Genomic DNA, 57,671 nt, shown 5'->3' on the forward strand with positions numbered 1-57,671 from the left:
GAATACGTGGGGCGTATCGACCATCAGGTGAAGGTCCGTGGCCTGCGCATCGAACTGGGGGAAATCGAAGCCTGCCTACACGGCCTGGCCACGGTAGACGAGGCGGTGGTGATCGCCCGGGATACACCCCAAGGCAAGCAACTGGTGGGCTACGTGGTGGCCAGCGTGGACGGGGAACGCCTGCGTCGCGAGCTGCTGGCCCAGTTACCCGATTACATGGTGCCAGCGCGCATCCTGGTGCTGGAGGCCGTGCCGCTGTCGCCCAACGGCAAGCTGGACCGCAAGGCCTTGCCAGAACCGGACTCCAGTGCGCGGCAAAAGGCCTATCGGCCGCCACACAGTAAAGCCGAAACCCTGCTGGCCGACCTCTGGCAAGCGGTGCTTGGGGTCGAGCGGGTAGGGCTGGACGATAACTTCTTCGAGCTTGGCGGCGACTCCATCGTGTCCATCCAAGTGGTGAGCCGCGCACGGCAGGCAGGCCTGCAACTAAGCCCCAAGGATGTGTTCCAGCATCAGACCCTCAAGGCCCTGGCGTTGGCTGCCCGTGAGGCCGATACCCTGAGCGTCGAGCAGGCCCCGGCCAGCGGCCATACGCCACTGCTGCCGATTCATCACTGGTTCTACAAGCAGGCATTGCCCCGCCGTGAACACTGGAACCAGTCGGTGCTGTTGGCCTGCTCGCAGCCGCTGGACAGCGCGCTGCTCAACCGCGCCCTGGGACAGGTGTGTGCGTTGCACGATGCGCTGCGCTTGCGCTTTGGCACCGACGCCAGCGGCGCCGACTATGCGGACTACCACCCGGACGCAGACCTGCTATGGGTACGCCAGGCTGCCGATGAGCAGGCATTGCTGGCCCACTGCGAAGCGGCCCAACGCAGTTTGAACCTGCGTCAGGGCCCGTTATTGCGGCCTATGTTGGTGGACCTGGCCGATGGCAGTCAGCGCTTGTTGCTGGTCATTCACCACCTGGTGGTGGACGGGGTGTCCTGGCGGGTCATTCTGGAGGACCTGCAAACGGCCTATCGCCAACTGGCGGCAGGCAGCGAGGTGCGTTTGCCCCCGCGCGGCAGCTCGTTCCAGCAGTGGGCCCAGCGCATGACCGCCCATGCCCACAGCGCCGAGGTGCAGGCTGAGCTGGCTTACTGGCAGGCACAACTGCAAAGCCCCAGCGGCGAGCTGCCCACCCGGCCTGAAGGGGAAAACCTCAATACCCGCCAGGCCCGCACCTATACGGCGAGCCTGGACGCTGAAACCACCGCTTCGCTGTTGCAACGGGCGCCCGCGGCCTTCCGCACCCAGGTCAATGACCTACTGCTCACGGCCTTGACGCGCAGCCTGTGTGCCTGGACGGGGCAAGCCTCGGCACTGGTACAACTGGAAGGGCATGGCCGCGAAGCCCTGTTCGATGACCTGGACCTGAGCCGGACGGTGGGCTGGTTCACCAGCCTGTTCCCGCTGCGCCTGCACAACGGCGATGGGCCGTTGCCCACCTTGAAATCCGTCAAGGAACAGCTTCGTAGCGTGCCCAACCGTGGTTTGGGGTACGGCCTACTGCGTTACTTCACAGACAGTGGGCAGGCGCTGGGCGCATTGGCGCAACCTCGGGTGACCTTCAACTACCTGGGGCAGTTCGACCACAGCGTTGGCGAGGATGCCCTGTTCCAGCCAGCCAGCGAACCCACGGGCGCCAATCGCGATGCCGATGGCGCGCTGAGCAACGGGTTGACGGTCGATGGCCAGGTGATCAATGGCCAACTGAGTGTTCGCTGGACCTACAGCACCGCCCTGTTCGAAGACAGCACCGTCGAGGCGCTGGCCCAGGCCTATATGGACAATTTGCAGGCCTTGATCGCGTTGTGCCTGGCGCCGGAGGCGGGTGGGGTAACGCCGTCCGATTTCCCCTTGGCCGCGCCCGCTCAGGCCTGGCTCGACGCGCTGCCCCTGGCGCCCCGGCAGATCGAAGACCTGTACCCATTGGCGCCCCTGCAGCAAGGCATGTTGTTCCATGCCCTGTATGAGCGCGAAGGGGGTGTTTATGTCAATCAGTTGCGGGTGGACATCGACCACCTCGAACCTGAGCGCTTCCGCGCCGCCTGGCAGGCAGCCTTGGACAGCCACGACAACCTTCGCGCAGGCTTTCTTTGGGAAGGGCTGGCGCAGCCGTTGCAGCTGATCCATCGGCAGCTGACGTTGCCACTGCAAGTGCTGGACTGGCGCGACCACCCCGACCAAGCCACGGCCCTCGATGCCCTGGCCCAGGCGCAACGGGCCGCGGGTTTTGTTCTGGACCAGCCGCCACTGCTGCGTTTGGTGCTGGTACGCCGTGACGCGCAGCGCTACACCCTGGTCTATACCCATCACCATATTCTTATGGACGGCTGGAGCAATGCCCAGCTGTTCGCCGAGGTAGTGCAGCGTTACGCCGACGCACCGGTCGCGGCCAGCGGTCACTACCGGGCCTACATTCAGTGGCTGCAAGGCCGTGACGCCGCGGCCAGTGAGGCGTTCTGGCAGGGCCAGCTGGCGCCACTGGAGCTGCCTACACGGCTGGCCGATTGCGTGCCACGGGACCCTGCGCAAACCGGCTTTGGGCAGGTGCAACGGGTGCTAAGCGCTGACCAGGCCATGCGCTTGGGTGCTGTTGCCCGGGAACACAAGGTCACGGTCAATACACTGCTGCAGGCGGCCTGGGCGTTGCTTTTGCAGCGTTACAGCGGCCAGGCGACCGTGGTGTTTGGCGCGACCGTCGCCGGCCGGCCGGCGGAACTGGAAGGCATTGAGCAACAGCTGGGCCTGTTCATCAACAGCTTGCCGGTCGTGGTCAGCCCAGGCCACGGGCAGCCTTTGGCTGACTACCTGCAAGGCTTGCAAGCCCAGAACCTGCACATGCGGGAGCATGAGCATACCCCCCTGGGCAGCATCCAGCGGCGCTTTGCCCAGGGCGCGGAAGCGCTGTTCGACAACCTGCTGGTATTCGAAAACTACCCAGTGGCCGAGGCCCTGCGCGCGGCATCGGGGGCGCTGCGCTTTTCGGGCATGCAGGCCCAGGAAAACACCAACTACGCCCTCACCCTGATGGTCGCCCAGGGTGAGCACCTGCGCTTGAATTTTGATTACCGCCGCGATCAGTTCCAGGCCCTGGCCGTGCAGGGTATCGCCGACCAGTTGCTGCACCTGCTGGCGCAGTTCTGCAACGGCGGTCAGCAGCGCCTGGGCAACCTAAGCCTGCTGGACATTGCTGCCCACACGCACGTGGTGAGCAACCTCAATGCCAGTGCCTGGGCCTACCCACGCCTCGCCTGCCTGCACGCTATGATCGAACGGCAGGCGGCGCGCAGCCCCCAGGCTTTGGCGGTGGATGATGGTCATCGCCAGCTCGACTATGCTCAACTCAACGCCCGTGCCAACCGCTTGGCGCGCTGGTTGCGGGCCCAGGGCGCCGGCCCGAATCACCCCATTGGGGTGGCCCTGGAACGCACGGTGGAGCTGCCTGTGGCACTGTTAGCCGTGCTTAAGGCAGGCGCCGCCTATGTACCCCTGGACCCTGAGTTCCCCGCCGAGCGCCTGGCGCACATGTTGGCTGACAGCCAAGCGCGGCTGTTACTAACCCAGGCCCATGTGCTCGACCGGCTGCCCAAGACCCAGGCGCAGGTGTTCTGTGTAGACCAGGACGAAACGTTGTTGGCGGGCCAGGCCGAGCATAACCTTTCCTTGGGCGAGCTTGCGCGACCGGCCAGCCCGGAGGACCTGGCGTACGTTATCTACACCTCTGGCTCCACCGGCAAGCCCAAAGGCGTTGCGGTGCGCCACGCAGGGGTGGTCAACTTCCTCGCCAGCATGGCCCGCGAGCCGGGCCTCGGCGCGTCGGACCGGGTGCTGGCGTTAACGTCTTTATCGTTCGATATCTTCGCGCTGGAGCTGTACCTCCCCTTGTGGGTGGGCGCCGCCGTTCAGCTGGTGGACCGTGACTGTGCCCGCGACCCGTCGAGGCTGCTGGCAACCGCCTTAGACAAGGGCGTTACGGTGATCCAGGCCACGCCCTCGACCTGGACACTGCTCAGCGCCCACGAACGCTTTAGCCAACTGCGCGGCTGCCGCTTCCTGTGCGGTGGCGAGGCGCTGTCGGTGGAACTGGCGAACGTGCTCAGCGCCCAGGCCGATGAGCTATGGAACCTCTACGGCCCGACCGAAACCACCATCTGGTCGGCGGCCTGGCGCATCCCGCGCAAAGGGCCGGTGGTGTTGGGCACGCCGATCGCCAATACCCAGCTCTACGTGCTCGATGCTGCGCTTCAGCCCTTGCCCGTGGGGGTTGCCGGGGAGCTGTATATCGCCGGCGATGGCCTGGCCCGTGGTTACTACGGCCGGCCTGGGTTGACCGCCGAGCGCTTTGTGGCCAACCCCTTCCAGGCCGATGGCGGCCGCTTGTACCGCACCGGTGACCTGGCCCGCTGGCGTGAGGAGGGCGTGCTGGAGTACGTGGGGCGGATCGACCACCAGGTCAAGGTACGTGGGTTTCGCATCGAGCTGGGTGAGATCGAATCCTGCCTGCTGGCGTGCCAGGGTGTGCGCGAGGCCGTGGTGATCGCCCGGGAAACGCCGTTGGGCAAGCAGCTGCTCGGCTATGTGGTCGGCGAGGATGGCACGCTCCAGGGCGAGGCGCTGCGGGCCAGGGTACAAGCGCAGTTGCCGGACTACATGGTGCCGGCGCAGGTGATGGTACTCAGTAGCCTGCCGCTGACCCCCAACGGCAAGCTGGATCGCAAAGCCTTGCCCGACCCGGATTACACCCGCCTGCAGCCGGTGTTCCGGCCCCCTCGGGATGCACTCGAACAGCAGCTTGCACAGGTGTGGCAACGGGTGCTGGGCCTGCCTCGGGTGGGCATCGACGACAACTTCTTCGAGCTCGGTGGCGATTCCATTTTGTCGATCCAGTTGGCCGGGGGCGCCCGCGAGATTGGCTTGCAGGTCAGCCCCCGGCACGTGTTCGAGCATCCGACGGTTGCGCAGCTGGCACAGGCCCTGGGCACGGCCCAAGCGCCCCTGAATGAGCGCGCCCTGACCAGCGCCCCCGAGGGCCGTTTCCCCCTGGCGGGGCTCGAGGCTGACCAGCTGGCGGCCTTGAACCTGGACCTGGCCCAGGTCGAAAACCTTTATCCGCTCTCGCCCATGCAACAGGGCATGCTGTTCCACGCCCTGGATAACCCTGGCTCAGGACTGTATGTGAACCAGATCAGCGTCGAGGTACAGGGGCTGGACAGCACCGGCTTTGCCCAGGCCTGGCGCAAGGCAGTTGCCCGCCACGACACCCTTCGAAGCGGGTTTCTTTGGCAGAGCGGCCTGCGCACGCCCTTACAGGTGGTCTACGCCCAGGCGCCGGCTCAGGTGCGCTTGCTCAGCGCTGTGCCCGACATCGCCGCCTTTGCCGAAGCTGACCGCCTTGAAGGCTTCGACCTGGCGCGGCCGCCGTTGCAACGCTTGACCCTGATCGACCTGGGTGGCGGCCGCCAACAGCTGATCTGGACCACCCACCACCTGCTGATGGACGGCTGGAGCGGCGCGCAATTGATCAAAGAAGTGTTGCAGTTGTACGCCGGTGCCGAGCTGCCAGAGGTCACAGCGCGTTATGCCGATTACATCGGCTGGTTGCAACGCCAGGATGGCGCGGCCGCCGAGGCGTTCTGGCGCGCGCGCCTGGCCGCGGTGGGGCAGCCTACCGTGCTGGCCAACAGCCTGACGCGCCCAGCCGAGGGGCAAGGCCATGGCCTGTGTTACAGCCGCTACGACGTGGCTGCCACCGAACGCCTGAAGGCCTACGCCCGCAGCCAACGCATTACCCTCAATACCTTGCTGCAAGGCGCCTGGGTGTTGCTGTTGCAACGCTACACGGGGCAGCAGCAGGTGGTCTTTGGTGCCACCGTGGCCGGCCGGCCTGCGCAACTGCCCGGTATCGACAGCCTGCTGGGGCTGTTTATCAATACCTTGCCCATCGCCCAGGCCCCCGAGCCCCAGCAAGGCCTGGGCGAATGGCTGCGCTGCTTGCAGGCCTACAATGCCGAGGTGCGCGAGTTCGAGCATACCCCGCTGTACGACATCCAGCGGTGGGCCGGGCACAGCGGGCAGGCGTTGTTCGACAGCATCATTGTGTTCGAGAACTACCCGGTGGACGAGGCGCTGCGGCGCGGCACCGAGCACGGGCCGCGTTTTGGCCAGCTGAGCCTCAAGGATGTGACCAACGTGCCCATGGACCTGGCCATTCGGGTAGGCGAAGGGCTGGAGATCGAGTACCAGTACCTGCGCAGCCACTTCGACCCAGCAGCGGTAGCCCGCATTCAGGCGAACCTGGAGCAGATACTTGACTCCATGACCGGTGGGCACGCGCGCCTGGTCAGCGACGTGGAGTGCTTGTCCGAGGCAGACCGCGCGGCCCTGAGCCTGGGCCGCAACGCCCCTCAACAGGGCAGCGCAACGCCCCCGGTGCACGCAAGCATTGCTGCACGCGCACACGCGCGGCCCGCGGCCAATGCCGTGGCCTGTGGTGATGACGTATTGACCTACGCCGCACTGGAACTACAGGCCAACCGCCTGGCCCATTGCCTGGTCAGCCTGGGCGTTGAACCTGAAGTGCGGGTGGGCGTGGTGCTGCCTCGGGGCGTGGCGATGCCCATGGCGCTGCTGGCGGTGCTCAAGGCCGGTGGTGCCTACGTGCCCATGGACGCCGATTACCCCCGCGAGCGCCTGGCCTTCCAGATGGCGGATGCCGGCATTGCGCTGTTGATGACCCACAGTAGCCTGCGTGAGCGCTTGCCCGTTCCCACGGGCATGACCTGCCTGAACCTGGACCAGTTGGACCTGACCGCCGAGCTCGCCACCCCACCTGTGGTAGCGCTCAAGCCAGAGAACCTGGCCTATATCATCTATACCTCCGGCTCTACCGGCCAGCCCAAAGGCGTCAGCGTGAGCCATGGCCCGCTGGCGATGCACTGCGCCGCCATTGGCGCGCTGTACGAGATGGACAGTGCTACCCGCGAGCTGCACTTTATGTCGTTCGCGTTCGACGGTGCTCACGAACGGTGGCTGACCACCCTGGTACACGGGGGCAGCCTGGTGGTGCGCGACGATGCCCTATGGACACCGGAACACACCTACCACGTGCTGCATGAGCAGCGCATCAATGTGGTCGCCTTCCCACCGGCCTACCTGCAGCAACTGGCCGAACATGCCAGGCGCGACGGCAACCCACCTGCGGTACGCATCTACTGCTTTGGTGGCGATGCGGTGCCCAGTGCCAGCTTCGAACTGGCCAAACAGGCCCTGCGCCCCCAGCACATCATCAACGGTTACGGGCCAACGGAGACGGTGGTTACGCCGCTGCTCTGGAAAGCCGGGCCCGAGACGGCCTGCGAAGCGGCCTACGCGCCCATCGGCCAGAAAGTCGGTGCGCGCCAGCTGCATATACTCGATGCGCAGATGCGCGAGGTACCTGTGGGCGTAGCCGGTGAGCTGTACATTGGCGGCCAAGGGCTGGCACGGGGTTACCACCAGCGCCCGGGCCTTACGGCCGAGCGCTTCGTCGCGGACCCGTTCTGCGAGCGGGGCGGGCGCCTGTACCGCACCGGTGACCTGGTACGGGGGCGCGCCGATGGCGTTATTGATTACGTGGGGCGGATCGACCATCAGGTGAAGATTCGAGGTTTCCGTATCGAGTTGGGCGAAATCGAGGCCCGCCTGCAAACCCATCCCGATGTTCGCGAGGCCGTGGTGGTCGCCCTCGAGGGCCCTGGCGGCAAGCAGCTGATCGGCTACGTGGTTGCCCAGCCGGGCGCGGGCGTCGAGGGTGATGCCTTGCGTGGCTACCTGCGTGAATGCCTACCGGACTACATGGTGCCCGCCCAGGTGATAACGCTGGCGCGTATGCCGCTCTCGCCCGCCGGCAAGTTCGACCGCAAGGCATTGCCCGCCCCGGTGTGGACGGCAGGCAGTACCTACGTGGCGCCGGTCACTGAGGCGCAAAGGACCTTGGTGGGCATTTGGCAAGAGGTGCTTCAGCTAGAACAGGTAGGCATACAAGACAATTTCTTCGACCTGGGCGGTGACTCGATCCTCAGCCTGCAAGTGGTCTCCAAGGCGCGCCAGGCCGCAGGCTTGGGCGTAGACATCCGCCTGCGCGACCTGATGCAGTACCAGACCATCGCCGGCGTGCTGGAACGGGCCCAAACCTCAGCCAGCGCCACTGCGGCCGAGCCGAGGGCGGTGGCCGAGCAGGCAGGGGCTCAAACCTTTGGCTTGCTGCCGATCCAGCACTGGCTTTTCGAGCAAGCACTGCCGCAGCCGGGGCATTTCAACCAGGCGCTGGTGTTGCACTGCCGCCAGCCGCTGAACGTGGACCATCTGGCCGCGGCCTTGCAAGTGGTGCTGGCCGAGCATGCCAGCCTGCGCCTTGCCTTTGCCCAGGGGCAAGACGGCCAGTGGCACCAGCGCTACCGTGACATGGCAGAGCTGCATGAGAGCCTGCGGGCCGACCCGGTGTTATGGCAGCGCAACGTGGCCGACAGCGAGGCTGCCCTGGCGGTGGCGAATCAGGCCCAGCGCAGCCTTGATATCGCGACTGGGCGTTTGTTGCGCGTGGTGTACAGCGAACTGGCGGACGGCAGCCAACGCCTGCTGCTGGTGGCCCACCACCTGGGCATCGATGGGGTGTCCTGGCGTATCCTGCTCGACGATCTACAGCAGGCTTATACCCACCTGTGCAACGGCCAGGCGCCGCGACTGCCGGCCCGTACCGGCAGTTATCGCGCGTGGGCCCAGAGCCTGCGCGAGTATGCGGCGCACCCACGGCTGGTGGCCGAACTGCCGTATTGGCTGGCCCAAACCCACCCCGACGGGGTGGCCGAGTTGCCCCGAGACAACCCCCGTGGCAGTCAGCGCGTGGCCCACACACGCCAGGTTCAGTGGCGCCTGGATCGCACCCTCACCGCGCAATTGCTCAAGGTCGCGCCCGAGGCCTATCGGACCCAAATCAACGACCTGCTACTGACCGCGCTGGCCCGTGCGCTGTGCCACTTTAGCCAGGGTGAATCGGTGCTGCTGGGCCTTGAAGGCCACGGCCGCGAGGACCTGTTCGAAGGGCTGGACCACAGCCGAACCCTGGGCTGGTTCACCAGCCTGTTCCCGCTGCGCCTGACCCCAGGGCAGAGCGGTTATGCCGAATCGCTGATGGCCACGCGCGAGCAGTTACGCGCCGTGCCGTGCAAGGGCATAGGTTACGGCGTACTGCGGTACCTGGGCGACGCGCCTACCCGTCAGCTGCTAAGCGAGCAGTTACAGCCAAGGGTCACCTTCAACTACCTGGGCCAATTCGACCAGAGCTTCGACGACCAGGCGCTGTTCGCCCCCCTGCAAGAGCGCCCCGGCGATGCCTATGCGGCCAGCGCACCTTTGAACAACTGGCTGGAAATCATCGGCCAGGTGTATGACGGCGAGCTGTCGTTGCGGTGCCTGTTCAGCAGCCGGGTGTTCCGCCCCTCGACGGTGGAGAAACTGATGACGCGCTATCGCCAGGAACTGCAGGGCTTGATCACCCACTGCTGCACTCAGGTCGCCGCGCGCGAACAGGTGTCGGTATGAACATTACAGAGGTCAACGAGGCTCACATGCTCCACCCTGATATCGCGGCATTTTTGGACATGGTCGATGAGGGCCGTGAGGCGGGGCGCCCGGCCCTGCACGAGCTAGGGGTACCCCAGGCACGGGAAGCCTTCGACGCCGCCTCGGAGGCGCTCAAGGCAGGCGCGCCGCCTATGCCAGTGCGCGCCTTGCACATTCCCAACCGCCAGGGGCAGCGGTTGCCCGCCCGTTTGTATGGCGCGCCCCTTGGGTTGCCTACGCGCAGCCCGGTGCTGCTGTACCTGCACGGTGGCGGGTATACCGTAGGGAGCCTGGCCTCCCACGACGGCCTGTGTCGGCAACTGGCCCAGGCATGCGATTGCGCCGTGCTGGCGGTCGGTTACCGCTTGGCCCCAGAGGCGCCATTCCCTGCGGCGCTCAACGACACCCACGACGCCTGGGCGTGGTTACAGGCCAATGCCCACAGCCATGGCCTGGATGCGAGCCGGGTGGCGGTGGCGGGGGACAGCGCCGGGGCCACCCTGGCCACCGTGCTGGCCGCCCAACTGGCCAGTAAAGGGGGCACACAACCCCGTACTCAGCTGTTGTTCTACCCTGCCACCGACGCCACGCGCCACAGTGAATCTCAGGCGTTGTTCGCCGAAGGCTACCTGCTGGAGACGGCCAGCCTTGACTGGTTCTATCAGCACTACGCGCCCCAGGCGGCGCAGCGCGAGGACTGGCGTTGCTCACCGTTGTATGCCGGCCAGGCCTTGCGCGGCAGCGCGCCGGCGCTGCTGTACGCCGCGCAATTCGACCCACTGCTGGACGAAGGCCTGGCCTATGCCGACGCCCTGCGCGCCCAAGGGGTGCCGGTAGAGGCGCAGCTGTGCGCTGGCATGACCCATGATTTCCTGCGCATGGGCGGCCTGGTGGCGGACGTGCAAACGTATTTCAGCCAGGCGGCGCGGTTTTTAGCGGCGCACTGGTAACTGCGTTCGCCAGCGGTGCCTATCCCCGCACAAGCAGTGCGGGGTAGGGGCGCCAAGGCGAGCGGCCAGCGCTCAAGACCGTTGGCGGTGCATCAGCCACAGGAAATACGGGCAGCCGATAAAGGCTGCCAGCAAGCCGGCGGAGATCGGCCAGGGGTAGGCAACCGTGCGGCCCAGCCAGTCGGCCATCAGCATGATCAACCCGCCGATGACCGCGCTCAGCACGATCTGCGGCGCGGCCTGGTACACGCCCAATTGCCGCGCGATGTGTGGCGCGACCAGCCCGACGAAGCTCAACGGCCCCACCACCAGCGTCGCCGTGCCGGTGAGCACCGCGGCCACGCCCAGAATGGTCAGTTGAGTCAGGCGCAGCGGCAGCCCAAGGGCGGAAGCGGCGGGGTTGCCGAGACCAAGCAAGTCCAACGGCCGGGCCAGCAGCAAGCTGAGAGGCAGCAAGGTACTAGCGGCGAGCAGCGCGGTGACCGCCGCGCTGGCATCCACATGGTAGGTCGAACCGGTCATCCAACTCATCAGCAGGGTCATGCGTGGGTCGCCGCTGGCCATCAACAACGTACTCAGCGCACCCAGGAGCGTGGTCAGGCACACACCCGTCAGCAACAATCGCTCGGCGCTGAGGGTGTTGCGCCGGTTGAACCAGAACAGGGCGCCCAAGGTAAGCAACGTGCCGGCGCAAGCGGCGGGGGTCATCAGGGCCTGGGGAGAGGGCATCAGCAGGAACAACACCATTACCCCCAGCGCGGCCCCGGAGCTGGCACCGAGTACTTCAGGGCTGGCCATGGGGTTACCGGTCAAGCGCTGGATCAACACCCCTGCCACGGCCAGCATGGCCCCCGCGCAAAGGGCGCCTATCGCCCGTGGCAGGCGCCAGTGCAGCACGGTGTCCCAGTGCGCCAGGCCGCTCCAGTGCCAACCGTCCAAACCAACCCCCAGACAGGCCGCCGGGATCACCAGCACGGCCAGCAGCACCGCGCCAAGGGCTATAACGCGGCCGGGCGTGTGCATCCGGCGCCACGGTGTGCCGGGCCGAGCGACGATGCCGCCGCCGCGCTCAGCCTTGAGCAGCCATAGCAGCAACGGGACACTGAACACCGCTGTGAGGACCCCGGCCGGCACTTCACCCACGAACCTTGAAAGCTCCCGTGCGCACTGGTCCACCAGGCATAGCAGCGCCGCGCCCATGGCCGGGGCCCAGATCAGCCGCTGGCGCAGTGTGCGCGCGCCGCTGAGACGGGCAAGGGCAGGCGCGGCCAGGCCCACGAAACCAATGAGGCCTACCGCGCTGGTCACGAACGCACTCAGGGCCACGGCGATCAGCAGGCCCAACGCCCGGGTGCCGCGCAATGACACCCCTAGGCTGCCAGCGGCCTGGTCCTCCAGGCCCAGCGCGGCCAGCGGCCTTACCAGCAACGCGGCCATCAGCGCCGCCATCGCCAGGCGGGGGGCCAGGTAGGTGACGCCCTCCCAGCCACTCTGGTTGAGGGAGCCGGCCTGCCACAGCAGCAGGTCGCTGAGGTAATCATGGTTGAACAGCACCAACAGTGAGGTGATTGCGCCGCAATAGAGGTTGATGACCATCCCCGCCAGGATAAAACGCAAGGACGACAGCCTACGGCTCCAGGCAAAGGCGAACAGCGCCACGGTGGCCAGGCCGGCGCCAACCAAGGTGACACCTTCCAGCCCATGGAGTAGCACGCTCGGCGCGGCGATGGTAGCCACTGCAAGGGCAAGGTTGGCGCCCGCCGCCACGCCCAGGGTGACCGGCTCAGCCAACGGGTTGCGCAGAATCTGCTGAAACAGCGTGCCAGCCAGGCCCAAGGCCGCGCCGACCATCAGGCTCACCAGTACCCGGGGGGCGAAGCTGAAATGCAGGAGCACTTGCCGACTGTCGGCGAGGTCCGGGTACCACAGCGCCGACCACCATAGGCCACCGGGTAATAAGGCTTGCAGCCCATGCACGGCTATCAGGGCCGCCAGCGTCGCGAGCGCCAGTACCCAGGCAAGCGGGCTGGGCGGGCGCCCAAGGCGTGGCGCAGCCAGCCCAACGGTCGGTTCAGGCATCGCGGCGGTCTCCTCGCTCATCAAGGTAGGCGCTGATCACTTCGGCCAGATTCAAGGCTGACGCCGCGCCACCGAACGGGAAAAACTTGCCCAGCTCAAGGGTATTGCCCTTGCGCATCGCTGGCAGGTTGTCCCACAGCGCGTTGGGCTGCCGCAGGCTCTGCAAGCGCGCCGAGGTGGTAGGGATCTCGATGTACAGCACATGCGCGTCAGGGCGTTGCGCCAACTGCTCGATACCCACCAGGGTTGTGCCCATCACCCCCCGGGGCCCTTGCCATGCGTTTTCCAACCCAAGCTGGTCAAGCACGCCTTGGACCATGCTGTGCCGGCCGTAGACCATGGCATGACGGCCATCCTGGTTGAGCACGGCCACGTAAAGAGGCGGCCGCGGGTACTGCGCCAGCCGCGCGCGCAGCTGCGCCAGCCGGGCCTCACTGGCTGCTATCCAGCCCGCGGCCTGTAGCGGGCGGCCGACCCGCTCGGCCAGTTGGGTCATAAAGCCGGTGGCACGTTGCCAAACGCTGTGGGTGGCAGGGTAGACCTCCACGATCTCGGTAGGGGCAATGCTCGCCATGGCGCGCGAAATGGCCACCGGCAGGGGGTCGCTCAGAATCAGCTGCGGCGCCAGGGCCTGAATCAGCTCAAGGTTCGGCTCCCAGAAGGGGCCCACGTCGAGCACGCTGGCGGGCAGCGCGGTGGTGGGCATGCGCAGGCTGTAATAACGGCTGTCTGAAATGGCCAAGGGCGCGATGCCCAGGGTGAGCAGTGTTTCCGCCGCGACCCAGTTGATGGCGACGATGCGTTGCACAGGGGCCGCCAATGCCCGTTGCCCGCCGGCCATGGTCAGCGCGCCCAGGGCCATGCCTGCGAGCAGGCGGCGACGGGTCATTGGCATGGCCGTTCGTACCTTATGTAGTGGAGCATGATCAACCTTCAGGGAAAAAAACCCGGCCCCGCGCTTAGGGCCTGGTTTAAAGCGGGCAAACCCTTGGCGCCAGCGCCGGTTACCAGGTGTATTTCACGCTGGTCAGCAGGGTACGGCGCAGCCCTGGATAGCATTCATAGGTGTCATCGCAGGTTGCGGTGTATTTCTCGTCCAGCAGGTTCTGCGCGTTCAACGAAACAGTAACGTTCTTGTTGATCGGGTAGCTGGCGCCAGCGTCGTACAGGGTGTAGTTGTCTACATGGAAGGTATTGCCGTTATCACCGTAGAGGTTGCCGGTGTAACGAACACCACCGCCCAGGCTCAGGCCCTCGAACAGGGTGTCGTGGAGGGTGTAGTTCAGCCACCCCGAGGCCATGTGCCGGGGTACGTTGGCCGGCCGGTTGCCTTCATCGCCATTGTTGCTCTTGGTGATTTCGGCATTGGTCAGGGTGTAGGACGCCAGCAGGTCCCAGTTGCGGTTGAGCTTTGCCTTGATCTCGGCCTCGACGCCGCGCGAGCGCTGTTCGCCACTGGCGGTTGAGAAGCCGGTTCTCACGCCGTTGACCAATTCGGCGGTGAGCACGTTGGTCTTGGTCAACTCATAGGCGGCCAGGGTCATCAGTACGTCGTCGGTGGGCTGGTATTTCACCCCCACTTCCCATTGATGGGCTTCGCTCGATTCAAAGGCGCTGCCGCCACTGCCGATCCCGGTATTGGGCGCGAAGGATTCGGCGTAGCTGACATAAGGGGCCACGCCAAAGTCGGTCAGGTAGGTCAGCCCCAGGCGGCCGGTGAAGGCGTTGTCCTTCTGGTTGCTGGAGGCACCAACGTGGTTGTCCAGGGCGTTGCGCACATAGTCATAGCGCCCGCCAGCGGTGAGCACCCAGTGATCGTCGAATTTGATCTGGTCTTGCAGGTAACCACCTACCTGTTGCACGGTCTGGTCGTAGTCGATCGAACCGATGCTGTTGGCCTGGGTAGGGCGGGGGACGGGTTGTCCGTAGACCGGGTTGTAGATGTTCAAGTCCGGCCCCCGGGTGCGCCAGCGGGTGATGTCGGCGTCTTGCCAGGTGTAGTCCACGCCCATCAGCAGGGTGTGGGTGAGCGGCCCGGTCTGGAAGTCGGCCTGGAGTTGGTTGTCCAGCGCGAAGGTGTTCAGGTGCTGGTCGAAGCGGTCGGCGCCGCGGATGGTATTGCCGGTGGTGGTGTCGACGCTGAAGGGCAGCAGGTTCTGGAAAATCAGGTCCACCTGGCCATAGCGGGCGTTCTGGCGAAATGCCCAGGTGTCATTGAAGCGATGGCGAAACTCATAGCCGACGCTGTACTGGTTTTGATTGAAGTGGTTGAAGCTGTGGTCGCCCATCAGGGTGTTGGTGGTATGCCCGTTCGGTGTGCTGTAGGCGAACAGGGACCCGCCGTTGCGGTCACGCATAAATTCGGTGAGCAGCGTCAGGTCGGTATTTTCGTCCGGCGCCCAGGTCAGCGAGGGTGCGATATAGGCATGGTCATCCCTGAGTTCATGGCCGTCGTCGTAATCGGCCTGGGTATTGGTGTCGCGCAATACCCCCACCACGCGATACAGCCAATGCTGGTCGACGTCCAACGCGCCCCCCAAGTCGAACTGGCCCTGGCGCCGGTCATAATTGCCCGCTGACAACTGCGCCTCGTTAACGTGATCGGCCTCGGGCTTCTTGCTCACACGGTTGATGATGCCGCCGGCATCGCCTTGGCCGAACAGGGTCGAGGAGGGGCCTTTGACCACGTCGATACGGTCGTAGGCATAGGGCTCGCTGCGGTAGAACGCATAACTGTTGTTCTGCTGGCGCAGGCCATTGAGGTAGTCGCTGGTGGACTGGCCATTGAAGCCACGGATGTATAGCCAGTCGAAGCCCTTGGGGTCCAGGCCATAGGCCTCGACTTTTACCCCCGGCACATAGCGCAAGGCACCGGTCACGGTTTGCGCGCCCTGGTCAGCTATCTGCTTGCGCGTGATCACCGAGATGGACTGGGGGATTTCGATCAGTGGGGCGTCGGTTTTGCTGGCGCTATTGGCCGTTCTGGGTACATAGCTGTCGTAACCCTCGGGCAGGATCGTGCTGCCGTTGACCACCACCGCTGGAAGCACGACCGCGCCATCGGCGGCCTGGGCGGCCTGCAAGGTCACCCGACGGCCGTCGATCCGGTACTCGATGCCTGTGCCACGCAGCAGCGAGTCCAGCGCCTGAGTGGGTTCCAGTTCACCCTGCAGTTCAGGACTGCGCAGGTTTTGCAGCTGGCTGGGGTCGAACAGGATCTGCAAGTCGGACTGCGCGCCGAGGCTGGTCAGGGCGGCGCCAAGCGGCTGTGCGGGAATGTCGATGCGCACGGGGGCGGCCATCGCGCTCGTGGCGGCCAGGGCCATGCCTACCGCCGTGAGGCGCACTGCCCGGGCAAGGCGGCTGGTTGGGTATCCGATAACGGGGGTATTGCGCTTACCGATCAATGCGTGCACTCCTGGGATGCGTTTTTCTTATGGAAACGTGTCGGGTTGATCTCGTTATGTGCTGGCTTTGCCCTTGCGACGCTCAGGTAAGGGCGGTGTCGGGCTGCGCGGGCGCCGCCCCTGTGCGGTTGCGTTGTAGTTCAACGATTTGGCCGGCGCGCATGCGCAGTAGCCGGTCGGCCACGTCGAAATAGCGGTCGTCGTGGGAAATCACGATCAGGGTCTTGCCCTGGGCGCGCAGCTCCGGCAGCAGCTCGGTGTAAAAAATGCGGCGAAATTCCGGGTCTTGGTCGGCGGCCCATTCGTCGAATACCAGCACCGGGCGTTTTTCCAGCCAGGCCTGGACCAAGGCCAACCGCTTGCGCTGGCCAGTGGACAGGTCGGTGGTGGAATAGCTGTGATCCTTGAGCGACACCTTGTGGGCGATTTCCAGGCGCTCCAGGTAGCGGTTGGCTTCCACGGGGATCTCGGCGCTGTCCTTGAGCAGGTCTTCGAACAGGAAGTAGTCCGCGAAAATGGTCGTAAACAGCTGGCGGTAATCGTCGCGATTGCTGTCATCCACCGGCTGGCCGTTGAGTAGCAGTTGTCCACCCTGGGGGGCGTAGAGGCCTAGCAGCAACTTGATCATGCTGGTTTTGCCGCAGCCGTTTTCGCCGGCGATAAACAGGATCTCGCCCCGCTGGATCTTGAGGTTGATCGGGCCCACCTCAAAACCGGTACCGCCGTCATCGGCAGGGTAGCGGTACGTCAGGTCACGCAGCTCGATCTGCTCGATGTTCAACGGTGGGCGCTGGTCATCGCGCAACAGCAGGCTCGGCTCTGGGGATGAGAAGCGGATCGACAGCTCGGCGATACGCCGAAACGCGACCTGCGCGCGGCTGACGATGGGCAGGTTGCCCACCAGGTGTTCGAGGGGACCCTTCATATACAGCAGCACCAGGATAAACCCGCTCAGCGTGGCTTTGTCGGTGCTGGGCCAGATAGATTCGTACGCAAGGGCCACGCCGATGACGATGAAGAACAAGGTAGAGCCAAAGCCCTTTGCGACCACGAAGAGGTTGATCGAGCGCACCTGGATCTGGCAAATGCGTTCGATGGTGCCTTGCAGGCGTTCGTTGTAGTGCTGGAAGCGACGGGGGCGGCTGATGCGCAGCTCCTTGGCACCCTCGGCCAAGGCGCGGTAATGCTTTTGCAACTCGTCTTCTTCGTCCCGAGCCTGGAAGAAGCCGCGAATGCCTCGGCTGCGCACCAGAAACTGAATGGCGCTGCCGATGACGATGGCCACGGCGGTGGTGAGGAACATCGGCAATGACAACACCGCCAGGTAGCCCAGGCAGCTCAGGCAGATGGTCAAGGACACGGCCAGCGGCGCGAAGGCGAAGACGAAATCGCTGATGGTGTCGATGTCATGGGTCAGCACCGGGATCAGGCGATGACTGCGATAGCGTTCGATCTGTGCGATGGGCGCGGAAATGATCTTGGCGCCTAGCTCCTTTCGCAGGCGCGCGATGGAGTGTTGGCCTACATAGTTGGTGCCCATGTCAGAAATGATCGAGCCCACCAGCGCCAGTACGCACAGGCCGGCGAAGCCCACTAGCAGCCCGGAGTGCAGGCCGCCCTCGGCGTTCAGGCTATGGTTGATGGTCGCCAACAGCGCGGTGATGGAGGCGCCGCCCAGAATGCCGAGAATCGTCGCCAGCAATAACTGGGGCCAGAAAGGGCGCAGCAGCTTGAATAGCTCACCGAGCGTGCTTTGTGGAGGAGTCTGCATCTGTAGGTCCTGGGCTCTGCGGCCACCGTTGGGCATGCCGGAATTCATGGGCCGATTGGCGGGGGCCGTGGGCTCGCCAACGCCAATCGAAATGACTACCCATCAAACGAACGAGCGCGGAAAAATTTAGGCCGCGTTAGATAATGGCCATCGGCCTGTCGCCACGGGTATTCCCTTGCCAGGCGGCGCGGCGCGCCCACCTGGCCGTCAGGTATTACTGCAAATGAGAACCGTTACTAAATATTTAGGGCCTGGCCTCGTCCTTAATGCCGAACGCATTTTCGCAAAACGCGACTTCTGGCCGATGCGCAGGGATTGGAACAGGCAGGCTGCGCCGCAGGCGCAATGACGCCGCCGCTCCCAGGGCGAGGTAGTCCCGCCCGCGTCGTGCTCCACCGCTACCGTCAAACAGGACACAGGCACCATGACTCAGTTGATTTCATCGACCTACGACGTACTCGGCATCGGTTTTGGCCCGTCCAACCTGGCGCTGGCCATTGCCTTGCAGGAACAGGCCCAGCAGCAAGGGCGCGCCTATCAGGCCGTGTTCTTGGACAGGCAGGCTGACTACCGCTGGCACGGCAACACGCTGGTGACGCAAAGTGAGCTGCAGATTTCCTACCTTAAGGATCTGGTGACCTTGCGTAACCCGACCAGCCCTTACAGCTTCGTCAATTACCTGCACACCCACGGGCGATTGATCGACTTCATCAACCTGGGCACGCTGTACCCCTGTCGGCTGGAGTACAACGACTATTTGCGCTGGGTGGCGGGGCAGTTCTCGGCGCAGTGCGCCTACGGTGAGCATGTGTGCAGGGTCGAACCGGTCAATGGCCAGGAGGGCATCGACGTACTCAAGGTGATTTCGACCGACGCCCAAGGCCAGGAACGCGCGCGCCTGGCGCGTTCGGTGGTGGTCAGCACGGGCGGCACGCCGCGTATTCCGGCGGCCTTCACCCCTCTGCGCGACGACCCACGGGTGTTCCATCACGCTTCATACCTCGAGGGCATCGCCCGGCAGCCCTGCCTGAAGAACCCGGCGATGCGTATCGCGGTGATCGGCGGCGGCCAAAGCGCGGCAGAGGCGTTCATTGACCTCAACGACAGTTACCCTACGGCTCAGGTGGACATGATCCTTCGCGCCGCGGTACTCAAACCTGCCGACGACAGCCCCTTCGTCAATGAAATCTTCGCCCCTAGCTACACCGACCTGGTGTTCAACGAACCACAGGCGGAACGGGAAAAACTGATTCAGGCGTACCACAACACTAACTACTCCGTGGTCGACCTGAACCTGATCGAGTCGATCTATTCGATCTTCTACCGGCAGAAGGTCGCCAACACTCAACGTCATGCCTTCCTGAGCCGCCGCGTTGTGGAGCTGGCCCAGGCTGACCCCCAGGGCATCGAGCTGACCCTGCGTGACAGCGCCACCGGCGCCACGGAGCAGCGCCGCTATGATGTGGTCATTCTCGCCACCGGCTACCAGCGCAGCGCTCACCGGGACTTGCTGGCCCCCTTGCAAACCTACCTGGGCGATTACAAGGTGGGCCGCGATTATCGGGTACAGGCCGATTCGCGCTTGCGCGCCAGTATCTATATGCAGGGCTTTAGCCAGGACAGCCATGGTTTGAGCGACACCTTGCTGTCGGTGCTGCCCATGCGTGCGCTGGACATCGCCCAGTCCATCTTCGCGCAGCCTCAAGCCGGCAAGCCGCTCACCCGTGAGGCGGCAAAGCTGGCGGCGCAGACCGCCTGACAGTCGCGAAGGCCGCTAGGGTGAATTCACCGAGTAAATCCCCCGCGCCCCTGATCGTTTCAAGACCAGGGGCGCTATGTTCGTGCCTGTCAGCGGTACGCGAGGTTGAACTGCCATGCTCCACGACGATAACCCCTTACTGACCTTCTTGCCTGACGGTCGCCGTTTAAGGATCGAGCCCAGCCAGCGGGGCCTGAACCTGCTGGCCGATGACCAGCGAGTGCTCGAAGTGGCACGCGAGGGCGACGCCTGGCAGGTGTTGACCCCGGCCGATCAGCCTGAGTGGGCATTGGGCCTGTGGGCCCTGGCCAGCTGGGCCTTCGCCAAAGCCCCAGGGCTTGAGGGGCTGTCACTGCGCTTGAGTGCCGGGCACAGGCCTGAGCACCTGCTGCGCCTAGGCTTGCTCGGCCAGGCGCCTGGCAGTGGGGAACTACGGATCGAGCGCGCCGCCTTCTGGCAGCTGGGCGAGCCCTGGTTGAAAGCCGCCGGCCCCGGCTTGTATCCGCAGCAATACCGGCTGACCCAGGGCCGTTGCCACCCACTGCGCCCGCCAAAGCCCGTGGGCGAGGTCTACCGCCGCTTCGATGCCCGCCTGGGCAGTTGGGTGTCCTTGCGTACGCTGGACATTGACCATGACCTGGAGCGCTTTCACCGCTGGCAGAACCAGCCCCGGGTGCTGGAGTTCTGGCAGGAGGATGGCACGCTTGAACAGCACCAGGCTTACCTGCTCAAGCTGGCCGCCGACCCGCACACCCTGACGCTGATCGGCTGTTTCGACGATCAGCCCTTTGGCTACTTCGAAGCCTACTGGGCCAAAGAGGACCGTATCGCGCCCTTCTACCAGGCGGGCGATTACGACCGCGGCCTCCATATGCTGGTGGGCGAGGACAACTACCGTGGCCCCCGCCGGGTGTGCAGCTGGCTCAACGCACTGGTGCATTACCTGCTGCTGGACGACGCCCGTACCCAACACGTGGTCGCCGAGCCCCGTGCGGACAATGCACGGATGATCGGCTACATGCAGGACCACGGCTTCTGGAACGAAAAGCACGTCGACTTTCCACACAAACGCGCCGCCCTTATGGTGCTAAGCCGTGAAAAGTTTTTTGCCCAGTGCCCGCTATGTTGAGCCCATACTACGTTGGCTACCGGCCGGGCCTTCCACAGCTGGCTGAGAGGCTGGGATGATTGCCGCCCTTGCCCCTTTGTATACAGGGCCCTTCGCAAGCTATCGCGACGTGTTGGTGACTACCGAGGACACTCGGCCTTCGATCGCCGCCACGCGCTTGCTAGAGCCCGAATGCATTGAACCGCTGCTTCAGCGCTTTGCGCCGGGCTGTGCCGGGCAGGACCGCCGCGCCCTGGCTTCGCAGTGGTCGAAATACTACCTGGTGAAACTAATCCCGCCGGTGGTGGCCGCCGCCTTGGTGCTTCACAGGCAACTGCCGCTGGATTTCGACCAGGTTCAGGTGGTGCTGGACCAGCAAGGCCTGCCTGAGGCGTTCAAGCTGAGAGGGGAGGGTGAGGTGTTCCCGCGCGCCCCACAGGACCCCTTCGAGCGCTTCAGCCATTTGCTCGACGCCCATCTGCAACCGTTCGTACAGCGCCTGGCCAGCCAAGTGAAGCTCTCGCCGAAGGTGCTGTGGAGCAACGCTGGCAACTACTTCGAATGGTTCCTTGGGGAGATGGCCCGCGTGCCGATTCCCGCCCCGCTATTGGCTGATGGCAAGGCGCTTTTAAATGCCGAGCATCGCCCCGACGGCTTGCGTAACCCGCTGTTCGCGCCGATCCGCTACCTGGAGGTGCCCTGCGAGGTGCGCGCGGAGGGCCGTTGGCGGCAGCGGCGGGTGTGTTGCGTTCGCTATCGTCTGGAGGCGTTGCCCCATTGCGATAACTGCCCGCTGCTTGACCAGCCCCCGACCGAAAGCCTAATTAGCTGAAGCCCTTTATGGCGCCTAGGGACAGGCACGCTTTAGTTGAGGTAGCAGATGGGCGAACCATCGGCGGGGTTGGGCAGTACGCCCATGGCGATGCCGTAGATGTCTTGCAGGGTGTCGCTACGCATCAACTGTGCCGGGCCGCCTTGGGCCAGCAGCCTGCCCCCGTGCAAGGCCAGCAAGTGGTCGCAATAACGCCCAGCCATGTTCACGTCATGGAGCACGACCAGAACGCCCAGGCCAAGCTCGCGGCTAAGGTCCCGCACCCTGCCAAGCACCTCGACCTGGTGCGCGATATCCAGGGCCGAGGTCGGTTCGTCCAGCAGCAGGAACCGGGCGTTTTGCGCCAGCAGCATGGCCAACCACGCCCGTTGTCGCTCGCCACCGGACAGCTCGTCCACCAGGCGCTCGGCAAAGTGGCCGGTGTCGGTCAGTTCCAGCGCGCGGTCGATGTAATAGAGGTCTTCAGCCTTCACCCGGCCCAATGCCCCGTGCCAGGGGTAACGACCGAAGGCGACCAGTTCGCGAACCGTGAGGCTGTCGGTCTGTGGCGTCTGTTGCGCCAGGTACGCGACCTGGCGGGCAAAATCACGGCTGCTCCAGGCAGCGAGCGGCTTGCCGTCCAGGGTGATGGTGCCGCTGGTGGGTTGCAGCTGGCGGGCAAGCACTTTAAGCAGGGTCGATTTGCCCGACCCATTGTGGCCGATCAGGCCAACCATTTGGCCATGGGGTACCTGCACGTCGAGGGGCTGCAGCAGTACGCGGCTTGCCAGGTGAACGCTGACGTTTTGAAGATCGAACATAAGGGCACCCTGTAATCGGACTCAACCGCGAGCGGGGAGTATAGAGGCCCGTGTTAATGAGAATCAATATTGAAAACCGTTGACCGCGGTCGCATGCGGGCGTCGGTGCACATCAGGGGCGGTAGGCGCGTTTGCTGAGGATCACCTGTTCGCCCTGCTCATTACGGCTTACGTAAACAGGGAGTACCTTAGGCAGGTCGTCGACCAGGGCGGCAATGTTGTGGGTATCGTAGATGCCACCAATGCGCAATTGGCCCGCTGCGTTGTCGCCCAAGTGAAGGGGGCTGGCCAGGTAGCGGTTGATCTGCGGCAGGGCGTCGTTAAGGGTGAGGTCAGCCAGGATCAACTTGCCTTCGCGCCAGGCCAGGGCCGATACCAACGGCGCCGCGCTCGCCCGGGGAAGGGCCTGGCCTTGCCCATACCGTGCCTGCATGCCGGGCGAGAGGGTGACCTGAAGGTACGGGCGGGTGCGGTCACTCAATACCTGCACGGCGCCTTGGGTCAGGGTAACCCGTACATCGTCCCGATCCGTCCACACATTGAAATGTGTCCCCGTCACGCGCACCTGCCCCTGCCCGGCATTGACCAGAAAAGGGTGACTGGGGTCGTGCCGTACGTCGAAATAGGCCTCGCCCTTGGCCAGGGTCGCGCTACGTCGATCCTTGTAGTAGGCGAACGACACTTGGCTGTTCAGGTTCAGCTCCACGTGGGAGCCGTCGGCCAGGGTCACCTTGCGAAGCGCGCCTTGGCTTTCGAAGCGCTGGTAGGCGCTAGGCACCAGGTTCAGCTCCCAGCCGATCAACCCGCTCAAGGGCAAAACGAATGCCAATGCGGCCGCCGCTTGCAAGGGGCGACGGTAGCGGCGAGCACGGACAGGGGCGGGCGGCGTGCTTGTGGCGGCCGGTGCTGGCGTCGGCCCGTCCAAAGGCAGGCCTTGGCTGATGACCCAGATCTCGCCCATGGCGTCGAATTCACGCCGGTGCGCAGGGTTGCTTGCCAGCCATTGCTCAAACCGCTGCCGTTCCTGTTCGGAGCAGTCTGGCTCATTGAGGCGTATGCACCATTGCGCCGCTTCATTGCTGATGCGCTCGGCAGTCGCTTCTGGGGCAGTGGGGGTAGGCATGCGGGGTACCGGCTGGCTGATCTGAACACGCGCAAGGCTGGCGCCATCGTGTCATCGGCGCGATCGGGATAATACAGCTAAACCCTGTTGGGCATAATAGCGCGCTGCCCAAGGGCGCTTGCGGCCGGCCGACGTACCTAGCGATCCTGGGAAGCGGCAATGTAGTTCTTACAATGCACCAACGCGTCGCGGATCATGAAGTTGACCAGCGTAGGCGATACGCCGAGTTCAACGGCGATATCTTTCTGCGGCTTGCCATGCACGCGGTACATCACGAACGCGTAGCGGGTACGCTCGGGCAGTTGGGCCAGGGCAGTGCTGACCTTGCCCAGGGTTTGGCGGTCCACATTGATCGACTCCGGATTGGCGACTTCGGCGGTGGCGTTGATGTCCTGATCGTCGCTCACGAAGTACCGCTGCTCCATGGACTGCTTGCGGTACGTGTCTATCGCCAGATTGCGCACGATGCGCAGTACGTAGCTAAGCCGGGCATTGAAGGGCAGGGTGTCGGTTTTCAGATCGGATACCCGAAGGTAGGCGTCTTGTACTACGTCCTCGGCCCGGCTCGGGCAGCCGGTGATGCGCGCGGCGGTCTTGATAAGGCCGGCGCGGTTGCTGATCAAGGTTTGCAGCAAAGACGGAAATCCGTTGGCCGATACGGCTGTGACGTCTGAATCCTGCATGGAATTGCACGCTCAATCGGGTGGGTGGAAATGTATGTCCTTATGCAACAGGGCAGACATTAGGGGCGTAGGGAGTGGTTGTCAAATGAGAATCATTCTTTTTGGGGCTGGAGACTAAATTCCACGCCGGGGGGCTCGTTCCCTGAGCATTGACTGCCGGCCGACCGGGCGCAATTCATTCAAGGAGTCGTTGTGCAATCGTTTCCCTTCAAAACCGTGGCGCTGGTTGCGTGTTGCCTGGCCGCCACCGCCGTTGCCGCCGATGAATCCGCGCCAAAAGCCACCCTTGGCTGGTCATCGCTGGGCGTTCCCCATGTTCAAGCCAACGATGAGCATGGCTTGGGCTATGGCATCGGTTATGCCTACGCACAGGACAATCTCTGCCTGCTGGCCGATGAAGTGCTGACCGTCAATGGCCAGCGTTCACAATGGCAGGGCCGGGCTGGGCATTCGTCCCAAGGCCAGAACAACCTGACCTCCGACATTTTCTTCAAATGGCTGAACAGCGATGCCCAGGTACGGGCGTTCTGGCAAGCGCAGCCTGCCTCGATGCAGCAACGCATGGAAGGCTACGTAGAGGGTTTCAATGCCTACCTGGCACACACGCCTGCCTCGGAACGGCCCGCGCTGTGCCGCAATGCCGGTTGGCTACGCCCATTGGTAAAGGAAGACCTGATACGCCTGGCGCGCCGGCTGTTGGTCGAAGGGGGGGCGGGGCGCTTCGCCGCAGCGATGGTGGCAGCCAGCCCTCCCACAGCGCCCCAGGCGGCGGGGGATGAGCCGCGCCAGGCTTTGACGCAGTTGCGTGAGTTTGCGCTCAACCACGGCAGCAACGCGGTGGCGGTTGGCGGTGAGCGGAGCGAGAACGGGAAGGGGCTGTTGCTGGCCAACCCGCATTTCCCCTGGAGCGGCGGGCTGCGGTTCTACCAACTGCATTTGACCATCCCAGGCCAGCTGGACGTGATGGGCGCCGCATTGCCTGGGCTGCCCGTGGTCAATATCGGCTTTAATCAACATATCGCCTGGAGCCATACCGTCGACACCTCCAGCCACTTTACCCTGCACCGTCTGCGGCTCGACGCCAAGGACCCCAAACGCTATAGGGTCGATGGGCAGAGTGAGCCCTTGCATGAACGTCAGGTTCAAATAAACGTGCGGGAGGCCAGTGGCGACTTGACCACGGTCAATCACACCCTGTTCGAATCCCGCTTTGGCCCCGTGGTCGTGATGCCAGGGCTGATGCCTTGGGATGCTCATCACGCTTATGCCGTTCAGGACGCCAACCTGGGCAACGACCGTGTGCTAGCGCAGTGGGATGCCATGAACCGAGCCGGTTCGGTGGCTGAGTTGCGTCAGGCCGTGGCGACTTATCAGGGCATTCCATGGGTGAACACCTTGGCCGTGGACGATCAGGGCCAGGCGTTGTACATGAACGCTTCGGTGGTACCGAATGTGCCCTTGCCAGTACTGAAGCAGTGCGCAGACCCTGCCTTGGCCAAGGCAGGGTTGCCAGGCCTGGATGGAAGCCGTTCGCGCTGCAACTGGCAGAGCGATACAGGCGCTCGACAGGCCGGGATTGTTGCAGCCGAGCACCTGCCGCGGCTGCAAAACAGGCAGGTGCTGCAGAACGCCAATGACAGTGCCTGGATGACCCGCCCGGCCACGCCGTTGACTGGGTTTTCACCCTTGATCAGCAACAGTGATCGCCTGCTTGGCCTGCGCGCCCGGTTCGCCTTGAGCCGGATCGAGCAATGGGGCACGCGCCCGGTAACGCCAGCGCTGCTTGAAAGCTTGGTGACGGGCAACGAGGTATACCTGGCGGCCCTGACCTTGGAAGATGTGCGCGCTTATTGCAAAGCCCGGCCCGACGCGGCCATCGAGCGGGCCTGTGCGGTGCTAAGGGATTGGGACGGCCAGGCGCAGGTCGACAGTGGCCTAGGGGTCATTTACTTTCAGATCACCATGGCTGCCCTGGACTACCACACCGATTGGCGTGTGCCGTTTTCGCCCCAGGACCCGGTGCATACACCCAGCGGTATCGCTTGGCAGCGCTCGGAGGTTGCGCAGCGGCTACACAAGGGCTTGGCCGAGGCTGGCGCACGCCTGGCCGGTGTGCCGGCCGACACAACCTGGGGGGCGTTGCATGCCGCAAGGCGTGGCGCACAGCGTATTCCCCTGCCTGGCGGCGACGGCAAGCTGGGCACCTACAATGCAATGACCGCCCAGGGTGATGGGGTGCATTTCGACGTGACCGGCGGCAGCAGTTATATCCAGCTAGTGAGCTTTGACGATAACGGCCCGGTGGCGACAGGCCTACTGGCAATGTCGCAATCAAGTGATCCAACCTCGGCGCACTTCAGTGATCAGACCCAGCTATTCGGCGCACAGCAGTGGCGCCCGCTGCCCTTCACTCCCGCACAGAGACAGGCCGATGGCGAGCGTCCTGCGCTTGAGCTGAGGTAGGCCTGAAAACGCGACCGCGGCCAGGCACCGCGCCGAGCGAGCAATGCCTCGGTGAGCGGCCCGGCTGAACGCTATACGATGTCGCCGCTGCCGCTGGGGCCGTGTGGGCGCGCGGGTCTGGAACTGGAGGCACCAGGGGGTAGGGTGGTCATGGGGAGCGGAGCTGTTGGGGCGGTAGTGGGGGCACCCGTAGTCGTTGGATTCTGCAGCGTTCGCCCCCTGTTTCTGAGTTCCCTGGCGTAATCACTCACGTGCTGGGCGCCTGTGGTTATCGCATTGCCAGCACGCTGCCCCCCACTGCCAATTGCCTTGAAGCTGTCAACGACCGCTGCCGAGGTGGCCGACATGCCTTTGGCGCCTAGGTGCAGGGTAGTGTCCAGCCCCTTGGTCACACCTTTTGCAAGCCGGTCATCCTCGTTCATCGCTTTAATGGCCTTCTCCGAACCACCTTTACCAATAACTCCCATAAACGCCTCGCCGGCAAAGGCCAGAGCCCCTAAAGCCTCTTTCAAAGCGTCGGCCATGGCAGCGGTTTCTGTGGGCGTGTAGCCTTTGTTCTCCAAGAAGGTACTCAAAGCCGCTGGCAACACGCCGTACGCGGCGAAGCCTGCAGCAAGCGTACCCTCCGATAAGAGATTTTCCGGTTTGCCGATGACTTGAATGAATTCGCCGCTCATAAAGGCGTTCCCTGCCCCAGCAACGCCTTTGCCGACCCGCCCCGTGAACTCCTTTACCGTTGCCTTGGAAAACAGCCAGTCCGCCTGTTCAAGGTTTTTGAGGTTGTCTAACCATTCATGATCCTCGGCGATCGGCTTAGGGCCGTGGCCTTCTGGTACCCTATCGCGACGCCCATAGAGCATGGCTGGGCCAGCGATGTCGCGCTGCCTGTCGCGATATTGGTTAAATTGCTCAATGCAAATGCCAGCGATCAAGGCTGTCATTGGCCGCAAAACGTTTTCGATTTCAGTAGCCAGTTCTGCCTTGCCCGCTTGCACTAAAGCTACCCGTAGCGGGTAGTTCAGCAGGAAGTTTCGGATAGCAAAAGCCGCTGCCCATTTGGCCGCTTCGTCCGCCGCGTTGCCCACCAGCCCTTTGTCATGCGAGTCGCGCTTTTCCAAACGTGAGGCTTGTAGGGCAGCATGCAGACTGTCATCGGGCGGGTTAAGGTTTTCAGTGGGTTTAAGCTCTTGCATCAGTTTGTTAGCAGTCAGGTTCGCCCCGGATGCATAAAGGGAGGCGAATGTATTTTGTTTGCCGATTTCTTTAAGTGGGGTATTTTGCGGATTATATCTAAGCACTTCTGGGTTTAAGTTACCCACTAGTGTCATGGCCGCAAAGGGGGCCCCGGCCATGCCTGCTTTAATATTGGTCAGTACCCACTTGTCCAGTTTTGCCGCGTTTTTCTCGGCTTTATCCAGGCGTTCCGGCGTAAAACCCTCTTGTTGCAGTTTAAATGCCCGGTCATGCCCGATCGCGTCCAGTTCTTCATTACGGCTTTGATGCTGCCCTGGCCTGCCAGGGGATCGGGTATTGGGGCGGTGTACAGCCAGGTGCCTGTCGATCAAATCCTTCATGTCCTGTCCGTTGGCATCGAGCGCTTGAACCGGGTGAATGGAACCAGTCGGCGTTGCCGGGGTGATCTCATCGGCGTGGTGGGCTTGAACTTGCCGGCTTGCGATGGAGTGAATGTCCATTGTACGTCCTCGGGCATGGATTGAACGGCAGGCTTTTTGAGTGCCGACAAATGGCCGGACGCAACGTTTCCCTCGCATCGCTACGCGCCCTGGCAAGCCTCTGATGGGCAATTACAGCGCGTCGATACCTTGATGAGTGACGACCCGAGCCCAGCAGTTCCTTCAGCAAACGGTTATGTGTGAAGTTTTTATGGCAGTGTTGTTCTTAACGACTTTGCCATACCCAATGGCGACGTTTGGCGCCAGTCAGCGCCTACAAGCCCTACTACACTACAAGCCCCAGCAACGCCGCACGCCGGTACTCCCTCGGCGTTTGCCCCATTTCCTGCCTGAAGTAGCGATTGAAGTTCGACACGTTGCCGTAGCCGACTTCGAAGCAGATATCAGTGATGGGGCGCTGTGTCTGCATCAGCAGCCTGCATGCCCGTTGCACTCGCAATTTGCGGGTAAGGTCGACGAAGCCGTGGCCAGTGGCGCGTTTGAAGAACCGGGAAAACCCAGCCTCGCTCATGCCCGCTCGTTCGGCGGCCACGGACAAGCGGATATCACCGGTGAATTCCGCCAGCAGGTATTCAAATGCCCGATTGATGCGCTCGGCGCTGCGGTCATCCAGGGCAGGCGCGTAGTAAGGGCTGGCCAGCAGGCGGCAGTCGGCGGGCGGGGCCTTGGCCAAGGTGTCACACACTCGCAGAAAGCCTATAAGCCGCTCAAGACTATTGGCGGGGCCCAGCGCTTCGATCATTGCCGCGGCCCGCGTGCCGGTGGTGCCCGTGAATTCGATGCCTCGCCGGGCCTGGCTGAACAGCCCTCGCAGCTCGCTGAATTCAGGCAGGGCACTGGATAGCCCCAGCAAGGCCTCCCCATCGAATTGAAGCACCAGGTCGCGGCCAGGCAGGTGTTCCCCAGGGGTGAGGTCGCCTATCCAGTCGTGGGGCAGGTTAGGGCCGATCAGCGCTACATGCCCAGGGCCGAAGGGGCCGATATAGTCGCCTGCCAACAGCCTGCCCTGGCCGTGGCGAATCACATGCAGCTCGAATTCGGGGTGATGATGCCAGCGGGCGAGGGGGTAGGGGTAATCATGCTCGAACCAACGAAAACACGTGCCTGGCTGGGGCAGGATCACTTCAAGCGCTGGCCGCTGAGGGGCCGATAGGGTCGCCTGATTGGCGGGCATCGAGGGCTACCTGGTTGTAGTTATTGGTGTGGGCCGAGCATAGCCACAGGTTTGGATTTTGGCCAGGGTGCCAGGCTTACCGCTTTCCCCGTAGCAGCCGAGCTTGCTCGCGACCAGATTCAACACGATGCCGAGGCTCGCGGCCAAGGCCGGCTGCTACGGTGTGGCCTGTATGTTCCCGTAGCAGCCGAGCTTGCTCACGACCCGATTCAACACGATGCTAAGGCGGTCGCGGCCAAGACGGTATCTACGACCGTACGGCAAAAAAAGTATCAGTCGAGCGTTCGTGGATCGTTTGTATCGGTATTTGCGCGGTGCTGTAATCGGCCCGTGCCCCGCTGACCGGCGATCTCTAGCAGGCTTGGCGGATACAACAACAATAATGCTTCTGCCGGCCAGGCATGAGGCAGGAGAACGCCAATGAAAGCGATCCACGCGCTTGCACTGTGTGCAGGGCTGTCTGTGACCTTGAGCAGCCATGGGGCCGATACCCTGACCGTCGCTACGGTCAACAATAGCGATATGATCCGCATGCAGCGGCTGTCGAAGGTATTCGAGCAGCAGCATCCGGACATTACACTCAACTGGGTAGTGCTGGAAGAAAACGTATTGCGCCAGCGGCTGACCACGGACATCGCCACCCAGGGTGGCCAGTTCGACGTACTGACCATTGGTACCTACGAAACCCCACTGTGGGGCGCCAAGCACTGGCTGGAACCGCTGCAAGACCTGCCCGCCAGCTACGACGTTGAAGATATCTTCCCGGCTGTGCGCCAAGGCCTGTCCGTCAACGGGGTGATGTACGCGCTGCCGTTCTACGGCGAAAGCACCATGACCTATTACCGCACCGACTTGTTCAAACAGGCCGGCCTGAGCATGCCCGAGCACCCCACCTGGACGCAGTTGGGTGAATTCGCCAGCAAGCTGCACGCGCCGGACAAGGGCCTATACGGCATGTGCCTGCGCGGCAAGGCCGGTTGGGGAGAGAACATGGCGCTGCTCAGTACCATGGCCAATGCCTTTGGTGCCCGTTGGTTCGACCAGCAATGGAAGCCTGAGTTGACCAGCCCGGAATGGACCGCCGCTGCGAACTTCTATGTCAATACCCTTAAGCATTACGGCCCACCGGGCGTTTCCAGTAACGGCTTCAACGAAACCCTGGCGCTGTTCAACAGCGGCAAGTGCGCCCTGTGGGTAGACGCCAGCGTGGCCGGGTCCTTTACCACTGACAAGGCCCAAAGCAAGGTTGCCGACCAGGTAGGCTTCGCCGCCGCGCCGGCCGAGGTCACCGATAAAGGCTCTTCCTGGCTGTACGCCTGGTCATTGGCTATCCCCACCAGTTCCAAGCACAAAGAGGCTGCCAAAGCCTTTATTACTTGGGCCACGGCCAAGGAGTACGTACAGCTGGTGGCCGATAAAGACGGTATAGCCAACGTACCGCCGGGTACCCGCCAATCCACCTACAGCCCGGCGTACCTGCAAGCGGCGCCCTTCGCCAAGGTCACGCTGGCAATGATGCAACACGCCAACCCGGCGCAACCGTCCGCCAAGCCGGTGCCTTACCAGGGCATTCAGTACGTGGTGATTCCTGAGTTCCAGGCCATCGGCACCTCGGTGGGCAAGCTGTTCTCCGCGGCCCTCACCGGGCAAACCAGTGTGGAGCAGGCCTTGGCTGCCGCCCAGGCCAGCACCGAACGGGAAATGAAACGCGCAGGCTACCCGAAGTAACTGGGTACGGCGGGCCCGTCAAGGGCTCGCCGCGCTTGTGTACGCACGCACACCGCCGAGCGGTGCCATCCCTCTCTCTAGCAGGACACCCTATGAAACGACTGGAAGGTAAAAGCGCGTTGATCACCGGTTCCGCCCGGGGGATCGGGCGTGCCTTCGCCCAGGCGTATATCCACGAAGGCGCTACCGTGGCCATTGCCGATATTGACCTGGCCCGAGCCCAGGCCACCGCCACCGAGCTGGGTCCACAGGCCTACGCCATAAAGATGGACGTGACCGCTCAAGCCTCTATCGACCAGGCTATCGCAGCCGTGGTAGCCAAGGCGGGCAAGCTGGACATCCTAGTGAATAACGCCGCGTTGTTCGACCTGGCGCCTATTACCGAGATCACCCGGCAGAGCTACGAGCGGCTGTTTTCCATCAATGTGGCCGGTACACTGTTTACGTTGCAAGCGGCCGCCAAGCAAATGACCACCCAGGGGCACGGGGGCAAGATCATCAATATGGCCAGCCAGGCCGGGCGTCGTGGCGAGGCCTTGGTGGCGGTGTATTGCGCCACCAAGGCGGCAGTGATCAGCCTTACCCAGTCAGCGGGCTTGAACCTTATCAAACAGGGTATCAACGTAAATGCCATCGCCCCTGGGGTGGTGGATGGGGAGCACTGGGATGGGGTAGATGCGCTGTTTGCCAAACACGAAAACCGCCCCTTAGGGGAGAAAAAACGCCTGGTGGGTGAAGAAGTACCCTTTGGCCGGATGGCCACTGCCGATGACCTGGTAGGCATGGCGGTGTTCCTGGCCTCGCGCGACAGTGACTACATCGTGGCGCAAACCTACAACGTGGACGGGGGTAACTGGATGAGTTGAGGCAGGTTCGGCCTACGAAGGCGAACCTGGCCGGTACCGTGATGGACGCTAGCGCTTTGGGTAGCGCTAGCGGTTGAAGGGGCAACCTGTCGGGCGAGGCCAGGGTGGTTGAAGTTCTGACGGTTGACCACTACCAACCCTGAGGCTACGCATACTGTTAGCTGGCCTTGTCAAGGTCACGCCTGAGCAGTGCGGCCAAGTCTCGCCAGGGCATTTGCTTGGCGGCAATAGCCGCGGTGCAGCCTTCGCGGTGCTGCAGAGGACGCTTGGCGTCTCGCACGTTTTGCCGCGCGCCGCACGTACGGCAGCTGACTTGCTCTTCGATGATTTCCCAACGTGTTTTCCAGCGTTCCATATCTTCCTCCGTCAGCCGCGCTATCCGTAGGCCCGGCTCGTGATAAGGATCTTCACCTGAGTAGGTCGCCGATAGGTGCTAAGTAGCCCGCAAACAGCGATCTTACGTCTTTACGTCAAGAATAGGCTTACGATCTGTAAGCCTTCAAGATACGTGATAGGTGAGTATACAGCGGTATCATGGGCAGTGATGATGAGCCGACCTAACGGCGCATTCATGCCCCATGCTCGAAATAATAGTAGCTGGAATCTAAACGCGCGACCGGTAAGGGCGGTCAGTGGAAGCGCATGGAAGCAGGCTGCGGAAACGTTATCCGGGCTGGAGACGGGCGTTGCCATGCATGTAGTCGCGGCCGAGTCACGAAATAGAGCGCTTTCGCGGGCCGCAAAGCGGTGTTGGGGAGTGGTGGAGAAAGGTTTAAACCTTTGAAAATACAGTGGTGCCCGAACCCGGGGTCGAACCGGGACGCCCAAGGGGCGAGGGATTTTAAGTCCCTTGCGTCTACCAATTTCGCCATTCGGGCGGTAGCGCTGCAACGTGAAACTCGCCGATAAACCCTTGAAGCAAAAGCAGAATCGGCGAAAGGCCAAGAATATATACAGCCTGAGCGTTGTAGGCAAGGGAAAACCCACGCGCTTCGCTAGCGCAGCGTCATTGTGCCGCGTGGGCGCAGGGAGAGTGAACGCCTAAAGCCGGGCCAAGGTCGCAAAGGTATCACTCAGCGTTGGGAGCTTTGCCATGAAACAGTACCCTGTACCGCCATTTGCCAAGCAAAAACAGCCCGTGCCGGGCGTTCAGTCCAAAATGGACCCTATGCCAGATTGTGGTGAAACCTCGTATAAAGGTTCGGGCAGGCTGGAAGGCAAGGTGGCGCTGATCACTGGCGCGGACAGCGGCATTGGCCGCGCGGTGGCCATCGCCTACGCGCGTGAAGGCGCCGATGTGGTGCTGGCCTACCTGGATGAGCACGACGATGCCAAGGACACTGCGTCTTATATAGAACAGGCTGGGCGCAGGTGCGTGTTGGTGCCTGGGGACCTGGCCAAAAAAGAAGCCTGCGAGGCGCTGGTCAGCCAGGCGGTGAACGCCTTTGGCCGCATTGACGTGTTGATCAACAACGCGGCGTTTCAGATGACCCATGACAGCATCGAGGACATTCCAGACGAGGAGTGGGTCAACACGTTTGATGTGAACATCACTGCGATGTTTCGTATCTGCAAGGCTGCCGTGCCCCATATGAAGCCAGGCGCTTCGATCATCAATACGTCTTCGGTCAACTCGGACAACCCCACGCCTCAGTTGCTGGCGTACGCCGCCACCAAGGGCGCCATTGCTAACTTCAGCGCAGGTTTGGCTCAGATGCTGGGGTCGCGCAACATTCGGGTAAACAGCGTAGCCCCAGGCCCGATCTGGACCCCGCTGATCGTGGCAACCATGCCGGAAGATCAGGTCAGTGAGTTTGGTTCGCAGACACCCCTAGGCCGCCCAGGCCAGCCGGTTGAAGTGGCGCCCATCTACGTGATGCTGGGGTCGGATGAGTCGAGCTATATCTCCGGCACCCGCTTTGGCGTCACGGGCGGCAAGCCAATTCTCTAAGGGCGCAGCGCCCTGGGGGTTGGTTGTTCGGCTGTATCTCAAGGTTCATGGCCCGCAAATCGGGCCATGAACCTTTAAATTTGAAAAACCTGCCGTCTCGCTTAACCGCTGAAGCGATAACGCATTACAAGCCATCTGAGCCATGCCATTATCCTGCGCATTGCTCGAAGCAGGGCTGGCCTGTGCGCCTAAGAAGCGGTTCCCGCCCCCAGCTGGCCGTGAGGAAATGATTCCTTACAACGGTTTAGCGGTTTGTACAACTCTGTTAGAGTGCTGTCTAAATATTCAAGTCGTTTCTCGGGGGCGTGCAGTGACCAAGGATGAGCCGGCAGAAGCACTTATCGCCGCCATTGAGCAGTGCGCACGGGAACCGATCCAGGCGCCGGGCAGCATACAGCCCCAGGGCTTTATGCTGGTGCTAGACCCTACTACCCGTTGCGTCGCGCAGGCCAGCACCAATACCCAGAATTGGCTGGGCATGGGTGCCGAAGCCTTGGCCGGGCAGAGCCTGCTCGATTTGGTAGAAACGCCGGATGTACTGCGGCAGCGGCTGAGTACCCTGCCACTGGCCGATCCGCACCCCTTTCATGTAGGCGATGTAACCTTCAAGGCAGCAGGCGCCCAGTGCACCTATGCCATGCTGGTTCACCATTTCGATTCGGTGATGATCGCTGAATTCGAGCCCGCCACCGATATCGTGGCCGCCTATGGGCAGCTGTATCCGCTGGTGCGCTCGTTTATAACCGATCTTCAGGACATTGATACCGTTGAAAAGCTCTGCGAACGGGTGGTGGGGGAACTCAAGCGCATCACCGGGTTCGGGCGGGTCGCCGCTTATCGGTTCGATACCGAAGGTAATGGCACCGTGTTGGCTGAGGAAGCCGAGGAGCATTATGCCTCGTATCTAGGGTTGTGCTTTCCCGCCAGTGATGTCCCGCCCCAGGCACGTGCCTTGTACTGCGCCAATCGCATTCGGGTCATCGAAAACGCCAACTATGAAGCCTCGCCGTTGGTGCCGGCCAACAACCCAGTGACCGGCAAGCCACTGGATTTGAGCTACAGCGCCTTGCGCAGCGTATCGCCGGTTCACCTGCGGTACATGCGCAATATGGGCACGCCGGCGTCCATGTCGATTTCCGTCGTGGTGCGAGGCAAGCTGTGGGGGTTGGTGTCGTGCCATCACGCCGAGCCCCGCCCGGTGGGCTACCAAGTGCGTACGGCCTGTGAGCTATTGGGCAGCGTGGTATCCCTGCAGATCGAAGCACGGGAAGCCCATGCCGATACCCATCGCCGCCTGGGCCTGCGCCATCAGGTAGTGCAGCTGCTGTCAGCCATGGCCGACCGAGACAGCGTGGCAGAGGGCCTGCTGGCGGTACCGGATACCTTTCTGGGCTTCGCGTCCGCCGGTGGCGCCGCCATCGTCAGCGAGGGCCGCTGCGATGTGCTAGGCCACACCCCGCCCCAGGTAGCCATTGAGGCCTTGGTGCAGTGGCTGGGCAGGGAAGGCGCCGAAGACGTATTCCACTCCAACAACACAGGCCGGGACGTCCCTGACCGGTGTGGCATCGCCGAGCACTGCGCCGGCGTGTTGGCCATAGCCATTTCCAAGGTACACAACCATTACCTGTTGTGGTTCCGCCCAGAACATGCGCATACCGTGCGTTGGGCGGGGCGCCCGGGAAAAACCATAGGCCCGGAAGGCAAGCTCAACCCGCGGCATAGCTTCGAGCAGTGGCAGGAGTCGGTGCGGGGCTATTCCATACCCTGGGATACCCTGGAAGTGGGCGCGGTGGTAGAGCTGCGTACCGCGGTGTTGGGCATCGTGCTGCACAAGGCCGAGGAAATGGCCGCGCTGGCAGGGGAGCTGAAAAAGTCCAACAAAGAGCTGGAAGCCTTTTCCTATAGCGTATCCCACGACTTGCGCGCGCCCTTGCGGCACATCGCGGGCTACGCCGAGCTGCTCACGGATTTTGACGGCGACAAGCTGTCCGAGCGGGGCATGCGGTTTCTTGAGCACATCGCAGACTCGGCTCGTTTTGCCGGTACCCTGGTGGACAACCTGCTTAGCTTCTCGCAAATGGGCCGCGCGGCCTTGCGCCATTCGGACGTCAACCTCGAAGCGCTGGTAGAGGCCATTCAAGTTGAAATGGCGCCAGACTACGAAGGCCGCAATGTCACCTGGCAGGTAGGCAAGCTGCCTGCGGTACTGGGTGATGCGGCGTTCCTGCACCTGGCACTGCGTAACCTGGTGTCTAACGCGCTCAAGTACAGTCGTGACCGAAACCCGGCAGTCATCGAAATCGGCTCGCGGTCGTCGGGTGCCGATAATGAAACCGTGGTGTTCGTGCGAGACAACGGCGTGGGCTTCGACATGGCCTACGCCGGCAAATTGTTCGGGGTATTCCAGCGCCTTCACCGCATGGAAGAGTTCGAAGGTACCGGTATTGGCCTTGCCAGCGTGCGGCGGATCATCGAGCGCCACCACGGCCGAGTCTGGGCCGAAGGTGTGCCCGGAGAAGGCGCGACCTTTTATTTCGCATTGCCTAACCAGCAGTAACGGGCGCGGTTTTATTCTAGAGGTACTCATGCTTAAACCCATCCTGCTGGTGGAGGACAACCCTCGCGACCTGGAGCTTGCCCTGATCGCGTTGGAAAAGAGCCAGTTGGCCAACGAAGTGATCGTGCATCGGGACGGTGCCGAGGCGCTGGACTACCTGATGCGCCGTGGCACATACGAAGGGCGGCCGGAAGGCAACCCGGCGGTGCTGTTGCTGGACCTGAAACTACCTAAAGTCGATGGCCTGGAGGTGCTCAAGGTCATCAGGGAAACCCCAGACCTGCGCAGCATTCCCGTGGTTATGCTTACCTCCTCCAAGGAGGAGCCTGATTTGCAACAAGCCTATGCCCAAGGCGTGAACGCATACGTGGTCAAACCGGTCGAATTCAAAGCGTTCGTCTCTGCCATCTCTGATCTGGGCGTGTTCTGGGCTGTGCTCAATGAGCCGCCACCTGGTTCGCTCCGCTTGCGACGGCGCCTGTCGAATTGACCTATTGCCCTATTCGTCGAGACCTTTGCCCGTGCCCATCCCTGTGCCCCTGAAATTGCTGCTCGTCGAAGACAGTGCGCGCGATGCCGAACTGACCTTGCTGGCCCTGGAACGCAGCGGCCTGGAGCTCGACCCGCGGCTGGCCCACAACCACGCCGAAGTGGCCAGGCTGCTGGACGAAAACCACTTCGACCTGATTCTCAGTGACGTGGTGTTGCCTGCGTCTTCAGGAGAGCAGGTGCTGAGCGTGGTCCGGGAAAGGGCGCCTGAAACACCCTTTATCTTTATTTCTGGCGTGTTCGGTGAAGAGCACGCCGTAAAGATGATGCGCCAAGGCGCGACCGATTACGTGCTCAAGCAAAGCCTGCCGCTGCTGCCAGCGGCCGTGAAGCGCGCCTTGGCCGAAGTACACGAGCGTCGGCAGCGCCGGTTGGCCGAGCGAAATCTGCATGAGGCTGAGTCCCGGGCGCGCATCGCGATCCAGGCGGCGCGCATGGGCACTTGGGAATACAACCCGGTCACCGGTGTGCTTACCTGGGACGAGCGCATGCGGGTGATGTACGAGTTGCCTGCCGACGCTCCAGTGAGCCTGGACCTGTTTTATTCCACCATCGATGAAGCCAACGTGCCGCTGGTGCGCGAGCGGGTGGAAGCAGCGCTTAACGCCCATAGCGACCACACCTACCAGGTGGAGTACCGGGTGTACCTGCCCAGTGGCGCCGAGCGCTGGTTTTCCAGCAGCGGCCGCTCCAGCGTAATCGATGGCCGTTGCGTACGTTTCAGCGGTGTGCTGCAAGACATCACCGCGCAAAAAGAAACCACTGAATCCCTGGAGCGGCTCAACGACCTGCTTGGGGACCGGGTGCAAAAGCGTACCCGTGAGCGGGACCGGACCTGGGAGCTGTCACGGGAGCTACTGGCGGTATTGCATTTCGACTTGCAGCCGGCGGCCCTCAACCCTGCCTGGGAGGCTACCCTGGGCTGGCCGCGGGGCGCATTGGCACAGATGGGGCTATGGGGCCTGGTTCACCCGGATGACCTGGCTGCCACTACCCAGGAAGTGGAAAACGTCGTCGAGGGCATCGTTTCCAGCCGCTTCGTCAACCGGATGCGCCACGCCGATGGCGAGTACCGCTGGCTGTCATGGACCATCGTACCGGACGAAAGCATGATGTATGCCGTGGCCCGGGACATTACCAGTGAACGCGCGGTGCTGGACGAGCTGGCGGCCACCAATGAACGCTTGCGCGAGCAGATCCGCGAACGCGAACGGGTAGAGGCTGCGTTGCAGCAAATGCAGCGGCTTGAAGCAATAGGGCAGCTCACTGCCGGCGTGGCCCATGATTTCAACAACCTGCTGACCGTGATTCTGGCCAGCGCCAATTTCCTGATCCGTGACCTGGCGCGGGGCAACTTCGCCAAGTTCGATAGCCGCTTGCATAGCATTCAGGAAGCCGCCGAGCGCGGGGCGCGGCTGACCAGCCAATTGTTGGCCTTCTCCCGTCGCCAGCGTCTGGAGCCCGCCGCGGTCAGCCTCAACGATACGCTGTCTGGCATGCTCGACCTGCTCCAGCGCACCTTGGGCGGCAGTATCTGGATCGAGACCGAAACCGCCCCTGATCTGTGGAACGCGTTGGTGGACGCAACCCAGACCGAGATGATCATTCTCAACCTGGCCATTAACGCTCGGGATGCCATGCCCGGTGGCGGCACCTTGAAGGTGAGCACCGCCAATGAAACCATCACCAGCAGGCCCAGCCGTCCGGAAGATCCGGAGCCGGGGGATTACGTGGTGCTGACAATTCAGGATTCGGGCAGCGGGATGCAACCTGAAGTGTTGGCCAAGGCGTTTGAGCCGTTCTTCACCACCAAGGACGTGGGCAAGGGGTCTGGGCTGGGGCTGGCTCAGGTGTTCGGCTTCGCCAAACAGTCCGGTGGCGGCGTGGCCATCGAGACCGTGGTTGGGCAGGGCACCGCGGTAAAGGTTTACTTACCTGGTGTGCGTACCCCTGGCCTGCCTCTGAACGAGCCCTTGCCGGTCGAATCCCTGCTACCACCAGATGGCCTGCGCCATCGGGTATTGCTGGTGGATGACGACCCCAACGTTCGCCAGGTAACAGCCTTGTTGCTGGACGCCCTGGGCTTTGCGGTGGTCGAGGCAGACGGGGCAGCCCAAGCGATGGAACGGCTGGACGATGAAATCGATTTATTGCTGACCGATTACGCCATGCCAGGGGTGACTGGCGCGGAACTGGCCCGAGACATCCGCCAGCGCTACCCGGATCTACCCGTGGTGTTCATTACCGGTTATGCCCAGGTCGAAGGGCTGGAAGAGGGCCATTCCCTTATCGTACAAAAGCCTTTCCGAGAAGAAGAGCTGGCGCAGAAGCTACGCCTTGCCCTGGCTGCGGGGAGGGTCCCCATAGGGCCCCCATAGGGTTCCCATAAGGTCCCCTTGAGGCAGTGAACCAACTGGCTCGGCGGTAGGTCTTTGCTCTATACAACCAGACCTAGGAATAGGGGAACGCCATGACGGAATCGACACACGGGCACGGGGATTGGGCGGGTAGCGACCACCAGACCGAAGAACACAAAGAGGCCCTTGATAACGGAAGCACCATTCATGTTGTTGTACGGCAGTTAGCAGCCGATCATTATGAGTCAGAAATCACGGTGCTCGACGAAGCCGGCGCGAACGTATACCACAAGGTGAAGGATCGCAAGGACGATCCAGGCCCCGCGGCCGAGATCCTCAAGTTCGCAATAGACGAAGCCAAGCGCCATGCCGGTGGACACAAGGGCGCCCCCTTGGACGACCACCATCAAGCCACGCCTATCTGATACCAGGGCCTGATACCAGGGCGCCCACCCCAAGCGAGTGGGCGCTTTTGCCAACCCTTGGCGTATCCTAGCGAACGGCCACCTTGGCCTGTGGCGCATCCGGCCCTCCACCCAGCGCTTTATAGATTTCCACGATGCCACGGTACAGGTCTACTTCGCCTTGAGCCTGTGCGTCCTCGGCGGCAAGGCGCTCCCGTTCTGCATCCAGCAGTACCAGGTAATCCACACTACCTTCCTGGTACCGCAGGCCGGCCAATTCCGCCGCCGAGCGACTGGCTTCGCTTTGGCGAATCAAGGACACCAGCCGCTGCTGTCGACGACCGTAGTCACTAAAGGCATTTTCAGATTCCTCCAAGGCAAGCAGCACCTGTTGCTCATAGGTGGCCAAGGCCTCCTCTGCATCTGCATTGGCGCCACGGATCCGTGCCCGCACGCTGCCCAGATCGAAGGCTGCCCAGTTGATGCGTGGACCCAGGCTCCAGGCTTGGGCGGCGGACGAGCCTATTTGCGATCCGCGCGCGGCGGTAAAGCCCAGGAAGCCAGTAAGGCTGACCCGTGGGAACAGGTCTGCGGTGGCTACGCCAATGTTGGCCGTGGTGGCCGCCAGTTGGCGTTCGGCGGCGCGAATGTCCGGGCGCCTGCGTAGCAGTTCCCCTGGATCGCCGATGGGCAACGCTTTAGCAATCGCAGGCAAGGGGCGTGGGCTCAGGTCTACGCTCAGCGCATCCGGTCGCTGGCCCAGCAACGTCGCGATACGATGGCGGGCGCGGGCCTGTTCGGCTTCCAGCACTGGGATGCTGGCCTCAACGCCGGCCAGGCGGGCGTCGGCGCGCACCACATCGAAGGCATCGCCCACGCCCAGGTCACGCAGTTGTACGGTAATGCCTCGGGAATCCTGCTGGTTCTTCAGGTTGTCCCGGGCAATGCGCTCACGCAGCTGGCTGCCGCGCAACTGGCCATAGGCGTCGACCACATCAGCGATCAGGGTCACGCGCAAGTCCTGCAGCTGCGCCTCGGCGGCGCCTTGTTGGGCGTCGCTGGCTTCCAACTGGCGCTGGATACGGCCGAACAGGTCTACTTCCCAGGCCATGTCCAAGCCCAGGTCGTAGCGCTCGATGTTGACCCTGCGCTCGGTTTGCCCTGGCACTTGGCCTTTGCCCACATCGCTGCTGGCACCGGTGGTCACCACGGGCAGGGCGTCATTGGCCACGTCGTCACGGATGGCGCGGGCAGCTTTCACCCGGGCAAAGGCGCCGCGTAAATCCCTGTTACCCGCCAGGGCCTGGCCTACCAGCTGGTTGAGGGTAGGGTCCTCGAACTGCTGCCACCACAACGCTTCGAGCCGTGAGCGGTCGTAATGGGCATTACCCTGGTCCTGGGCGCTCGCCAGGCTGGCCGGCGCGGTTTCTGGGGTTTTGTAGTCTGGGCCTACCACGCACCCTGCCAGGGCGAGGGTCAAGAGTGCCGGGGCAAAACGGAACAGGTGGGTCATGCTTGCGTCTCCAGCGGTGCAGGTTGAGCAGCGGCGGCGCGGGCCTGTTGACGGCGCTCCACGAAGCGGCGGATCAAGAAGAAGAACACCGGCGTGAGCAACAGGCCGAAGAAGGTGACCCCAAGCATCCCGGAGAACACCGCAACACCCATGGCATGGCGCATTTCCGCGCCGGCACCGGAGCTGAGTACCAAAGGCACCACGCCCATGATGAACGCGAAGGAGGTCATCAGGATCGGCCGCAAACGCAGGCGGCAGGCTTCCAGTACCGCGGCCAGCGGGTCGAGGCCTTCGAGCTGTTTGTCCTTGGCGAACTCCACGATCAGGATCGCGTTCTTACAGGCCAGCCCCACCAGTACGATCAGGCCGATCTGGGTGAAGATGTTGTTATCGCTACCGGCAATGATCACCCCGGCAATGGCCGAGAGCAGGGTCATGGGTACGATCAGGATCACCGCCAGCGGCAGGCTCCAGCTTTCGTACTGCGCCGCCAGCACCAGGAAGGCCAACAGTACGCACAGTGGGAACACCAGCAGCGCGGTGTTGCCGGAAAGGATCTGCTGGTAGGTCAGCTCGGTCCACTCGTAGCTCATGCCATTGGGCAGCTCATCACGCAGCAGCTTTTCCATGGCCGCCTGGGCCTGGCCAGAGCTGTACCCCGGCGCGGCGGCGCCGTTGATTTCAGCGGTCACAAAGCCGTTGTAGTGCATCACTCGGTCTGGGCCGGAGGCGTTCTCAACCTTGATCAGGGTGGCCAAGGGGATCATCTCGCCCCGGTCGTTGCGCACTTTCAGCTGGCCGATCTGGTCCGCGTCCAGGCGGAAGCGTTGGTCAGCCTGTACGTTGACCTGGTAGGTGCGGCCAAAGCGGTTGAAGTCGTTGGCATACAGCGAGCCCAGGTACACCTGCAAGGTGTCGAATATATCGCTGATGGCCACGCCATGGGTCTTGGCTTTGTCCCGGTCGATATTGGCATCCACCTGTGGCACGTTCACGGTATAGCTGGTGAACAGCCCGGCCAGTTCCGGCACGTTATGGCTTTTGGCGATAACGTTCTGGGTTTCTTGGTACAGCGCTTCGTAGCCCAGGTTGCCACGGTCTTCGACCTGCACGCGGAAACCACCAATGGTCCCCAGCCCTTGTACCGGCGGCGGCGGGAAGATCGCCATATAGGCTTCCTGGATGCCGGCATACTTGCCATTCAAGGCCGCGGCGATGGCACCGGCCGATTCACTAGGGTCGGTACGCTCGTCGAAGTCCTTCAGCGCCACGAACACCACGCCGTTGTTTGGGCTGTTGGTAAAGCCGTTGATGGACAGGCCTGGGAAGGCAATGGCGTTAGCTACCCCAGGTTGCTCCATGGCCATGGCGGACATGCGCTTGATCACGTCCTCGGTGCGGTCCAAGCTGGCTGCATCCGGCAGCTGGGCGAACGCTACCAGATACTGTTTGTCCTGGGCGGGCACGAAGCCGGTAGGGGTGGAGGAGAACCCGAACCAGGTCAGCACGATCAGCCCGGCGTACACCAGCAAGGCCACGCTGCTGCCGCGGATGACCCGGCGCACGGTGCCCACGTAGCCATGGCTGGCCTTCTCAAAGAAGCGGTTGAACGGGCGGAACAACCAGCCCCCGAACAGGCGGTCGAGAAGGCGTGAGAAGCGGTCCTTGGGCGCATCATGGCCTTTGAGCAGTACTGCCGCCAAGGCAGGGGACAGGGTCAGCGAGTTAAACGCTGAGATGACCGTGGAAATGGCGATGGTCAGGGCGAACTGCTTGTAGAACTGCCCAGTAAGGCCAGAAATGAACGCCGCGGGCACGAACACGGCGCACAGCACCAGGGCCGTGGCAATGATAGGCCCGGTCACCTCGCCCATGGCGCGGTGGGTGGCGGCGACAGGCTCAAGCCCCAGCTCGATATTACGCTCCACGTTTTCCACCACCACGATGGCGTCGTCCACCACGATACCGATGGCCAGCACCAGCCCAAATAGCGACAGGGCGTTGAGCGAGAAGCCGAACATGTGCATCACGGCGAAGGTACCGATCAACGACACCGGTACTGCAACCAAGGGAATGATCGACGCACGCCAGGTTTGCAGGAACAGCACCACTACCAGCACCACCAGCACCAGTGCTTCAAACAGGGTGTGCACCACGGCCTCGATGGAGCCGCGTACAAAGATGGTAGGGTCATAAACGATGCTGTAGTCCATCCCCTCAGGGAAGTCTTTTTTCAGCTCGTTCATGCGGCTACGCACTTCGTTGGAAATGTCGATCGCGTTGGAGCCGGGGCGCTGGAAGATCGGAATGGCCACCGCCGGCTGGTTGTTGAGCAGCGAGCGCAGGGCGTACTGGCTGGAACCCAGTTCCACACGGGCGATGTCGCGCAGCCGAGTGATCTGGCCGTCGGCGCCCGCGCGAATGATGATGTTCTGGAATTCTTCTTCGGTGACCAAACGGCCTTGGGTGTTGATCGACAGCTGGAAGCTGCTGGCGTTGGGCGCGGGCGGCGCGCCCAGTTGGCCGGCGGCTACCTGGCGGTTCTGCTCGCGGATCGCGTTGACCACGTCGGTCGCGGTGAGGTTGCGCGAGGCGGTCTTGTTCGGGTCCAGCCAGACCCGCAAGGAGTAGTCGCCCATGCCGAACAGTTGCACGTCGCCTATCCCATCAAGCCGTGCCAGCTCGTCCTTGATGTTGAGCACCGCATAGTTGGACAGGTAGAGCATGTCATAGCGCTGATCCGGGGAGGTCAGGTGCACCACCATGGTCAGGTCCGGGGAGGCTTTGTCCACGGTGATACCGATGCGGGTCACTTCCTCGGGCAGCTTCGGCTCGGTCCGGGTCACCCGGTTTTGCACCTGCACCTGGGCGGTATCCAGGTTGGTGCCCAGGGCGAAGGTGAGGGTCAGCGTAAGCTTGCCGTCCGCGGTGGCCTGGGAGCTCATGTAGAGCATGTTTTCCACGCCGGTGATGGCCTGCTCCAGGGGAGAGGCCACGGTTTCACCGATCACCTTAGGGTTGGCACCAGGGAAGTTGGCCCGTACCACCACGGTAGGCGGCACCACTTCCGGGTATTCGCTGATTGGCAGTTGGAACAGCGAGATGGCCCCACCAATCAGGATCAGCAGCGAAAGCACAGCGGCGAAGATCGGCCGCTTGATGAAGAATCCAGAAAACGTCATGGCGCTGATCCTTTAGCCGCGAGGGGGCAGGGCACTGGCAACCTTCTGCGGGGCAGGGGCTGCGGGCGGGTTGTGGGCTTCGAGGGCTTGGCGCTGCTCAGCCAGGGCCGCCAGGGTCTCTTTGCTGGCCATGGGTACGGTCTGAGGATCCACCGTGCTGCCCGGGCGTACTCGCTGCAAACCGCTCACCACGATGCGATCACCCTTGGCCAGGCCGCTGCGAACGATACGCAGGCCTTCAAGCTTGGGGCCCAACTCCACGGAGCGGTAGCTGGCCTTGTTGTCCGGGTCCATCACCAGCACGAATTTCTTGCCAAGGTCGGTCCCTACGGCTTCGTCCTTGATCAGCACGGCTTCGTACACGCCGCTGCCCACCAATTTGAGCCGGGCATACAGGCCGGGGGTGTACTCGCCGTTGTGATTATCGAAAACCGCGCGGCCACGGATGGTGCCGGTTTGCGGGTTGACTTGGTTATCCAGGAAGTTCAGCTGGCCCAGGTGGCTGTTGCCGTCCTCGTTGGACAGGCCCATGTATACCGGGGCCGCCGCGCTCACGCGGCCGTCGCGGGTCAGCTGGCTGTATTTAAGGAACGCGCGTTCGTCGGCGTCGAAGTAGGCATATACCTTGTCGGTAGACACCACCTGGGTCAGCAGGCTGCTGTCGGCGGTCACCAAGTTGCCGGCGGTGATTTCGGCGCGGCCTACCTTGCCAGAGATAGGCGAAGTGACTCGGGTGAAGCTCAGGTTGAGACGGGCCAGGTCCAGTTGAGCCTGAATGGCTGCTACGCCAGCGCGAGCGGCCTGCGCGGTACTGTTACGGGCATCGGCCAACTCAGCGGAAATGGCGTTGGCGCCGCGCAGGCGCTCGCCACGGCTAGCCTCGCTTTCGCTGTTGGCGGCACTGGCTCGGGCCTGCTGCAACTGGGCTTCCAGGCGATGCACTTCAGCCTGGAACGGCCTTGGGTCGATCTGGAACAGCACATCACCCTTTTTCACCAGCGTGCCTTCGGTAAAGGCCACCTGGTCGATCTGCCCGGCAACGCGAGGGCGTATCTGCACGGTTTCCGGCGCCTCCAGGCGGCCGGTGAACTCATCCCACTCATTGACCGGCTGGTCAAGCACCTGCGCTACGCTTACCTTCGGAGCTTGAGGCGCCTGGGCGGTTTCTGGCGCCCGGCCGCAGGCGGCCAAGACGGTGAGCGCCAGCGCGGCAAGGGGGAGATGCAAGGGTTTGAATGACTGTTCCATAGAAGGCCCGCCCGGTTGTTATCAGCAATGGTGCGGATAATGGCGAGCGGCGCGATCATCGACGAATCGAATGATTCGAAGATAACTATCAGTGGGAGTGATTAAGCCCGCGGTACCGGGACCGCTAGCGCCTTTAAAAGGTACCGCGGATAACCGGCGTTTAGCCTGTTGCACCCCAGCCCCTTCAGCGGCTTGCGCTAGCGTCCTTAACCCTGGATGCTGGCGGGCCGAGGACGGAGGGTCGAATATGCAAGGGGCGTTACGCAAGGTTGTGCAGGCGGTGCTGTATGAAGTGGGGGCGTTGGTGTTCGTGGCCCCGGCCTTGTCCTTGATCTTCGATCAGGGCATGGGCCATTCCACGGTGCTGTCTGTGGTTATCAGCGCCATAGCCCTGCTCTGGAACATGCTGTTCAACCACGGGTTTGAAGCCTTTGAGCGACACAAAGGCTGGCGCACCCGCACCCCGGCACGCCGGCTGCTGCACGCGGTAGGGTTCGAAGGCGGCTTAGTCATCATGCTGACGCCGGTGATGGCCTACGGGTTAGGCGTGAGCCCGGCTGTGGCCGTCGGGGCCAACCTGGGGCTGTTCGTATTCTTTTTTTTCTATGCCTATGGCTTTCAATGGTTGTTCGACAAAGTATTTGGGCTGCCTGCACAGCAAAACGCATCTGCCGCCACCTGCGCCGGCGCAGATTGACCTCATGCCTGCCACTGCGTAGGCTTGCCCGTTTACCCATTCAACCGGGCAAGGGGCCGGTGCTAAGTGCCCAGGGCCTCGGCCCTGGCTAACTGGCGCCCGCCTTGCCCCGCAGGCACCCCATGAAAACGCTCAGCAAACTTCCCGTCACCATTGTTACCGGCTTTCTAGGCTCGGGTAAAACCACCTTGCTGCGGCATATGTTGGACAACGCCCAGGGCCGGCGCATCGCGGTGATCGTCAATGAGTTCGGCGAGTTGGGCATCGATGGCGACCTGCTCAAGCAGTGCAGCATCGGTTGCACCGAAGAAGAGGCCACCGGCCGGGTGTTCGAGCTGGCCAATGGTTGCCTGTGCTGCACGGTGCAGGAAGAGTTCTTCCCGGTGATGCGCGAGCTGGTCAAACGCCGGGGCGACCTGGACCACATTCTGATCGAGACCAGCGGCCTGGCCTTGCCCAAGCCGCTGGTGCAGGCCTTCCAATGGCCGGAAATCCGTAATGCCTGCACCGTCGATGCGGTGATCACCGTGGTAGATGCCCCGGCAGTGGCCGCGGGCACCTTCGCCGCCTTCCCGGATGCCGTGGACGCGCAGCGCAAGCAAGACCCTAACCTGGACCATGAATCCCCCTTGCACGAGCTGTTCGAGGACCAGCTCGCCAGCGCCGACTTGGTGGTATTGAACAAGGTAGACCTGATCGGCGCCAAGGGCCTGGCCCAGGTGCGGGCCCAAGTGGGTGAAGAATTGCCCGCGGCGGTCAAGGTGGTGGAAGCCACTTCTGGCAGACTGCCGCTCGACGTGCTGCTTGGCCTGGGCGCGGCCTCCGAGGCTCATATCGATAGCCGTCAGACCCACCACGACCAACACCACGACGGCGAAGAAGCCGACCACGATCACGATGCCTTCGACTCGATCTGGGTCGAGTTGCCCGAGGCGCCAGAAGCCAGCCTGCTGGCCGCGCTGCAAGGGGTGGTTCAGCGCCATGACGTGTTACGGGTCAAAGGCTTCGCTGCCATTCCCGGTAAGCCCATGCGCCTGCTGGTGCAGGGGGTCGGCAGCCGGTTTGATCGCCACTTCGACCGCCCTTGGGCGGCGGGCGAGGCACGGGTGAGCAAACTGGTGCTTATTGGCCAGGCGCTGGATGAAGCGGTGCTGCGCGCCGAGCTGACCCAAGCGCTGCGCGGCTGACCGATGCACCTGCTCCGTACCCAGCCTGGGGGGTTTGTTCCTGACGACAGCATTGCCGACCTGGGCCAAACCCCGGCGGACATGGTCATCCTGTGCAGCGGTGATTCGCACCTGGCGCTGCTGGCCGAAGCCGCGAAGGCGTTGCCAGCGGATTATCCCAGCCTGCGCCTGGCCAACCCCATGCAGGTGCAGAATCACGCCTCGGTAGACCTGTATGTGGACCAGGTGCTGCGCCACGCCAAGCTGATCGTGCTGTCGCTGCATGGCGGCGTGAGCTATTGGCCCTATGGCGCGGATCAGCTCCTCCAACTGGCCGAGCAGGGGGTGCAACTGGTGATGGTGCCCGGTTGCGACCGGCCAGATCCCGATCTATTGGCCCTGGGCACCCTGCCTGACGCAGTGGCTACCCAGGTATGGCAATACCTGCGCCAGGGTGGCATGGACAACGCCCGTTCACTGTTCGCCTACCTGGTCGCCAAGGCCTTTCCTCAGGCGTTGGCGCAGCCGCTGCCTTGGCAGCCACCTACGGCCCTGCCTAGGGTCAGCCTTTATCACCCTAAGCAGGGAACAACCACCCTAGACCAATGGCAGGCCCAGTGGGTACCTGGGGCGGCGGTGGTGCCCCTGGTGTTTTATCGCTCGCACCTGCAAGGCGCGAACACCGGGTTTATCGATACCTTCTGCCAAGCGCTGGCCGAGGCGGGCCTGAACCCTATGCCGGTGGCCGTGGCCAGCTTGAAAGAGGCGGCCTGTCTGGCCCAGCTCGAAACCTGGATGGATGAGGTCGAGGCGGCCGTGGTCATCAATACCACCGGCTTTGCCCTGGCCAGCCCCGACGCCCCCAAGCAACGCCCCTTGCGCCGGGATGTGCCGGTCATTCAAGCGATCTGCGCCCAGGACAACCAGCCCATGTGGGAGCAAAGCCCGCAGGGCCTGGGCCCACGGGACCTGGCCATGCATGTGGCCTTGCCCGAACTGGACGGCCGTATCATCAGCCGGCCGATTAGCTTCAAGAGCCTGGCTTGGCGCAGCGAACGCAGCCAGAGCGACGTGGTGTGTTATCAGGCGCACCCCGAGCGCATGGCCTGGGTCGCCCGGTTGGCCGCCAACTGGGTGGCCTTGGCCCGCATGGCCCCGGCCAAAAAACGGGTGGGCCTGATTCTGGCCAATTACCCGACCCGTGACGGCCGTATCGGTAACGGGGTAGGGCTGGACACGCCAGCGGCCGCTTTGAACATTTTGGCGGCCATGGCCGAGCAGGGTTACCCCGTGGCCGATTTGCCAGCCACTGGCACCGAGCTGGTTCATACCTTGCTCGGCGGGGTCAGCAATGACCTGGAGCATCTGGACGCCCGCCCCTGTGCCCAAAGCCTGGCGCTGGAGGCCTATACCGACGCCTTTCTCAACTTGCCCTTGGCCTGCCAGCAAGCCGTGACCGAGCGTTGGGGCGCGCCTGAGCAAGACCCGATGTTCCGTGGCGGGCGGCTGATGGTGGCAGGGTTGCGCCTTGGCGAAACCTTCGTAGGCATACAGCCTGCGCGCGGCTACCAGTTGGATGTCAGTGCCACCTACCACGATCCGGACCTGGTTCCCCCGCACGGTTACCTGGCTTTTTATTTCTGGCTGCGCCATGTGTACGGTGCCCATGCGCTGATTCATGTGGGCAAGCACGGCAACCTGGAATGGTTGCCCGGCAAGGGCGTGGGTTTGTCGGCCAGTTGCTGGCCCGATGCACTGCTCGGCCCGCTGCCTAATATCTACCCCTTTATCGTCAACGATCCAGGAGAGGGTGCCCAGGCCAAGCGCCGCACCCAGGCCGTGATCATCGACCACCTGATGCCGCCGCTGACCCGTGCCGAAAGCTACGGGCCGCTGCGCGATCTCGAGCAACTGGCCGATGAGTACTATGAGGCGCAGTTGCTGGATCGGCGCCGGGCGCTGGAGTTGCAGCGGGAGATCCTGGCGCTGGTCCGCGCGACCCAGTTGGACCGCGAATTAGGCCTGGCCGAGGTTAGCCTGGATGACGCCGACGCCTGGCTGCCTCGGCTTGATACCTACCTGTGCGACCTGAAAGAATCCCAGATCCGCGACGGCCTGCATATATTCGGCGAGTCGCCCGAGGGCCGGCTGCGCATCGATACCCTGGCGGCCTTGCTGCGGGTGCCGCGCGGGGCGGGCAAGGGCGGTGACGCCAGCCTGCAACGGGCGCTGGCCAATGCGTTTGAACTGGGCTTCGATCCGTTGGACTGTGCCTTTGGAGAACCCTGGCAAGGGCCGCGGCCTGAGTGGCTGGCGGCTTTGCCAGGCGGGCCCTGGCGCACCCAAGGGGATACTCGCGAACGGCTGGAGCTGTTTGGCAACCGGTTGATCGAGCAGGCCTTGGCCGGCCATTGGCAGTGCCCGGCAGGGGAACACTGGGCCGGTGTAGCGGCCGTGATGCAGGCCTTGACCCAGACCGTAGCCCCCACCCTGGATGCGTGTGGCGCGGCTGAAACCCACAACCTGCTGGCGGCGCTAGCCGGGCGATTCGTAGCTCCCGGGCCGAGCGGCGCGCCCAGCCGGGGCCGCCTGGACGTACTGCCCACTGGGCGCAACTTCTACAGCGTGGACGTGCGCAACCTGCCCACGCCCACTGCCTGGCGCCTGGGTTTTGCCTCGGCCAATCTGGTATTGGAGCGCCACCTTCAGGACCATGGCGACCACCTGCGTACCCTGGGGCTGTCGGTATGGGGCACGGCCACCATGCGCACCGGCGGGGACGATATCGCCCAGGCCATGGCGCTGCTCGGGGTACGCCCGGTGTGGGCCACCGGTAGCCAGCGGGTAGACGATTTCGAAATCCTCCCCCTGAGCCTGCTGGACAGGCCTCGGGTGGATGTCACCTTGCGCGTGTCCGGGTTTTTCCGCGATGCCTTCGGTAACCTCATTCGCTTGTTCGATGCCGCCGTACAGGCGGTGGCCGCGCTGGACGAGCCTGCGGACATGAACCCGTTGGCCGAGCGGGTACGCGCCGAGCACGCCAGCTTGCAAGCCCAGGGCGTTGCCCCGGACGAGGCACGGCGCCAGGCCGGTTGGCGGGTGTTCGGCGCCAAGCCTGGAGCCTATGGCGCGGGCGTGCAGGGGGTGGTGGAGTCCCGCCAGTGGTCCGAGCGCGGCGACCTGGCCAACGCCTACCTGAACCATTCGGGCTATGCCTATGGCGCACAGGATGACGGGGCACCCGCACGGGCCGAGTTGGCACGGCGGCTGGGCCAGGTGCAGGCGGTGCTGCACAACCAGGACAACAACGAGCACGACCTGCTCGACTCCAATGACTACTACCAATTCCAGGGCGGGATGCTGGCGGCGGTGCATCAGCAAAGCGGTCAAGAGGCCGCCAGCTACCATGGCGACCATAGCCAGGCTGACGTGCCGCGTATCCGCACCCTGAAAGAAGCCATCAATAAAGTGGTGCGCGCGCGCGCGGTGAACCCCAAGTGGATCGAAGGCGCGCGGCGCCACGGGTACAAGGGTGCCTTCGAAATGGCCGCTACCTTGGATAACCTGTTCGGCTTCGACGCTGCCACTGGCTTGATCGACGATCACCAGTACGCGCTCGTGGCCGAGGCCTACGTGCTGGATGCCGACAACCGCGAGTTTCTGCGCCAGCATAATCCACACGCCTTGCGCGACATGGCCGAGCGCCTGCTAGAGGCCCAGCAACGCGGGTTATGGCAGGAACCTGGTGCCTATGCCGAGGCGCTTGAACACCTGCTGATGGACAGCGAAGAAGAGGGCTGAGATGTCGTTTCATTATCCGTTGACGGCGGTGGTCGGCGCCGAGCCTTTGAAGCTTGCCTTGTGCCTGGCCGCCATCGACCCGAAGATCGGTGGCGTGCTGATCGAAGGGCCACGGGGCATGGCCAAGAGTACCTTGGCTCGCGGCCTGGCAGACCTGCTCGACGGCGCGCCCTTCGTGACCCTGCCGCTCGGCGCCAGTGAAGACCGCGTGGTCGGCACATTGGACCTGGACGCCGCCCTCGGGCAAGGCCGGGTAAAGTTCTGCGCTGGGGTGTTGGCCACTGCCGACGGCGGGGTGCTGTATGTGGATGAAGTGAACCTGCTGCCAGACCCCCTGGTGGACGTGCTGCTGGACGTTGCGGCCAGTGGGGTGAACCGTATCGAGCGCGACGGCATCTCCCACGAACACCCGGCACGCTTCGTGTTGATCGGCACCATGAACCCTGAAGAGGGGGAGCTTCGTCCACAGTTGCTGGATCGCTTCGGTTTCAGCCTGGCTTTGGAACATCGCCCATTGCCTGAGGACCGCCAGGCCATTATCCGCCGACGGCTGGCGTTCGACAGTGACCCTGCCGGGTTCCGCGCCCAGTGGCAGGCTGAGCAAAGGGCCTTGAGTGATCGCTGCCGTGACGCCAGGGCGCGCCTGGAACAGGTGCCTTTGAGCGACGAAGCCTTGGCGCGGATCAGCCAGGCCTGTCACGCCGCGGGGGTGGACGGGCTGCGGGCCGACTTGGTCTGGCTGCGGGCGGCGCGTGCCCATGCCGCCTGGCGTGGGGCATGTGTCATCAGTGAGCAGGACATAGACGCGGTAGCCGAGTTTGCCCTGCGCCATCGGCGCCAGCCCAGCGTTGCCGAACAGCCACCGCCACCACCGCCGCCTTCCCAGCCACCCCCTGACCAAAGCAATCAAGGCCCTGGAGACTGGGGGCAATTGCCCGCCCAGGCGGTGCCAGCCGGCCCCCGGACTGCGTTGCCGGAGTGGCCAAAAAAGCCCTGAGCCCTCGCCCACAAGGCGCGGGGGCCAAACGTACGCAGTTGACCACGCGCAACAACCAGGGGCACGGCCCGGCTGCCGCCAATGGGCGTATCGCCTGGGCGGCGACCTTTGCCCAGGGGCACCCGCGTTCGAGGGCAGACCTGCGCTGGCAACAGGGCCCCGCCAGTGCGGCCCCATTGTGGCTAGTACTGGTAGATGCCTCGGCCTCTACTCGGCGCAATGGCTCGCTCGCCAGGGCAAAGGGCTTTTTGCAAGCGCTGTTCGACCAAGCCTACCGGCAACGGGCGCGGCTGGCCCTGTTGACCGCCAGCGGCAGCGGCCCCCAATGGCAACGCCAGGGATTGAAAGCCTCGGCTGCCTTGGGCCCCTGGTTGGATGCCTTAGGCGCTGGCGGTGGAACGCCACTGCTACCGGCCCTGGCTCAGGCGGGTGAGTGGCTTGGCCGTCATCGCAAGCGCGCCCCCGGCCAAGCCCAGCGCTGCGTGGTGGTGACCGATGGCCGCGTGAAGTCCCTCGACGGTATCCAGAGCGTTGGTTGCGATACCTTGCTGGTAGATATCGAACTCGGGGCGATCAGGCTCGGCAAAGCCCGGCTGATGGCCGAAAGGCTGCAGGCGCGCTATGTGCACATTGACAGCCTGGCCGCCGCGCCGGGAAGGGAAGTGCCTTGATCAGGCTCGCGGTCGGCTGATCGCCAGGCTCCACTGATCGTACGTGCAGCGGGGGCAGTTCAGAGTTTGCTGGCCTGCCAACTGCTGCACCCCACCACAGTGTTCACAGGCATAGTACCCACTAACCTCGGGCGCCCTGGCGGGGTTGCGAAACGCTTTGGGCAGAATCGACAAGCCTGGCTTTACTTCATCACGCTCATAGAAATACACGCTGACATCGCCGTTGACCTCCAGCAGCGCCAAGCGGATCTGCCCCAGATGCTCAGCGCCATGCAGACGCAGTTCCATTAGGAACTCATCGTGGGAAACGTTGCCCTTGTCCAAGGTTTCCAAGTCGAACAGGCCATCGCGAATGACCGGGAAGGCCCGGCCCTCCAACCACTCGCCGAAGTGGCTGCTGTGTTCGATCAGGAAGGTGGTCAGCCGGTACAGCAAGGTCATGACCAGAAACACCATAAGCACCGGCAATACCGGCACGTCATCATAGAAGGTCACGTCACCGGCAGCGGAGCCCAGGGTCAGGATAACCACCAGTTCGAACAGCGACAGCTGGCGAACGCCTCGGCGGCCGGCAATTTTGAGAAAGATAAACACCACGCTGTAGGCCAACACAGTGCGCCCAGCCACTTCCCACAGGAAGACCAGTGATTGCTTATCGAGCAATACCCGATGCCAGTCCACGGCACTCATGCCCTAGGCAGGCCAGGGCCGTTATCGGCGGTATTCAGTGAGCGCAGGAGGGCATGCTCCAGGGCTGCAGTGCATGGCCGTGGCTTGACAGGCCGGCGCGCACAGCTTCCAAGGCACTGGCCAGCTTGGCCGGGTTGGAATAGGCGCTGGCGGGCAGTCGGGCGCGGCACAGGTTATGGCTAGTGTGGTCGATAACGGTAATGCTAAGGGCGCCGTCCCCCTCTTGCTGGGTCCAGGCGACACATTGGAAAGGTTCGAAAGCGTGGCCGGCGATCAGAAGGGCTTCGTTGACACGCAGCGTTGCGTCCATGGGGGTGTTTGCTCTCTTAAAAGGCATGGCAGGATAGCGGCGCCGCGTCGACAGAGGCGGCAGTTAGCATACTGATGCCTCGACCTGACCGGCGAGTCACAAGCGCGATAAATATTTTTCTTAAGGCAGCCCAAGGGTGTGTCCTTGAACAAGGCCTTACTACCGCGCCCGCAGCGTTAAGAGCTGCAAAAGCAGGATAAATTCCCCCCAGGCGACGGCCGGCAGCCTGGGCGCTCTAGGGTGGAAAAGCACAACCAAGGGCTGCTTCGGCCTGAGCTTGTCTTGCGGCCCAGTCACCTTCCAGCACCACATAGGCTTGCTGATTCGCCTCCAGCCAGGCGCGACAGGCCTCAAAAAAGCCACGCCGCTCACCAATGTTCGGTTGGCAGCGCTGGGGGTCATACACCCAGGGCACGCCTTCGGGTGAAAGCAGCAGGTGCAGGTCGTAATGCCGCTCGCGCAAGGCTTGCTCCAGCCAGGCCGGGCTGCTACCGAACAGCACCTGGCTCCAGACGATATTGTTCAGCAAATGGGTATCAAGCCATACCCAGGCTGGCTTACCGGCACGCGCCTGGTCCTCCAGGGCAAGTTGGCCCCGGGCGATAGCGGTGACGTCTGCCAGGGTAGTGTCGCGTTGGTGCTGGTCGATGAACGCTCGCACATACTCGCCGCACAGCACGCCCCCATGGGTACGCTGGAGGTGGCTTGCCAGTTGGCTCTTGCCAGAGGATTCAGGGCCAGTGAGCACGATCACGTTCATAGGGGCACTTTGCTGTAAGGGTTCTTCGAATGTGCGCATGGCCTTATCACCTAACCCACCACGCGTTGCAAGGGTACCTGCCTGCGTGGGCAAAGGCTGCGCTTGCGCGCTGGCAATACCGGCTGGCTTGCTTCAGAATCGCCGCGCGAGCGGGAACCTGCCGGGAAACCTAACGAATAATTCAGACATTTCCAGCGAACTCACGCGTTTTAGTCAATGTATATCAAGGCTGTGGTCGCACGGCCCGCTTCGGGGGAAGTGAATGGATATGTGGACGGCCGCCTCGGCCATTGTATTGGGCATCGTCGAAGGGCTGACTGAGTTCTTACCGATTTCCAGCACCGGGCATCAGATCATCGTGGCTGACCTGCTGGATTTTGGCGGTGAGCGGGCGATGGCGTTCAACATCATCATTCAGCTTGGCGCCATCCTGGCGGTGATGTGGCATTTCAAAGGCAAAATTATCAGCGTAACCGCGGGGCTGGCCACGCAGCCGAAAGCGCGGCGCTTTACCGCCAACTTGTTGATCGCTTTTCTACCGGCAGTGGTCTTGGGGGTACTGTTTTCAGATGTGATTCACCAGTACCTGTTCAACCCGGTCACAGTAGCCGTGGCCTTGATCCTGGGCGGGCTAGTGATGCTTTGGGCCGAGCGGCGCGAGCACCCGGTAAGGGTCGCCAATGTGGATGACATGCACTGGGCCGATGCCCTTAAGATCGGCTGCGCGCAATGCCTGGCAATGATCCCCGGCACGTCTCGCTCCGGTTCTACCATCATCGGCGGGCTGCTGTTTGGCCTGTCTCGAACCGCGGCAACGGAGTTTTCGTTTTTCCTGGCCATGCCTACGATGGTCGGGGCAGCGGTGTATTCCGGCTATAAATACCGGTACCTGTTCCAGGCCAGCGACCTGCCGGTGTTTGCCCTGGGTTTTGTGGTGTCCTTTGTCTTCGCCATGATCGCGGTTCAGGGGTTGCTGGCATTCATTGCCCGGCATAGCTACGCCGTGTTTGCCTGGTACCGCATCGGCTTTGGTTTGCTGATTCTGCTGACCTGGCAATTGCACTGGGTCGATTGGTCCACCGCCCAGGGCTGAACGGCGCTGAACCTCGGCCCGCGGCGCCAGTCGATATCGCAGATACCCATCAATACCTGAACCTGGCCCATGTTGTGCTTAAGCACCGCGGGGCCAGGCGGCGTTGTTCCGATCACGGCAAGGGGCACCGCCGGTAAGCGTGCTCACGGGGCAGGTGAGGGCGCAGGGATGGGACGCTGGTGTACATATCTAGGCATGCTTGTGCTATGGAGCCTGTTTTCGGTGCAGGCTCAGGCTGCGCCACATGCCCACTGGGGCGTGGGGGTACACCGGCTGACCTTTCAGGACCCTTTGGACGGCAAGCCCATGCATGCCTATGCCTTTTACCCCTCAGGTGAAAGGGGCCATGGCCTGCGCATGGAAGGGTATCAGGTCGATGCCTCCAACGATGCACCCATCGCCATCGGGCGTTTCCCGTTGCTGATGCTGTCACATGGCAACACTGGAACGCCCCTGGCCCTGCACGATGTGATCACGTCCATCGCCGAGCGAGGCTTTGTAGTGGTGGCGGTGGTGCATCCAGGGGATAACTACCTGGATCAAAGCCGCCTGGGTACCCTGAGCAATCTCTATGGCAGGCCTTTGCAAATTTCCGCTGCCATCACCGCGGCCCTGAATGAGCCTATGCTGTCACCCTTTGTGAACGCGGCTCAGGTAGGGGTAATCGGTTACTCCGCAGGGGGTGAAACCGCCTTGATCCTCTCTGGGGCTCAGCCCGATCTGGCACGCTTGAAGGCCTACTGCATCGAGCGGCCCTTCGATGCCGACGCCTGCAAGCGGCACGGTGAATTGGTCGCCGACCGCAAGGACCTCACAGCCAAGGCCGACCCTCGGGTACACGCCCTGTTGCTCATGGCCCCGCTGAGCCTGATGTTCGGGCGCCATGCCCTGGCTACCGTGCATGTGCCAACGCTTATCTACGCTGGGGACAACGACCAGTTGGTCGCCGTGGATAAAAACGCTGAGGCCTTGGCGCGCAAGCTGCCGGTTAAAGCCCGTTACCATCCGCTGGCGGGGGCGGGGCACTTTGTGTTCATGGCGCCCTGCACACCCGAACAGGAGCGCGAGCTGCCCGCGCTGTGCAAGGATGCCCAAGGCGTCGACAGGGCTGGCATCCACCGTAGCCTGATTGACGAGGCAGGGCGTTTCTTTGCCCAGTCACTGGGCCGGCCTACCCGCGCCGGTTGGCAAACCGCCGACCAATAGCGTTCAGGCGCGTTGACCTTCACGGGCCAGCCAGCCGATCAGCGACAGCCCCACCATGGACAGCCCCGCCGCGCACAGGAAGATAGGTGCGTAACCGGCACTGGCCGCCAATGCCCCCATGATTGGCCCCGCCAGGGCCAGGGCGATATCGAAAAACACAGCAAAGGCGCCTAGCCCAGAACCTCGGCTGGCCGGCGGTACTCGCTCGATGGCCAGCACACCCAGGGCGGGGTATACCAAAGACAAGCCAAAGCCCGCGAGGCTGGCGCCAATCAGCGCAAAGATGGGGGAGGGCGCCAGCCATAGAAAGATAAAACCAACGGTTTCCACGGCCAGGCAAGCGAAGGCAACGGTAAACCCACCGTAATGGTTGATGGCGTTGATAAACAGCAACCGCGCCAGAATGAAGCAGGCGCCAAAGGCAGTCAGGCAGA

Annotated in this window: 37 protein-coding genes and 1 tRNA gene (1 of these 38 running past the window's edge); 20 read left to right on the forward strand and 18 right to left on the reverse strand. The window is 63.1% G+C overall.

Annotation, left to right across the window (positions count from 1 at the left end; translation table 11 throughout):
* Window positions 1-9,627 (forward strand): amino acid adenylation domain-containing protein (locus ACWKV4_RS12950; protein ID WP_483832483.1); only part of this gene is annotated, 9,627 nt, incomplete at its 5' end.
* Entirely contained in the window at window positions 9,624-10,598 is a 975-nt protein-coding gene (locus ACWKV4_RS12955; protein WP_483832484.1) for an alpha/beta hydrolase, read from the forward strand. The genes ACWKV4_RS12950 and ACWKV4_RS12955, both read left to right, overlap by 4 nt.
* A gap of 72 nt (window positions 10,599-10,670) precedes the next feature.
* Here the strand turns inward: ACWKV4_RS12955 and fhuB are convergent, their stop codons facing one another.
* From fhuB to ACWKV4_RS12975, 4 genes are all read right to left on the reverse strand, one after another.
* On the reverse strand, window positions 10,671-12,677 hold the full coding sequence (fhuB, locus tag ACWKV4_RS12960) for a Fe(3+)-hydroxamate ABC transporter permease FhuB (protein ID WP_483832485.1): 2,007 nt from the start codon (window positions 12,675-12,677) through the stop codon (window positions 10,671-10,673).
* Window positions 12,670-13,572 carry an ABC transporter substrate-binding protein gene (locus ACWKV4_RS12965; RefSeq protein ID WP_483832486.1) on the reverse strand — a complete coding sequence of 301 codons (903 nt, stop codon included), beginning with the start codon at window positions 13,570-13,572 and terminating at the stop codon, window positions 12,670-12,672. Before ACWKV4_RS12965 ends, fhuB begins: the two co-directional genes overlap by 8 nt.
* A 109-nt stretch (window positions 13,573-13,681) precedes the next feature.
* Complete coding sequence (locus tag ACWKV4_RS12970) at window positions 13,682-16,084, reverse strand: TonB-dependent siderophore receptor (RefSeq protein WP_483832487.1); 2,403 nt, start codon at window positions 16,082-16,084, stop codon at window positions 13,682-13,684.
* A gap of 82 nt (window positions 16,085-16,166) precedes the next feature.
* Complete coding sequence (locus ACWKV4_RS12975) at window positions 16,167-17,855, reverse strand: cyclic peptide export ABC transporter (RefSeq protein WP_483832488.1); 1,689 nt, start codon at window positions 17,853-17,855, stop codon at window positions 16,167-16,169.
* Window positions 17,856-18,279: 424 nt separating this feature from the next.
* Here ACWKV4_RS12975 and ACWKV4_RS12980 point away from each other — a divergent pair, with 424 nt between their 5' ends.
* From ACWKV4_RS12980 to fhuF, 3 genes are all read left to right on the forward strand, one after another.
* Window positions 18,280-19,614: a lysine N(6)-hydroxylase/L-ornithine N(5)-oxygenase family protein gene (locus ACWKV4_RS12980; RefSeq protein WP_483832489.1), complete on the forward strand. Its 1,335-nt coding sequence runs from the start codon at window positions 18,280-18,282 to the stop codon at window positions 19,612-19,614.
* Window positions 19,615-19,729: 115 nt separating this feature from the next.
* Window positions 19,730-20,743 carry a GNAT family N-acetyltransferase gene (locus tag ACWKV4_RS12985; RefSeq protein WP_483832490.1) on the forward strand — a complete coding sequence of 338 codons (1,014 nt, stop codon included), beginning with the start codon at window positions 19,730-19,732 and terminating at the stop codon, window positions 20,741-20,743.
* Window positions 20,744-20,798: 55 nt separating this feature from the next.
* Window positions 20,799-21,554, forward strand: coding sequence for a siderophore-iron reductase FhuF (gene fhuF / locus ACWKV4_RS12990; RefSeq protein WP_483832491.1), 756 nt, complete (start codon window positions 20,799-20,801; stop codon window positions 21,552-21,554).
* A 32-nt stretch (window positions 21,555-21,586) separates the two neighbouring features.
* Here fhuF and ACWKV4_RS12995 read toward each other — a convergent pair whose 3' ends face one another.
* The 3 genes from ACWKV4_RS12995 to ACWKV4_RS13005 form a co-directional block, all read right to left on the reverse strand.
* Window positions 21,587-22,354 carry an ATP-binding cassette domain-containing protein gene (locus ACWKV4_RS12995; RefSeq protein WP_483832492.1) on the reverse strand — a complete coding sequence of 256 codons (768 nt, stop codon included), beginning with the start codon at window positions 22,352-22,354 and terminating at the stop codon, window positions 21,587-21,589.
* A gap of 112 nt (window positions 22,355-22,466) precedes the next feature.
* Window positions 22,467-23,477: a FecR family protein gene (locus tag ACWKV4_RS13000; RefSeq protein WP_483832493.1), complete on the reverse strand. Its 1,011-nt coding sequence runs from the start codon at window positions 23,475-23,477 to the stop codon at window positions 22,467-22,469.
* A gap of 137 nt (window positions 23,478-23,614) precedes the next feature.
* Window positions 23,615-24,160, reverse strand: coding sequence for an RNA polymerase factor sigma-70 (locus ACWKV4_RS13005; RefSeq protein WP_483832494.1), 546 nt, complete (start codon window positions 24,158-24,160; stop codon window positions 23,615-23,617).
* A gap of 192 nt (window positions 24,161-24,352) precedes the next feature.
* Here ACWKV4_RS13005 and pvdQ point away from each other — a divergent pair, with 192 nt between their 5' ends.
* Entirely contained in the window at window positions 24,353-26,623 is a 2,271-nt protein-coding gene (pvdQ, locus tag ACWKV4_RS13010; RefSeq protein ID WP_483832495.1) for a bifunctional acylase PvdQ, read from the forward strand.
* 71 nt (window positions 26,624-26,694) lie between these two features.
* Here pvdQ and ACWKV4_RS13015 read toward each other — a convergent pair whose 3' ends face one another.
* Both ACWKV4_RS13015 and ACWKV4_RS13020 read right to left on the reverse strand, forming a co-directional pair.
* Entirely contained in the window at window positions 26,695-28,317 is a 1,623-nt protein-coding gene (locus ACWKV4_RS13015) for a hypothetical protein (protein ID WP_483832496.1), read from the reverse strand.
* Between the two features lie 265 nt (window positions 28,318-28,582).
* Window positions 28,583-29,491 (reverse strand): helix-turn-helix domain-containing protein, encoded by a 909-nt coding sequence (locus tag ACWKV4_RS13020; protein ID WP_483832497.1) that lies wholly within the window; start codon window positions 29,489-29,491, stop codon window positions 28,583-28,585.
* Window positions 29,492-29,911: 420 nt separating this feature from the next.
* Here ACWKV4_RS13020 and ACWKV4_RS13025 point away from each other — a divergent pair, with 420 nt between their 5' ends.
* A complete protein-coding gene (locus ACWKV4_RS13025) occupies window positions 29,912-31,219 on the forward strand; it encodes an ABC transporter substrate-binding protein (protein WP_483832498.1) in 1,308 nt (435 codons plus the stop codon).
* Between the two features lie 92 nt (window positions 31,220-31,311).
* Window positions 31,312-32,085, forward strand: coding sequence for an L-iditol 2-dehydrogenase (locus ACWKV4_RS13030; protein WP_483832499.1), 774 nt, complete (start codon window positions 31,312-31,314; stop codon window positions 32,083-32,085).
* Between the two features lie 157 nt (window positions 32,086-32,242).
* On the opposite strand, the gene ACWKV4_RS13035 is transcribed toward ACWKV4_RS13030, so the two are convergent.
* A complete protein-coding gene (locus tag ACWKV4_RS13035; protein WP_483832500.1) occupies window positions 32,243-32,440 on the reverse strand; it encodes a hypothetical protein in 198 nt (65 codons plus the stop codon).
* A gap of 437 nt (window positions 32,441-32,877) precedes the next feature.
* Window positions 32,878-32,963: transfer RNA gene (locus ACWKV4_RS13040), tRNA-Leu, on the reverse strand.
* Window positions 32,964-33,178: 215 nt separating this feature from the next.
* On the opposite strand from ACWKV4_RS13040, the gene ACWKV4_RS13045 reads away from it, so the two are divergent.
* From ACWKV4_RS13045 to ACWKV4_RS13065, 5 genes are all read left to right on the forward strand, one after another.
* The gene (locus tag ACWKV4_RS13045; protein ID WP_483832501.1) at window positions 33,179-34,036 is read left to right on the forward strand and encodes a glucose 1-dehydrogenase; all 858 of its coding nucleotides are present in this window, start codon (window positions 33,179-33,181) and stop codon (window positions 34,034-34,036) included.
* Between the two features lie 310 nt (window positions 34,037-34,346).
* On the forward strand, window positions 34,347-36,593 hold the full coding sequence (locus ACWKV4_RS13050; RefSeq protein WP_483832502.1) for an ATP-binding protein: 2,247 nt from the start codon (window positions 34,347-34,349) through the stop codon (window positions 36,591-36,593).
* A 28-nt stretch (window positions 36,594-36,621) separates the two neighbouring features.
* Window positions 36,622-37,083 (forward strand): response regulator, encoded by a 462-nt coding sequence (locus ACWKV4_RS13055; protein WP_483832503.1) that lies wholly within the window; start codon window positions 36,622-36,624, stop codon window positions 37,081-37,083.
* Window positions 37,084-37,126: 43 nt separating this feature from the next.
* The gene (locus tag ACWKV4_RS13060) at window positions 37,127-39,520 is read left to right on the forward strand and encodes a response regulator (RefSeq protein WP_483832504.1); all 2,394 of its coding nucleotides are present in this window, start codon (window positions 37,127-37,129) and stop codon (window positions 39,518-39,520) included.
* Between the two features lie 92 nt (window positions 39,521-39,612).
* Window positions 39,613-39,924, forward strand: a complete 312-nt coding sequence (locus tag ACWKV4_RS13065; protein WP_483832505.1) for a hypothetical protein — start codon at window positions 39,613-39,615, stop codon at window positions 39,922-39,924.
* Window positions 39,925-39,991: 67 nt separating this feature from the next.
* On the opposite strand, the gene ACWKV4_RS13070 is transcribed toward ACWKV4_RS13065, so the two are convergent.
* The 3 genes from ACWKV4_RS13070 to mexE are packed head-to-tail and all read right to left on the reverse strand — an operon-like array spanning window position 39,992 to window position 45,846.
* A complete protein-coding gene (locus ACWKV4_RS13070; protein WP_483832506.1) occupies window positions 39,992-41,416 on the reverse strand; it encodes an efflux transporter outer membrane subunit in 1,425 nt (474 codons plus the stop codon).
* Window positions 41,413-44,598 carry an efflux RND transporter permease subunit gene (locus ACWKV4_RS13075; RefSeq protein WP_483832507.1) on the reverse strand — a complete coding sequence of 1,062 codons (3,186 nt, stop codon included), beginning with the start codon at window positions 44,596-44,598 and terminating at the stop codon, window positions 41,413-41,415. The genes ACWKV4_RS13070 and ACWKV4_RS13075 overlap by 4 nt, the downstream gene beginning before the upstream one ends.
* Window positions 44,599-44,610: 12 nt before the next feature.
* Window positions 44,611-45,846, reverse strand: a complete 1,236-nt coding sequence (gene mexE, locus ACWKV4_RS13080) for a multidrug efflux RND transporter periplasmic adaptor subunit MexE (RefSeq protein ID WP_483832508.1) — start codon at window positions 45,844-45,846, stop codon at window positions 44,611-44,613.
* Between the two features lie 247 nt (window positions 45,847-46,093).
* Here mexE and ACWKV4_RS13085 point away from each other — a divergent pair, with 247 nt between their 5' ends.
* The 5 genes from ACWKV4_RS13085 to ACWKV4_RS13105 all read left to right on the forward strand — a co-directional run bounded on the left by ACWKV4_RS13085 (window position 46,094) and on the right by ACWKV4_RS13105 (window position 53,178).
* The gene (locus ACWKV4_RS13085; protein WP_483832509.1) at window positions 46,094-46,543 is read left to right on the forward strand and encodes a PACE efflux transporter; all 450 of its coding nucleotides are present in this window, start codon (window positions 46,094-46,096) and stop codon (window positions 46,541-46,543) included.
* 122 nt (window positions 46,544-46,665) lie between these two features.
* The gene (cobW, locus tag ACWKV4_RS13090; protein ID WP_483832510.1) at window positions 46,666-47,730 is read left to right on the forward strand and encodes a cobalamin biosynthesis protein CobW; all 1,065 of its coding nucleotides are present in this window, start codon (window positions 46,666-46,668) and stop codon (window positions 47,728-47,730) included.
* A 3-nt stretch (window positions 47,731-47,733) separates the two neighbouring features.
* Entirely contained in the window at window positions 47,734-51,510 is a 3,777-nt protein-coding gene (cobN, locus tag ACWKV4_RS13095) for a cobaltochelatase subunit CobN (protein WP_483832511.1), read from the forward strand.
* Window position 51,511: 1 nt separating this feature from the next.
* Window positions 51,512-52,507, forward strand: coding sequence for a magnesium chelatase ATPase subunit I (locus ACWKV4_RS13100; RefSeq protein ID WP_483832512.1), 996 nt, complete (start codon window positions 51,512-51,514; stop codon window positions 52,505-52,507).
* Between the two features lie 38 nt (window positions 52,508-52,545).
* Entirely contained in the window at window positions 52,546-53,178 is a 633-nt protein-coding gene (locus ACWKV4_RS13105; RefSeq protein ID WP_483832513.1) for a vWA domain-containing protein, read from the forward strand.
* Here the strand turns inward: ACWKV4_RS13105 and ACWKV4_RS13110 are convergent, their stop codons facing one another.
* From ACWKV4_RS13110 to ACWKV4_RS13120, 3 genes are all read right to left on the reverse strand, one after another.
* Entirely contained in the window at window positions 53,179-53,868 is a 690-nt protein-coding gene (locus ACWKV4_RS13110) for a DUF421 domain-containing protein (RefSeq protein WP_483832514.1), read from the reverse strand. It abuts the gene before it with no gap.
* Between the two features lie 34 nt (window positions 53,869-53,902).
* Window positions 53,903-54,178, reverse strand: coding sequence for a hypothetical protein (locus ACWKV4_RS13115; RefSeq protein WP_483832515.1), 276 nt, complete (start codon window positions 54,176-54,178; stop codon window positions 53,903-53,905).
* Between the two features lie 235 nt (window positions 54,179-54,413).
* Window positions 54,414-54,938: an AAA family ATPase gene (locus ACWKV4_RS13120; protein ID WP_483832631.1), complete on the reverse strand. Its 525-nt coding sequence runs from the start codon at window positions 54,936-54,938 to the stop codon at window positions 54,414-54,416.
* Window positions 54,939-55,200: 262 nt separating this feature from the next.
* Between ACWKV4_RS13120 and ACWKV4_RS13125 the strand changes: the two genes are divergently transcribed.
* The gene (locus ACWKV4_RS13125; RefSeq protein WP_483832516.1) at window positions 55,201-56,031 is read left to right on the forward strand and encodes an undecaprenyl-diphosphate phosphatase; all 831 of its coding nucleotides are present in this window, start codon (window positions 55,201-55,203) and stop codon (window positions 56,029-56,031) included.
* Between the two features lie 168 nt (window positions 56,032-56,199).
* Window positions 56,200-57,237 (forward strand): alpha/beta hydrolase family protein, encoded by a 1,038-nt coding sequence (locus ACWKV4_RS13130; RefSeq protein ID WP_483832517.1) that lies wholly within the window; start codon window positions 56,200-56,202, stop codon window positions 57,235-57,237.
* 3 nt (window positions 57,238-57,240) lie between these two features.
* Here the strand turns inward: ACWKV4_RS13130 and ACWKV4_RS13135 are convergent, their stop codons facing one another.
* A protein-coding gene (locus ACWKV4_RS13135) for an MFS transporter (RefSeq protein WP_483832518.1) crosses the window boundary here: on the reverse strand, window positions 57,241-57,671 show its 3' portion. It continues 853 nt past the right edge of the window; the window shows 431 of its 1,284 coding nt (coding positions 854-1,284); the start codon falls outside the window, past its right edge; it ends in the stop codon at window positions 57,241-57,243.

It is taken from the genome of Pseudomonas artemisiae (assembly GCF_057128685.1).

Bases quoted from the DNA above. Each gene is read 5' to 3' on its own strand.
- ACWKV4_RS12955 (WP_483832484.1), top strand. From the start codon at position 9,624: ATGAACATTACAGAGGTCAACGAGGCTCACATGCTCCACCCTGATATC.
- fhuB (WP_483832485.1), bottom strand. From the start codon at position 12,677: ATGCCTGAACCGACCGTTGGGCTGGCTGCGCCACGCCTTGGGCGCCCG.
- ACWKV4_RS12965 (WP_483832486.1), bottom strand. From the start codon at position 13,572: ATGCCAATGACCCGTCGCCGCCTGCTCGCAGGCATGGCCCTGGGCGCG.
- ACWKV4_RS12975 (WP_483832488.1), bottom strand. From the start codon at position 17,855: ATGCAGACTCCTCCACAAAGCACGCTCGGTGAGCTATTCAAGCTGCTG.
- ACWKV4_RS12980 (WP_483832489.1), top strand. From the start codon at position 18,280: ATGACTCAGTTGATTTCATCGACCTACGACGTACTCGGCATCGGTTTT.
- ACWKV4_RS12985 (WP_483832490.1), top strand. From the start codon at position 19,730: ATGCTCCACGACGATAACCCCTTACTGACCTTCTTGCCTGACGGTCGC.
- fhuF (WP_483832491.1), top strand. From the start codon at position 20,799: ATGATTGCCGCCCTTGCCCCTTTGTATACAGGGCCCTTCGCAAGCTAT.
- ACWKV4_RS12995 (WP_483832492.1), bottom strand. From the start codon at position 22,354: ATGTTCGATCTTCAAAACGTCAGCGTTCACCTGGCAAGCCGCGTACTG.
- ACWKV4_RS13000 (WP_483832493.1), bottom strand. From the start codon at position 23,477: ATGCCTACCCCCACTGCCCCAGAAGCGACTGCCGAGCGCATCAGCAAT.
- ACWKV4_RS13005 (WP_483832494.1), bottom strand. From the start codon at position 24,160: ATGCAGGATTCAGACGTCACAGCCGTATCGGCCAACGGATTTCCGTCT.
- ACWKV4_RS13015 (WP_483832496.1), bottom strand. From the start codon at position 28,317: ATGGACATTCACTCCATCGCAAGCCGGCAAGTTCAAGCCCACCACGCC.
- ACWKV4_RS13020 (WP_483832497.1), bottom strand. From the start codon at position 29,491: ATGCCCGCCAATCAGGCGACCCTATCGGCCCCTCAGCGGCCAGCGCTT.
- ACWKV4_RS13025 (WP_483832498.1), top strand. From the start codon at position 29,912: ATGAAAGCGATCCACGCGCTTGCACTGTGTGCAGGGCTGTCTGTGACC.
- ACWKV4_RS13030 (WP_483832499.1), top strand. From the start codon at position 31,312: ATGAAACGACTGGAAGGTAAAAGCGCGTTGATCACCGGTTCCGCCCGG.
- ACWKV4_RS13035 (WP_483832500.1), bottom strand. From the start codon at position 32,440: ATGGAACGCTGGAAAACACGTTGGGAAATCATCGAAGAGCAAGTCAGC.
- ACWKV4_RS13045 (WP_483832501.1), top strand. From the start codon at position 33,179: ATGAAACAGTACCCTGTACCGCCATTTGCCAAGCAAAAACAGCCCGTG.
- ACWKV4_RS13055 (WP_483832503.1), top strand. From the start codon at position 36,622: ATGCTTAAACCCATCCTGCTGGTGGAGGACAACCCTCGCGACCTGGAG.
- ACWKV4_RS13065 (WP_483832505.1), top strand. From the start codon at position 39,613: ATGACGGAATCGACACACGGGCACGGGGATTGGGCGGGTAGCGACCAC.
- ACWKV4_RS13070 (WP_483832506.1), bottom strand. From the start codon at position 41,416: ATGACCCACCTGTTCCGTTTTGCCCCGGCACTCTTGACCCTCGCCCTG.
- ACWKV4_RS13075 (WP_483832507.1), bottom strand. From the start codon at position 44,598: ATGACGTTTTCTGGATTCTTCATCAAGCGGCCGATCTTCGCCGCTGTG.
- mexE (WP_483832508.1), bottom strand. From the start codon at position 45,846: ATGGAACAGTCATTCAAACCCTTGCATCTCCCCCTTGCCGCGCTGGCG.
- ACWKV4_RS13085 (WP_483832509.1), top strand. From the start codon at position 46,094: ATGCAAGGGGCGTTACGCAAGGTTGTGCAGGCGGTGCTGTATGAAGTG.
- cobW (WP_483832510.1), top strand. From the start codon at position 46,666: ATGAAAACGCTCAGCAAACTTCCCGTCACCATTGTTACCGGCTTTCTA.
- cobN (WP_483832511.1), top strand. From the start codon at position 47,734: ATGCACCTGCTCCGTACCCAGCCTGGGGGGTTTGTTCCTGACGACAGC.
- ACWKV4_RS13100 (WP_483832512.1), top strand. From the start codon at position 51,512: ATGTCGTTTCATTATCCGTTGACGGCGGTGGTCGGCGCCGAGCCTTTG.
- ACWKV4_RS13110 (WP_483832514.1), bottom strand. From the start codon at position 53,868: ATGAGTGCCGTGGACTGGCATCGGGTATTGCTCGATAAGCAATCACTG.
- ACWKV4_RS13115 (WP_483832515.1), bottom strand. From the start codon at position 54,178: ATGGACGCAACGCTGCGTGTCAACGAAGCCCTTCTGATCGCCGGCCAC.
- ACWKV4_RS13120 (WP_483832631.1), bottom strand. From the start codon at position 54,938: ATGAACGTGATCGTGCTCACTGGCCCTGAATCCTCTGGCAAGAGCCAA.
- ACWKV4_RS13125 (WP_483832516.1), top strand. From the start codon at position 55,201: ATGGATATGTGGACGGCCGCCTCGGCCATTGTATTGGGCATCGTCGAA.
- ACWKV4_RS13130 (WP_483832517.1), top strand. From the start codon at position 56,200: ATGGGACGCTGGTGTACATATCTAGGCATGCTTGTGCTATGGAGCCTG.